Source organism: Streptomyces sp. NPDC057565, assembly GCF_042801455.1.
GTDB classification, from domain to species: Bacteria; Actinomycetota; Actinomycetes; order Streptomycetales; family Streptomycetaceae; genus Streptomyces; species Streptomyces yanii.
Genome location: NZ_JBHVFU010000052.1, coordinates 1 through 56081 on the forward strand (window position 1 = coordinate 1; position 56081 = coordinate 56081).

The 56081-nt window shown below is 69.0% G+C and carries 43 protein-coding genes and 8 pseudogenes; 33 read left to right on the plus strand and 18 right to left on the minus strand.

Going from position 1 to position 56081, the window contains the following annotated elements; all coding sequences use genetic code 11:
• Positions 1-94: 94 nt before the first annotated feature.
• Both ACFU8W_RS41485 and ACFU8W_RS41490 read right to left on the minus strand, forming a co-directional pair.
• Positions 95-184: pseudogene (locus ACFU8W_RS41485) on the minus strand (transposase); the annotation flags it as partial.
• A gap of 152 nt (positions 185-336) precedes the next feature.
• Entirely contained in the window at positions 337-993 is a 657-nt protein-coding gene (locus ACFU8W_RS41490) for a class I SAM-dependent methyltransferase (RefSeq protein ID WP_384049308.1), read from the minus strand.
• A gap of 303 nt (positions 994-1296) precedes the next feature.
• Here ACFU8W_RS41490 and ACFU8W_RS41495 point away from each other — a divergent pair, with 303 nt between their 5' ends.
• Entirely contained in the window at positions 1297-1530 is a 234-nt protein-coding gene (locus tag ACFU8W_RS41495; RefSeq protein WP_384049311.1) for a hypothetical protein, read from the plus strand.
• Between the two features lie 68 nt (positions 1531-1598).
• On the opposite strand, the gene ACFU8W_RS41500 is transcribed toward ACFU8W_RS41495, so the two are convergent.
• Positions 1599-2351: a hypothetical protein gene (locus ACFU8W_RS41500; protein WP_384049313.1), complete on the minus strand. Its 753-nt coding sequence runs from the start codon at positions 2349-2351 to the stop codon at positions 1599-1601.
• A gap of 875 nt (positions 2352-3226) precedes the next feature.
• Here ACFU8W_RS41500 and ACFU8W_RS41505 point away from each other — a divergent pair.
• The 4 genes and pseudogenes from ACFU8W_RS41505 to ACFU8W_RS41520 all read left to right on the plus strand — a co-directional run bounded on the left by ACFU8W_RS41505 (position 3227) and on the right by ACFU8W_RS41520 (position 8275).
• The gene (locus ACFU8W_RS41505) at positions 3227-4555 is read left to right on the plus strand and encodes a radical SAM protein (RefSeq protein WP_384049316.1); all 1329 of its coding nucleotides are present in this window, start codon (positions 3227-3229) and stop codon (positions 4553-4555) included.
• Between the two features lie 191 nt (positions 4556-4746).
• On the plus strand, positions 4747-5724 hold the full coding sequence (locus ACFU8W_RS41510) for an alpha/beta hydrolase (protein WP_384049319.1): 978 nt from the start codon (positions 4747-4749) through the stop codon (positions 5722-5724).
• Positions 5725-5753: 29 nt separating this feature from the next.
• Positions 5754-6067 (plus strand): annotated as a pseudogene (locus tag ACFU8W_RS41515) (aldehyde dehydrogenase family protein); the annotation flags it as partial.
• Positions 6068-7198: 1131 nt separating this feature from the next.
• Positions 7199-8275 carry a M4 family metallopeptidase gene (locus tag ACFU8W_RS41520; RefSeq protein ID WP_384049322.1) on the plus strand — a complete coding sequence of 359 codons (1077 nt, stop codon included), beginning with the start codon at positions 7199-7201 and terminating at the stop codon, positions 8273-8275.
• A 166-nt stretch (positions 8276-8441) separates the two neighbouring features.
• Here the strand turns inward: ACFU8W_RS41520 and ACFU8W_RS41525 are convergent, their stop codons facing one another.
• Both ACFU8W_RS41525 and ACFU8W_RS41530 read right to left on the minus strand, forming a co-directional pair.
• Positions 8442-9137: an aspartate/glutamate racemase family protein gene (locus ACFU8W_RS41525; RefSeq protein ID WP_384049325.1), complete on the minus strand. Its 696-nt coding sequence runs from the start codon at positions 9135-9137 to the stop codon at positions 8442-8444.
• 163 nt (positions 9138-9300) lie between these two features.
• Entirely contained in the window at positions 9301-9987 is a 687-nt protein-coding gene (locus ACFU8W_RS41530) for an SDR family oxidoreductase (RefSeq protein ID WP_384049328.1), read from the minus strand.
• Positions 9988-10101: 114 nt separating this feature from the next.
• Here ACFU8W_RS41530 and ACFU8W_RS41535 point away from each other — a divergent pair, with 114 nt between their 5' ends.
• From ACFU8W_RS41535 to ACFU8W_RS41550, 4 genes and pseudogenes are all read left to right on the plus strand, one after another.
• Positions 10102-10650 (plus strand): TetR family transcriptional regulator, encoded by a 549-nt coding sequence (locus ACFU8W_RS41535; protein ID WP_384049331.1) that lies wholly within the window; start codon positions 10102-10104, stop codon positions 10648-10650.
• A gap of 245 nt (positions 10651-10895) precedes the next feature.
• A pseudogene (locus tag ACFU8W_RS41540) lies at positions 10896-11267 on the plus strand (integrase); the annotation flags it as partial.
• A gap of 3 nt (positions 11268-11270) precedes the next feature.
• Positions 11271-11839, plus strand: a pseudogene (locus tag ACFU8W_RS41545) (DDE-type integrase/transposase/recombinase); the annotation flags it as partial.
• A 129-nt stretch (positions 11840-11968) separates the two neighbouring features.
• Positions 11969-12733, plus strand: a complete 765-nt coding sequence (locus ACFU8W_RS41550; RefSeq protein WP_384049423.1) for a GNAT family N-acetyltransferase — start codon at positions 11969-11971, stop codon at positions 12731-12733.
• Between the two features lie 48 nt (positions 12734-12781).
• Here the strand turns inward: ACFU8W_RS41550 and ACFU8W_RS41555 are convergent.
• Positions 12782-13147: pseudogene (locus ACFU8W_RS41555) on the minus strand (transposase); the annotation flags it as partial.
• A 29-nt stretch (positions 13148-13176) separates the two neighbouring features.
• Between ACFU8W_RS41555 and ACFU8W_RS41560 the strand changes: the two are divergent.
• The 6 genes and pseudogenes from ACFU8W_RS41560 to ACFU8W_RS41585 all read left to right on the plus strand — a co-directional run bounded on the left by ACFU8W_RS41560 (position 13177) and on the right by ACFU8W_RS41585 (position 17060).
• Positions 13177-13419 (plus strand): hypothetical protein, encoded by a 243-nt coding sequence (locus ACFU8W_RS41560; protein ID WP_384049334.1) that lies wholly within the window; start codon positions 13177-13179, stop codon positions 13417-13419.
• A gap of 347 nt (positions 13420-13766) precedes the next feature.
• Positions 13767-14006, plus strand: coding sequence for a hypothetical protein (locus ACFU8W_RS41565; RefSeq protein WP_384049337.1), 240 nt, complete (start codon positions 13767-13769; stop codon positions 14004-14006).
• 185 nt (positions 14007-14191) lie between these two features.
• Positions 14192-14914, plus strand: a complete 723-nt coding sequence (locus ACFU8W_RS41570; protein ID WP_384049340.1) for a hypothetical protein — start codon at positions 14192-14194, stop codon at positions 14912-14914.
• Between the two features lie 164 nt (positions 14915-15078).
• Positions 15079-15415, plus strand: a pseudogene (locus tag ACFU8W_RS41575) (transposase); the annotation flags it as partial.
• 314 nt (positions 15416-15729) lie between these two features.
• Complete coding sequence (locus ACFU8W_RS41580) at positions 15730-16143, plus strand: hypothetical protein (protein WP_384049343.1); 414 nt, start codon at positions 15730-15732, stop codon at positions 16141-16143.
• A 488-nt stretch (positions 16144-16631) separates the two neighbouring features.
• Entirely contained in the window at positions 16632-17060 is a 429-nt protein-coding gene (locus tag ACFU8W_RS41585) for a VOC family protein (RefSeq protein WP_383861929.1), read from the plus strand.
• Positions 17061-17886: 826 nt separating this feature from the next.
• On the opposite strand, the gene ACFU8W_RS41590 is transcribed toward ACFU8W_RS41585, so the two are convergent.
• Positions 17887-18591, minus strand: coding sequence for a Rid family hydrolase (locus ACFU8W_RS41590; protein ID WP_384049346.1), 705 nt, complete (start codon positions 18589-18591; stop codon positions 17887-17889).
• A 334-nt stretch (positions 18592-18925) separates the two neighbouring features.
• Here ACFU8W_RS41590 and ACFU8W_RS41595 point away from each other — a divergent pair.
• A pseudogene (locus ACFU8W_RS41595) lies at positions 18926-19828 on the plus strand (helix-turn-helix transcriptional regulator); the annotation flags it as partial.
• Positions 19829-19833: 5 nt separating this feature from the next.
• On the opposite strand, the gene ACFU8W_RS41600 reads toward ACFU8W_RS41595, so the two are convergent.
• Complete coding sequence (locus ACFU8W_RS41600; protein WP_384049426.1) at positions 19834-21468, minus strand: IS200/IS605 family accessory protein TnpB-related protein; 1635 nt, start codon at positions 21466-21468, stop codon at positions 19834-19836.
• Between the two features lie 452 nt (positions 21469-21920).
• On the opposite strand from ACFU8W_RS41600, the gene ACFU8W_RS41605 reads away from it, so the two are divergent.
• The 3 genes from ACFU8W_RS41605 to ACFU8W_RS41615 all read left to right on the plus strand — a co-directional run bounded on the left by ACFU8W_RS41605 (position 21921) and on the right by ACFU8W_RS41615 (position 25057).
• Positions 21921-22943, plus strand: a complete 1023-nt coding sequence (locus ACFU8W_RS41605) for a bifunctional DNA primase/polymerase (protein WP_384049429.1) — start codon at positions 21921-21923, stop codon at positions 22941-22943.
• Positions 22940-24484, plus strand: coding sequence for a phage/plasmid primase, P4 family (locus ACFU8W_RS41610; RefSeq protein WP_384049349.1), 1545 nt, complete (start codon positions 22940-22942; stop codon positions 24482-24484). The genes ACFU8W_RS41605 and ACFU8W_RS41610 overlap by 4 nt, the downstream gene beginning before the upstream one ends.
• A 195-nt stretch (positions 24485-24679) precedes the next feature.
• Entirely contained in the window at positions 24680-25057 is a 378-nt protein-coding gene (locus tag ACFU8W_RS41615; protein WP_384049352.1) for a DUF6009 family protein, read from the plus strand.
• Between the two features lie 613 nt (positions 25058-25670).
• On the opposite strand, the gene ACFU8W_RS41620 is transcribed toward ACFU8W_RS41615, so the two are convergent.
• Entirely contained in the window at positions 25671-27074 is a 1404-nt protein-coding gene (locus tag ACFU8W_RS41620) for a mannitol dehydrogenase family protein (protein ID WP_384049355.1), read from the minus strand.
• Between the two features lie 294 nt (positions 27075-27368).
• Here ACFU8W_RS41620 and ACFU8W_RS41625 point away from each other — a divergent pair, with 294 nt between their 5' ends.
• The 3 genes from ACFU8W_RS41625 to larB all read left to right on the plus strand — a co-directional run bounded on the left by ACFU8W_RS41625 (position 27369) and on the right by larB (position 30432).
• On the plus strand, positions 27369-28682 hold the full coding sequence (locus ACFU8W_RS41625; protein ID WP_384049358.1) for a lactate racemase domain-containing protein: 1314 nt from the start codon (positions 27369-27371) through the stop codon (positions 28680-28682).
• A gap of 153 nt (positions 28683-28835) precedes the next feature.
• Positions 28836-29708 (plus strand): asparagine synthase-related protein, encoded by an 873-nt coding sequence (locus ACFU8W_RS41630; RefSeq protein ID WP_384049361.1) that lies wholly within the window; start codon positions 28836-28838, stop codon positions 29706-29708.
• The gene (larB, locus tag ACFU8W_RS41635; protein WP_384049364.1) at positions 29701-30432 is read left to right on the plus strand and encodes a nickel pincer cofactor biosynthesis protein LarB; all 732 of its coding nucleotides are present in this window, start codon (positions 29701-29703) and stop codon (positions 30430-30432) included. The genes ACFU8W_RS41630 and larB overlap by 8 nt, the downstream gene beginning before the upstream one ends.
• Before the next feature lie 35 nt (positions 30433-30467).
• Here the strand turns inward: larB and larC are convergent, their stop codons facing one another.
• From larC to ACFU8W_RS41675, 8 genes are all read right to left on the minus strand, one after another.
• Positions 30468-31700, minus strand: a complete 1233-nt coding sequence (gene larC / locus ACFU8W_RS41640) for a nickel pincer cofactor biosynthesis protein LarC (RefSeq protein WP_384049367.1) — start codon at positions 31698-31700, stop codon at positions 30468-30470.
• Between the two features lie 496 nt (positions 31701-32196).
• Positions 32197-34161 carry a twin-arginine translocation signal domain-containing protein gene (locus ACFU8W_RS41645; protein ID WP_384049369.1) on the minus strand — a complete coding sequence of 655 codons (1965 nt, stop codon included), beginning with the start codon at positions 34159-34161 and terminating at the stop codon, positions 32197-32199.
• Positions 34162-34222: 61 nt separating this feature from the next.
• Complete coding sequence (locus tag ACFU8W_RS41650; RefSeq protein ID WP_384049373.1) at positions 34223-36286, minus strand: hypothetical protein; 2064 nt, start codon at positions 36284-36286, stop codon at positions 34223-34225.
• A gap of 97 nt (positions 36287-36383) precedes the next feature.
• Entirely contained in the window at positions 36384-37385 is a 1002-nt protein-coding gene (locus tag ACFU8W_RS41655) for a Gfo/Idh/MocA family protein (RefSeq protein WP_384049375.1), read from the minus strand.
• Between the two features lie 2 nt (positions 37386-37387).
• On the minus strand, positions 37388-38275 hold the full coding sequence (locus tag ACFU8W_RS41660; RefSeq protein WP_384049378.1) for a Gfo/Idh/MocA family protein: 888 nt from the start codon (positions 38273-38275) through the stop codon (positions 37388-37390).
• Positions 38276-38324: 49 nt separating this feature from the next.
• Positions 38325-39383, minus strand: coding sequence for a dihydrodipicolinate synthase family protein (locus ACFU8W_RS41665; protein ID WP_384049381.1), 1059 nt, complete (start codon positions 39381-39383; stop codon positions 38325-38327).
• Complete coding sequence (locus tag ACFU8W_RS41670; RefSeq protein ID WP_384049383.1) at positions 39383-40399, minus strand: NAD-dependent epimerase/dehydratase family protein; 1017 nt, start codon at positions 40397-40399, stop codon at positions 39383-39385. Before ACFU8W_RS41670 ends, ACFU8W_RS41665 begins: the two co-directional genes overlap by 1 nt.
• A gap of 32 nt (positions 40400-40431) precedes the next feature.
• Positions 40432-41088 (minus strand): SGNH/GDSL hydrolase family protein, encoded by a 657-nt coding sequence (locus ACFU8W_RS41675; protein ID WP_384049386.1) that lies wholly within the window; start codon positions 41086-41088, stop codon positions 40432-40434.
• A 156-nt stretch (positions 41089-41244) separates the two neighbouring features.
• On the opposite strand from ACFU8W_RS41675, the gene ACFU8W_RS41680 reads away from it, so the two are divergent.
• From ACFU8W_RS41680 to ACFU8W_RS41700, 5 genes are all read left to right on the plus strand, one after another.
• Positions 41245-42249 (plus strand): hydroxyacid dehydrogenase, encoded by a 1005-nt coding sequence (locus ACFU8W_RS41680; RefSeq protein WP_384049389.1) that lies wholly within the window; start codon positions 41245-41247, stop codon positions 42247-42249.
• A 108-nt stretch (positions 42250-42357) separates the two neighbouring features.
• Positions 42358-43620: an ABC transporter substrate-binding protein gene (locus tag ACFU8W_RS41685; protein ID WP_384049393.1), complete on the plus strand. Its 1263-nt coding sequence runs from the start codon at positions 42358-42360 to the stop codon at positions 43618-43620.
• 71 nt (positions 43621-43691) lie between these two features.
• Positions 43692-44615: a carbohydrate ABC transporter permease gene (locus tag ACFU8W_RS41690; RefSeq protein ID WP_384049396.1), complete on the plus strand. Its 924-nt coding sequence runs from the start codon at positions 43692-43694 to the stop codon at positions 44613-44615.
• Positions 44612-45490, plus strand: a complete 879-nt coding sequence (locus ACFU8W_RS41695) for a carbohydrate ABC transporter permease (RefSeq protein WP_384049400.1) — start codon at positions 44612-44614, stop codon at positions 45488-45490. The genes ACFU8W_RS41690 and ACFU8W_RS41695 overlap by 4 nt, the downstream gene beginning before the upstream one ends.
• A gap of 77 nt (positions 45491-45567) precedes the next feature.
• Positions 45568-48486, plus strand: coding sequence for a carbohydrate binding domain-containing protein (locus ACFU8W_RS41700; RefSeq protein WP_384049403.1), 2919 nt, complete (start codon positions 45568-45570; stop codon positions 48484-48486).
• A gap of 323 nt (positions 48487-48809) precedes the next feature.
• Here ACFU8W_RS41700 and ACFU8W_RS41705 read toward each other — a convergent pair whose 3' ends face one another.
• Positions 48810-50051 (minus strand): AGE family epimerase/isomerase, encoded by a 1242-nt coding sequence (locus ACFU8W_RS41705; RefSeq protein ID WP_384049406.1) that lies wholly within the window; start codon positions 50049-50051, stop codon positions 48810-48812.
• 115 nt (positions 50052-50166) lie between these two features.
• Here ACFU8W_RS41705 and ACFU8W_RS41710 point away from each other — a divergent pair, with 115 nt between their 5' ends.
• The 6 genes and pseudogenes from ACFU8W_RS41710 to ACFU8W_RS41735 form a co-directional block, all read left to right on the plus strand.
• Entirely contained in the window at positions 50167-51141 is a 975-nt protein-coding gene (locus tag ACFU8W_RS41710; RefSeq protein ID WP_384049408.1) for a LacI family DNA-binding transcriptional regulator, read from the plus strand.
• A gap of 181 nt (positions 51142-51322) precedes the next feature.
• On the plus strand, positions 51323-52132 hold the full coding sequence (locus ACFU8W_RS41715; RefSeq protein WP_384049411.1) for a 6-phosphogluconolactonase: 810 nt from the start codon (positions 51323-51325) through the stop codon (positions 52130-52132).
• Entirely contained in the window at positions 52129-53421 is a 1293-nt protein-coding gene (locus ACFU8W_RS41720; protein WP_384049414.1) for an N-acetylglucosamine-6-phosphate deacetylase, read from the plus strand. Before ACFU8W_RS41715 ends, ACFU8W_RS41720 begins: the two co-directional genes overlap by 4 nt.
• Before the next feature lie 48 nt (positions 53422-53469).
• On the plus strand, positions 53470-53901 hold the full coding sequence (locus ACFU8W_RS41725) for a Zn-ribbon domain-containing OB-fold protein (protein WP_384049417.1): 432 nt from the start codon (positions 53470-53472) through the stop codon (positions 53899-53901).
• Positions 53898-55127, plus strand: coding sequence for an MFS transporter (locus tag ACFU8W_RS41730; RefSeq protein WP_384049420.1), 1230 nt, complete (start codon positions 53898-53900; stop codon positions 55125-55127). The genes ACFU8W_RS41725 and ACFU8W_RS41730 overlap by 4 nt, the downstream gene beginning before the upstream one ends.
• 96 nt (positions 55128-55223) lie before the next feature.
• A pseudogene (locus tag ACFU8W_RS41735) lies at positions 55224-55613 on the plus strand (MaoC family dehydratase); the annotation flags it as partial.
• Positions 55614-56081: the final 468 nt, after the last annotated feature.

Sequence of the window (56081 nt, forward strand, 5' to 3'; positions counted from 1 at the left end):
ACAACCCCAGGCCCTTCGTCTGGACGAAGACCGCCGACGAGATCTTCGAACGCCTCACCGGATATCTAAACCGAATCAAAGACTCAGGACACTAGCGGATCCGGAGTCGTTTGAACTGGTGGAGCCAGGCGAAGGTCCGCTCGACGACCCAGCGGGTCTTGCCCAGGCCGGGACCGCGAGCTGTGCCTTCCGGGCGATCATGGACGAGCTGATGCGGCGCCGGGGACATGGCGCCGACCACGACGACCCTGCCCCGGACCGCGGCCCAGGCCACGAATACGCCGAGCTGGCCGGCGGCCACGGTTCTTCAGCTCATCCCCGCATAGTCCCGGCTGCTCAGGGCTGATTCCACACGAGCGTGTAGCGCCAGAACAGCCGTCGTCGCAGCCGCGCGCCGGGAAGGACGTTCCTGGTTTCACGGACGATGTCATCGAAGGTCATGTCTGCTGGGCGAGTGCGAGCCGTCATCGAGACAGGCCGGGGCGAGGGGCGGCCCCTGTTCTTCAGCCAGCCCATAGCAGCGTTGGCGGGCACGGCGACGGCACCGAGCAGATAGTCCACAGGGGACTTCGCGCGGGACAGGCCGACGATCACCAAGGTTCCTCCCGGCGTCAGTTGACGGCGGAAGCAGGTGAGTGCGTGGGCGAACGGCAGATGGTGGATCGTGGCGACGCAAGTGATGACGTCGTATGAGCCCTCAGGCAACTCGACTGCTGCATCCGCGACACCGAAGGTCACGGGAAGCGCGGCAGGAGTCAGCCTCTGGGCCTCGGCCGTGATCACGGGATCGGAATCCACTGCCTTCACGGCGGCGGCACGTCCGGCCAGGAGCCTTGCGAGGTCACCGCTGCCGGAGCCGACCTCCAGGGCGCAGTTGAAGCGTCTCGGCAGCTGCCGCAGGATCCAGCGGTGGTAATGGGCGTTGTGATCCCAGGGATAGGCGGCATTGAACCGTTCCAGAGCCCGCAGGACACGAGGTGAAAGGATCTTCATCCACCCAGTCCACCAAGTCCCGGCGGCATGCGCACCCCGTTCTGGAACAAAGATCAACCGCTCCCCGAACTGCCGGACGCAGTCCAGGCAAGCCAGTTGAAAGTCGTCTACCCAGCAGTCACTGACCCTCCCGGCGCCCAACACCGTTGCCAGTTCGCGCCGACATTCCTATGCGCAGTGATCGACAACTGCTTCTGAGACTCGTCGTCGCTGCTGGACTACCTGGGGCAGCGGCCGAACACCATGACCGCGACCAACCCCGACGCCCGATGGCTCTTCCCCTGCCGTCGGGCCGGACAGCCCATGACCCCGGAGACTCTGGAACTCCGGCTCCGCCACCTGGGCTTCCCGACCCAGCGAGGACGCACAGCGGCGATCCGCCACCTCGTCCTCCAGACTCCGGCCCCGGTGGTCGCCCGGATGCTCGGCTACCACGACGACACCACCGCCCAGCTCGCCGCCGAGGCCGGAGGAACTTGGCAGCACTACGCCCCAGGCGACCACTCACGGCGACCACGAGCCCACACCGACAGGTGAACACTCAACTCCCGACTACGCGAGGTCGCCAGTTCTGAACCCCCTACTCGGACGAGCGGAAGCCCCGGTCAGGGGAGAGCGGCGCGCATCCGGTCGACCAGCGCGATCCCGATCCGCCACGCCTCCAGGTGCAGGGTGCCGACCCTGCTGTCGACCAGTGCATGGAACCTGGCGGGGCTGATCGTCGCCTTACCGCCCAGGATGGTCTGCAGATGGTTGATCTCGTGCACCTCGTGTGCGAGTACGGCGACAATCGCCTCGTCGGATTCCAGGACGTCCGGACGCAGTCGTACCACCATTACGGCCGTCTCCTCCTCGATCGGCTCGGCTGTCCAGTACGTCGGCCGGAGGCCGGGTTTGGGCGGGCGGATCGTGTCCGTCAGGTCCTTCCAGCCGACCTGCTGCGTGGAGGGGGCCCTCTTGCCGTACCGGGCGAACGCGTCGGCACCGAGACTGGGATCGAGCCGGATGAGGACGTCGTCCCCGATGTGGACGCCCTGTGACCTGGCCAGGGCTACGGCTTCGGGCAGCGTCCTCGGGCCGCCCGGATTGAGCCGGAACACATGGTCGCCGTACCGCAGGGGCGGCTTCGTGGCCGCGCCGCCGATCTGCCGCTTCGCCGAACTCAGTACGGCGTCGACGAACTCCTGCTCGGTGCCTGCGAGTCGGCCCTCGGCGGCCAGCACCCTGGCTTGCGCGCGGGCAGCCTGTTCCAGGCCCGTGAACTCCTTGGCCGCGACCGCCAGCTTGGCGAGCCGGGCCATGTTTCGGACGGCGACGATCGCAGCGCCGACGTCGGCCACGGCTCCCAGGACGGACACCGCGAGCCAGACGATCGACGGGTCCTCGCAGGCCAGCGCGAAGTGGTGCGGACGCTGGCCACGGATCCCCGGATTCGGGAGGTCACACCAATGTCAACCTCGGGCAGAAGCCCTGCGTCAAGGATAGTGGCGAACTCCATGGTGTACGCCGTAGCCAGCAGGGTGCGCACACGGCCGTGTTGGGTGTCGCCGGGCGGATCGACCAGACTGGTGAGCTGCGCGGGATCACTGAGCCGTACCATCTGCTGGTCGACAAATTCGCTCATGGAATCGCCCTTCGGGGATCGTCGGGCCGACGGCTGTCGCATATGTGCCGTGCATGTGCCAGTGTGCGACCGGTGACACCTCTTCCCGGGGACCACGGGCGGCACCGGCGTGGCGCCACTGTTCTTCGTCGCCGCCTTCCCCTGCCGGTCGATGGCGGCATCGAGGCAGGCGTCGTCGCGGGTCCGCAGTGTCTCGACGCTGACCGGACCAAGATTTCTTTCGTGGTAAAGTACCGGCATGCTTATCGAGGTTGACAGACCGTAGCCGCCGGGCGTCGACGACGCTATCGGCCTGTGCCACTGACTCCGGTCCGCAATGGCCAGGATGTGGATGACGCGCACGGTTAAACACTTCCGCGCTTTGAAGTGCATACCCTGGCACACCTTTGGCCAGTGCGCCTCACATTCCTTTTTGCTCCCTGCCGGAGTACCCCGAATCAGCCTCCCCTCGTGGCGCGTTCACAGCATGCACTGACTCCTTCGGCGACGTCGAAATTTTGTTCAAGCCGTGATTCTTCCGGTCCGGAATCGGACCGGCACGGCTGACGTCGTCCGAGGAATGAAATGTGCATTCCGTCCTGTGCGGTTCCGTCCTGTGTTCCCGTCGTCGTGCGTCGGACGGCGCCCATTCTCTTTGAGGACCATCTCTCGTCAGCACCATGCCTGGTCCGCCGGGAGAGAGATCACGTGGAAGATTGTGAGCATCACCTCATGACGAACCAGCACCATGCGAACAAATCGAGTGACCGGGCTCGACGGTCTCGCGTTGCACTCGCCAACCCTCCCCCCGGTACCCGACTCGCGCGTATCCGGGAGCATCTCGAATCGGTGGGCGCGCCCGATTTCCGCTACCGGCAGTTCGTGAGCGCCCTTCGCCGCGCGGAAGCCGAGACCTTCGACACCGTTCGCGAGTTGCCCGCCGAACTCAGGGCGGGACTCACCGAGAAGTTCGGGCCGCGCATGCTTCCCATCGTCCCGGTCGCCCGCCAAGCAGAGGACCAGGTCGAAAAGGTCGTCTTCGAGTCGGATCCGGGAACCCGTTTCGAGACCGTTCTCTCCCGCTACAGGGCCGGATGGACTTCTCTCTGTGTCTCGTCACAGGCCGGATGCGGACTGGGCTGCACTTTCTGCGCCACGGCCGCCGTCGGCCTCGCCAGGAACCTGACGGCCGACGAGATCTACGCGCAGGTCATGCATCCGCATTGGCGGCTTCCGGACAGATCCCTGCCGGAGAGCGTGGCGTTCATGGGCATGGGCGAGGCACTGGCCAACCCGCATGTGTTCGATGCACTGTGCCTGCTTTCGGGAACTGGCTACGGGGAACTGTCACAACGCCGTATCACAGTTTCCACTGTGGGCTTCGCGCCCAATCTGTCGAGGCTCACCAAGGAATACCCACAGGTCACGATCACACTGTCCGTGCATTCACCGTTCACGGACGAACGTGCGCAACTGATTCCGCTGGAGAAGAGATTCCCCCTCACCGAGAACCTGGCGATTCTGGATGAGCACGCGGGCACGGCACGCCGCAAGATCTACCTCGCGTATCTGCTGATCTCCGGCGTCAACGACACCGAAGACCACTTGCATCAGCTCGCCCGACTCGTGGCGTCGCGATCCCGGCCGGAACTTTTCCACGTGAGCGTGATCCGGTACAACCAGGCCCTGGGAGCACATCCCGCCTACCGGGCGCCCTCGAAGACACATGTCAGTCAGTTCGTCACAGGCTTGCGCGAACGTGGCATCCACGCCACCAGACGACGCCAGCTCGGCTCGTCCATCGATGCCGCCTGCGGCCAACTGCACGCCCGCTACGCCGCCTCCGCCCCTTCCGGCGGCCCCCTCACCGGTCTTCCGCCGATGAGTCCCGCCGTGGACCGACTGCTGCAGATCGGACGGCCGGGCCCGCCGGAGTCTCGTCGGACGGCAACCGGCTGAAGCACGGAACAGGGCATCGGTACGACGACCGGAGGCGCGCGCCTGCGTCCCGGCGTCGGCCGTCCACATCATGCACAGCACCACGGCCGTCGGTGGTCCATGCCCCGCCCCGGCACCCGTGATACCCGCCCCATAGTCCTGGAGGACATATGAACAACCATCGTGACCGAGGCCAGCACACGGTCCCGCCCGTGCCCTTCGACCCGGAACTGAACCCCATTCTGGAGAAAATGGGGCCCCCGCACGAGAATGCGCCGCTGTCGGCTGACGACATCCCCCGGTGGCGTGCGCAACTCGCAACGGCAGACCCCTCACTCGATCAGCTGCGCGACCATGGCAGGTTCGAGATCCAACAGTTCCTCGCGCCCGGCCCGGACGGAGCACCAGACGTCTCGCTCCTCGTCGCACGCCCCACCGGCCTGCGCCAACAGGCGCCGGTTGTCTACCACATGCATGGCGGAGGCATGATCGGCGGATTCAACCGCACCGGCATGCAGACGATCCTCCAGGAGTGGGCTGAGCCCCTCGAACTGGCCGTCGTATCCGTCGGCTATCGGCTGGCACCCGAACACCCGTACCCAGCGGCGATCGAGGACTGCTATGCCGGGTTGGTGTGGCTCGCCCGACACGCCGGGACACTCGGTATGGACCCCCAACGCATTATCACCGCCGGCGGCAGCGCCGGCGGGGGCCTCACTGCTGCCTTGGCCCTTATGACCCGCGACCGGAAAGGGCCCGGCATCCTTGGCCAGTTGCTGATGTGTCCCATGCTCGATGACCACAACGACAGCTCCTCGGCACACCAGATGACCGGCCTGGGCGTGTGGGACCGCCGCGCCAACGACCTGGGCTGGACCGCTCTTCTCGGCAAGGACAGGGGCAGCTCGCAGGTCTCGTGCTACGCCGCGGCCGCCCGCGCAGCGGACCTGTCCCAGTTGCCGCCCGCCTATATCGACGTCGGTGCTGCAGAAACCTTTCGCGACGAATGCATCCAGTACGCGATGCGCATCTGGCAGGCCGGCGGGGACGCTGAACTGCACATATGGTCAGGTGGGTTCCACGGCTTCGATCAACTGGCGCCACACACCGAAGTCTCCCGAGACGCCCGCCGGACCCGCTTCCGTTGGCTCTGCCGTCTGCTGAGCCGCGAGGTCCGCCAGGCGTCTTGACCGGCCCCCTCCGCAGCCGCTGCGGGAAGGTCGTGGCCGCACTGAAGGAGCTGGTGGAGTCGCTGAAGGGGGCGACCCCAACGACTCCGACACCTTCATCGGCCCGACGATCCGCCCCGACCAGCGCGAGCGGGTGCGCAACTGTATCCAGCTCGGCATCGAGGAGGGCGCCCGCCTGGTCACCGGCGGCCCGAAGATCTCCGAGGGACTGGAGAAGGGCATCTACGTCACGCCGACCGTGTTCGCCGACGTCGACAACCCGATGCGGATCGCCCAGGAGGAGATCTTCGGCCCGGTCCTGGTCGTCGTCGCCCACGACGACCAGGACGACGCCGTCCGCATCGTCCAGCTGCGCCGGAGGATACGCGCGTCAATCCGTCCCGCAAACGGAGCAACGCAGAAACGGTTCGAACTCCGGACGATCAGCGGGCTCCCCGCCCGGCTCGCTCGGCTGCTCCTGCACGAACGCGGGTCAGGACCTGGGATCGATGTGGCTGTTCTCCGGGACATGGGTGTGCAGGTAACAGCCGCCCCGGGCCCCCAGACGCCCGGTGAGCGGGCCGAGACGAAATCGGTCGGAGGATCCATGAGCCAGGTGTCCGGCGCACCCAGGAGCGTACCCATGTGTTGAGTTTGCTCCAGCCCTTGCAGGGGTGTCGGCCGACCTGGCGCATACTCGGCCGCTGACACGACAGTGCAGGAGGAACAGAGCTTCGGTCTGGGGAACGACTGCGCCGGCGCGGCTGGTGCGGGTACCACCGGGCGGATCTTCGAGCGCGCGACATCCATATCTCGGGCATGTCGGCCGAATGCCCAATCCGGCCTGATCGCGCGACCGGAAACCGTCTCACGCCGTGGACCTTCGTCCGGAAACGCACGCCGAGTTGCGCCAACGCGCCCTGGCTTTCGGGCATTGGCCTCGGTGCTGGCGCCGAGGTCAATGCCGCCCCGTCGGTAGGACCTGGCTGTAGTGACGGGCCACGGCCGGAGCTGCTGGACGCTGAGTTGCAGGCCTCTGGTGACGGGCGGAAACTGATGCTGTAGCACGCGCGCGCATGGATCGCCCGTTGAAACCGGAAGCGTATTCTCCTCCAGGGAGAGAACTCCGTGCCCGGCACAGCAATTGGCCAACTTCGATTTGAAGACGTCCTCGCGCCGCGGCATCTCAAGGCGGGACGTGCGTGCTCTTCAGGTAGTTGATCCCGTCGACCTCCTTGAATGTGTCCATACCCAGTATCGCGGGGCAGCGCCTTTCGTTCGTCGCAGGCGTCGACGGCTCGAGGCAGCATCTGACGGACCGACAGCACTGTTCTCATGGGACTGCCTCGAGGTGGACATACGGGTCTCGGATCAGACGACGGTGAGGCTGCTCGTCAACCACTTCAGCCCAATGTCGGCACGCGTACCACCACCCGCGAAAAGCGCGAGCGTCAGGTGGATGAGGTGCGCTACCGCACCGATCGGAGCACATCCCATGACCGACGACATCCGAGGCTCCTCGCTCAGGTCCGTGGCCACGACGCCGTGTGCGATCGTGCCACCGCATCTGCTCAACCGGCTGGCCCGAGCTGAGGACCCGGCCGTGCACGAGCCCGCCCGCCGCACCCTTGCGCTCGACGCGGCAGAACGCGCCCAACGCAGGCTGACGGCCGAGATCGGCCCGACCGCCGCCCCGCCGACGCGCGGCCCCGACCACTCCGACCGCACCATCTGCGACGTCGAGCACCGGCAGGAGTTGCCCGGCAGACGCGTACGCGGAGAGGGCGAGGCCGACGTACCGGACACCTCGGTCAATCAGGCCTACGACGGCCTCGGAGCCACCTTCGACTTCTATCTGCAGACCCTGTCCCGCTCGTCCATCGACGGGGCCGGCCTCCCGCTGGACGCCAGCGTTCACTACCGCCGGGACTACGACAATGCCTTCTGGGACGGCGAGCAGATGGTCTTCGGCGACGGGGACGGACACATCTTCGGCGACTTCACTCAGTCCCCCGACGTCATCGGCCACGAGCTCACCCACGGCGTCACCCAATACACCGCCAACCTGGCATACGTGGGCCAGTCCGGAGCTCTGAACGAGCACCTGTCCGACGTATTCGGGTCCCTGGTCGAGCAGTACGCCAAGGGCGAGACAACCGAGGAAGCAAACTGGCTGATCGGAGAGGAACTGCTGCGCCCCGGAGTACAGGGCGTCGCGCTGCGCTCGATGAAGGCGCCAGGCACCGCGTACGACGACGATGAGCTCGGCAAGGATCCGCAGCCTGCCCACATGAACGACTTTGTGCAGACCTTCGCCGACAATGGCGGCGTGCACATCAACTCGGGCATCCCCAACCACGCTTTCTACCTCGCCGCCACCCGGCTTGGCGGCCACGCCTGGGATGGCGCCGGCCGTATCTGGTACGACGTGCTCACCGGCGGCACGCTTGCCAGCGACGCCGACTTCACGTCCTTCGCACGGCTGACCGCGGACGCCGCCGACGCCTACGGGCCACAGGAGCGCGATGCGGTACTCCAGGCGTGGGATGCGGTCGGCGTACCCACGGCCTGAGTCGGCCAGTGTCCCGGTAGAACTGAGTTGCAGCTCGCCGACCAGGGCATCCGGGTGTTCGGACTGCACGTCGGCTTCATGGACACCGACATGAGCCGTCGGGTCGCCGGGCCGAGTCCGTGCGTGATTGTCTCCGGCTCGGGTCGGTCAGCGGCGACGGCTCAGTTCATGCGGCGAGTGCTTCCTTGACGATGGCCTCGATGTACAGGCCCGTGGTGTCGAGCAACGGTGTTTCGGGAACATCCGACTGCTTGACGAGCAGGCCGAACTCCGTGCACCCGAGGACAACGGCCTCGGCACCCGCCGCGTCGAGCTTCCCGATGATGTCCGTGAACGCCGCACGGGACTCCTGCGTGAACTGCCCTCGGGTCAGTTCCTCAAAGATCAGCCGGTGGACAAACTCCCGGTCCGCCACCCCGGGGGCGATGACTTCGAACCCGTGGCTGCCGAGCCGGTCGTGGTAGTAGCGGCCCTCCATCACCGGACGGGTACCCAGCAGCCCGAGCCGTTGCGCACCGAGACGGCCTGCGGCGTCGGCGACCGCATCCGCGATGTGCAGCAGCGGCAGCCTGGTGCTCGCCTCGATGGCCGAGGCCACCACGTGCCCTGTGTTGCTGCCAATGGCGAGGAAGTCGGCGCCGCTCGTCTCCAGCGCGCGTGCCTTTGCGGCCAGGTAGCCGCCCAGGTCGTCCCAAGCCTCGGCCTGGACGCAGCGGTCGACCACGGCGAAGTTCACGCTCGACAGCAGGAGTTCCGCGCTCTCGTGCCCGCCCAGCAGTTCATTGACGCGGTCGTTGATGCGCCGGTAGAAGTCCACGGTGGCGACACTGCTCATGCCATGGAGGAGTCCGATGGTCTTCACTGAGAGCCTTTCCATAGTGGCGGGGGCACGTCGCGGATGCCTCGCAAGCGTTGACGACATGTTCATTCCAACATGCCCCCGCCGCCCGGACAGGGCCAGTCGCGGAGAATCGGACTGCCTGGTGTAGGTGTGGGCGGCGGGGGGCTCTGTCGGCAGACCTGGGTCAACCGACCGCCGGGGCCTTGGCCAGGCCGCGCTTGACCTGCCGAGTGGTGTCGTCGGCGAGGATCTCGGGCACACCGGCCTCGATGCCGTCCAGCGCCTGGGCCGCGACCTCGGCGGGGTCGGCCTTGTCCTCGGTGGGCATGTTCGCCGTCATGTCGGTGTCCATGAGGGCGACGTGCAGCGCGGACACGGTGATGCCGCGCGGCGCGAGCTCTTCGCGGGCGGCGCCGCTCATCGCCCAAGCAGCCGCTTTGGACGCCGCGTAGGAGCCGGCCTGGGCCGGGTGCCACCAGGAGATCACGGAGAGGATGTTCAGGACGGCGCCGCCGCCGTTCTTCTCGATGACCGGGGCGAAGGCGCGCGTCACGGCGAGCGGTCCGAAGAAGTTGGTGTTCATCTCGGCGTGCACCGCGTCCATGTCACCGCCGATCAGGGGGTTGTACCGGGCGATCCCCGCGTTGTTGATCAGCACCGTTGCGTCCGAGGCAATGCGGGCAGCCTCCCGGACCGATGCCTCGTCCGTCACGTCGAGACGGAGCGGCGTGACACCCTCCAGGTCCACAGTCTCCGGCCGGCGTGCCGCCGCGTAGACCTTCGCGCCGCGCCGGAGCAGCTGCTCGGCGAGGTGGCGCCCCAGTCCGCGGTTGGCGCCCGTCACCACGGCGGTCGCACCCTTGAGTTCCATGATCGGTTCCCTTTCGCCGCGGGGCCGGAAGATCGGCCCCGCAATTAGATTATGAATCCAATCTATGTGGGCGCGTACGATAGATGTCAAGTCGCATCTAAGTGGGAGGTGGGCATGGGCCGCGTGTCACAGGCGCAGGCGCGGGAGAACCGGCAGCGTGTGGTGGAAACCGCAGCGCGGCTCTTCCGGGAGCAGGGCGCCCAGGTCAGCGTCGCCGACCTGATGAAGGCCTCCGGACTTACGCACGGCGCGTTCTACAAGCAGTTCGCATCCAAGGAGGCGCTCTTTGACGAGGCCACCGCCCAGGCATTCGACGCGGTCGTTCACGGCACGGACCGCCACCACGTTCCATTGGATGCGTCACCCCACGAGCTGATCGACGCCTATCTGTCCGCCGAGCACCGCGACGACACCGCAGAGGGCTGCCCGGTGGCCGCGCTCGCCGTCGACATCGCGAGGGGGCAAGGCGGTCCCGCTGCCAGGGACAGGTTCAGCAAGGGGGCGGCCGAGTTCGCGCAGCACCTCGCCACCGGCGAGAACGACGGCCTGAGCAGGCTGAGCCTGATGGTCGGGGCGCTGATCCTGTCGAGGGCCACCCAGGGCACGCCCATCTCGGAGGAGATCCTCGCCGCAGCCCGCGCAGCGCTGACCGCTGCTGACTGATCCGTCGGACTGCCGGGCGATGATCGAGGTCGGCCCCCTTGCGACAAGGAGTCATGACCATGATGCAGCGGCCGTTGAGCGTCGGTGTACTGCCCCGTTCGACAACCGTTGCTCCAGCAGGCAGTGGGCCGGGGCAGCCGGGCATTCCTACAGCCGCGTGGCCGGAGCAGCAGGCATGATCACGTCGACTCCGTAGCGTCGGTGAGCACGATCCTGAACGTGACCGATTCTGGCTCGCCGTCCTCATCTCGCTGATACCGCGTGGCCGGTGGGCCGCAAGTCTTCTTCGCCGCTCCCGGTACTTTGCCGGCCTGGTACCGCAAACTGATCGCCAGTGCGTGGGACTACTGCGCCCGCAGTTCCCGTATCGGACGGCCGTCGACGGCGCGGCCGCGCTCAAGAGTCTCGTGCTGTGCCCGGCTGATGAAAATCCCCGCTGGGGCAACCGCCGCATCCAGGGCGAACCGGTCCGGCTCGGGCACCCCATCGCGGCCTTCACGGTCTGGGAGATCCTGCACGCAGCAGGCATCGACCCGGCCCCGCGCCGCTTTGGCCCCACCTGGCGCGGCTTCCTCACGGCGCAGGCTCAGGGGATCCTTGCCGCGGACTTCTTCCATTGCTGGGCCCTCCTCTCCGACAACTGCTCCGACTTCGGCGTCCAGCGGCTGTGCCGGGTCCTTGGTGTGTCCCGCTCCGGCTTCTACCGGGACCGGGCGACTGCCACGGCCCGCGCCGAGCGCCAGGCGGCCGAAGAACGGGCGGTCGTAGAGATCCGCGCCATCCACGTTGAACACCACGGCGCCTACGATGCCCCCGCGTGCGTGCCGAACTCCGGTCGCGCGGGCGGAAGATCGACCGCCAGCGTGTGGTCCGGCTGACTCGCGCAAACCACATCGTCCACCGGCACCTGCGGCGCAAGAAGCGCACCACGATCGCGGACAAGACCGCGCCTTGCGTCCCGGACCTGTTGATGCGCGACTTCAGCGCGGACGCGCTCAGCACCAAGTGGTGCGGCGACATCATCTACATAGCCGTCGGCTCCACCTGGCTGTATCTCGCCACGGTCATCGACAACTGCCCGCGCCGCGTGATCGGCTGGTCGATCGCCGACCACATGCGCACGTACCTGATCACCGATGCGATCGAGATGACGGTCGCCGCCCGCGGCAGCCACGTTAGGGCGTGCATCGAATGTGCTGGTCGCCGACGTGACACCGTCGGCGAGCGATCCAAAACCACGTGCAACCTGCGCCCAGTCATGCTGGGATCATTCGTTATGAATGTCCATTTTCTCGATGACGCCGACTTGACGGACAAGATGGAGCAGAATCTGGCGGAACATGCCTGTCACCTGCATCGGAGCATGAGAGGTGCGACTGTTGCAGAGACTGATGACCTCCTAGTCGCCGACAGCGGCTTGGACGACGACACTTTCAACATCGTTGCCGCGGCCCGTTTCACCGTCACCACCGCTACGGCACGTATCACCGAGACCGCCCAGACACTGGCTCGCACCGGCCGCCGCTTCTCCTGGTGGGTGGGGCCCGCCTCGAGGCCACCGGACCTCACCGCCCGCCTGACGGCGGCTGGTCTGCCAGCATCCGAACGCGAGACGGCGATGTGGGCCGAACTGGACGACACCCTGCCGCTGCCCGCCGCCCCAGGACTGGACATCCGGACGGTGGCCACGCCCGAACAGCTCGCCGACTACGCCGCGGTTCTCGCCGCGAACTGGACCCCGCCCGCTGATACCGTCCGCCGCTTCTTCACCCAGGCCGCCCCGCAGGCCCTGGCCGCGCACTGTCCGGCCCGTTACCTGGTCGGTTACGTGGACGGCCGTCCGGTCTGCTCGGCCGAGGTGTTTCATCACGCGGGGGTTGCCGGGATCTACAACATCTGCACCCTGGCCGCCCACCGCCGACGTGGCTACGGCGGTGCCATCACACTTGCCGCACTCCACACGGCCCGCGACCGAAGCCACCGCATCGCGGTCCTGCAGGCGTCCACCGACGGCGAGCCCGTCTACCGCCGCCTGGGATTCCGCTCCTGCGGCCAGTTCACCGAACACACCATCAACCCCTGAACACCCCGAACTCCACAAGCCACCTGCCCACTTTCACAACAATCCTGGTCACAGCCACTCGTTGATGGCCGCGACGAGAACGGTCGCTTCGTAGCGGACCGCGAGCTTGTCGTACCTCGTGGCAACCGCCCGGTTCCTCTTGAGGCGAGTGATGCCGCACTCGACCGCATGGCGCTCGCGGTAGTCGGCCTTGTCGAATTTCGGCGGCCGGCCGCCGCGGGAGCCGAGTTTCTGGCGGTTGCGGACGTGGTCGGCCTTGTCCGGGACGGTGCAGCGGATCCCGCGTTCACGCAGGTAAGCGCGGTTCTTTCGAGAGGCATACGCCTTATCCGCGCGCACGCGATCGGGCCGGGTGCGGGGCCGGCCCGGCCCGATGCGGGGCACACAGATCGCCTTCAGGACGGGCTCGAACTGCGGGGAGTCCCCGCGCTGCCAACGAGGGGTTGCACATCAGTTCCATCCTGAAACACATCGCGTCGCTGCCGCTCACCACGGGGCAGCGGGCGCTGCTGGCCGGCGTGGGGCCGGAGTCGAGGCTGGGCCATTCTCCGGCGGCCATCGGGGCCACCGGTGCCGCCGCCGGGCCGGTCCCCGCCGTCACTGGTGCCGCTGCCGGACCGGCCGCCGCTTCCGCCACCACCCGCGCGGTGCACGAGGAGATCATCGGCGAAGTGGCCGCCAAGTGATACTTGCCGTCCAAGACGCAGCAGACCGCCGAGCCCCGGGAGACCGCCGAGGGACTGAGCCTGGACCCCGCCATGTGGCGGTGGTGCCCGGGCTGGCTGGCCGCCAGGAGCGATCTCGACGCGTGGACCATCACCCTCGTCTTCCGCGACGTGGCGGCGTACCGCGACGACCAACGGATCCGTGAGGCGGTCCTGGGCTGCGTGCTCGAGACCGTGCCGGACGCGGGCCAGATGGTCCTCGTCAGCCACAGCCTGGGCACGCTCGTCGGCATGGACCGCCTCACGCGGCTGCCTCCCGGTGTGGAGGTCGTCCACCTGATCACAGCGGGCAGTCCGCTCGGCTCGGCATGGACAGCCTGCGCCGACTGCTGTCCGGCGGGCCCACAAGCCCGGAGAAGGTGGCGGACTGGCTCAACGCATGGTGCCCGACCGACGCGGTGGCCGTCGGATGTCCGCCGGCCGACGACTGGGCGGACAGCCCGACCGACCTCGCCGTCGTCAACGCCCGGGACCGGGCCCACGGCATCGGGGAGTACCTCTCCCACGCCGCCGTCGCCCGGTCGATCGGCGGTCGCCTCGCCGTCTGAGCGCCGGCAGGGCGATCGGACTGCTGCGGGAGGCCTCGATGCCCCGGTTCCTTCGCGCCCGCCGTGTCCCACCCTCCGCACGCGACGATGCGGGCTGGGCCGGCGACGCCTAAGAGCTGTCCCGCAAAGATCCGGCGGTGGTCCCAACTTCGATGGTCGCAGAGCCACGCGGCATGATGACCTCCGTGACGAACAGCGCGGAGATGCACCCTGACCGGATCCCCGGCTACGACGGCGGCCCCTTCACTCACCGCCCCGAGCTCTTGGACGAGAGCCTGTTCTGGCTCGGCCACCTGCACAACTGCGCCCAGAGCGAGGACGCCGAGGAACTGCTGCTCAGCGCTGACGGCGAGCAGGCAGCGGACCTCCAGCGCCAGCTGCTGGAAGGGGACGACTGGCCCGTGTTCACTGTGCCGCTTGTCGGCGGCCACCGCCTGTACGTGGTGTACCGCGCCTTCGAGGAGGACGAAGGCATCGACTACCTCCTGCACCACCCCGACTGGGACCACGCCGAACACCTCGCACAGGACGAAGGGCACTTCATGGGCCCAGCCCTCTCCTGGGCCGAGCTGACCGCCGCAGCGGACAACGGCCTGCCCGGCGGCAGCACCACTGATCCGCATGCCCGGCTGCTGCTCCTGCTGCCCGCATTCGGCGATGACGCTGTACCCGATGGCGCCGTCGACCGCCTGGCGGCAGCGCTTCGCGCCCGCAGTCAGATCGAGGCCCCCGATCGGCTCGCTGCCGCCCTGCTTGAGGACCAGGGACTGTGCGGTCCCGTGCACTGGACCACAGCCGAGCGTGGCTACTGGATCAACAACGGCGGCCTGTCCTTCCGCAACCCCGCCAACCGCTTCGCCTGGCCTGCCGCACGCCTGGCTCGTGTGAGTGCCGCGCTGGCCCCCTGATCCGCACAGCCGAGTGATAGGTGATGTCGCGGGCGTATTTCCTGTTCGGTTCACTCGCGGTGAAGTCGCGGCCAATCAGGTCGGGAGCCTTTGCCGCGGCCAGGTCAGGGATCGTGGTGCGGTGCCTGCGACGCAGTCGCACGCCCGCCAGGCCGATGCTCCGCATCACGCGCGATTCGCTTGTACTCGGCGGGCCCATCGTCCTTATCTGGGACAACTTGAACGTCCACAAGGACGCCCGGATGCGCGCCTTCATCGACACGCATGACTGGATCACCGCCTGCCACTTGCCGCCCTGCGCGCCCGACCTCAACCCCGTCGAAGGCATGGTCCGTGCTCCGCCGCACGACCCAGGCCAACACCGCCTTCACCGACCCCGACCACCTCCTCCGAGCCCTACGACACGGCCTCCGCCAACTCCAATACCGCAGCGACATCATCGACGGATGCCTCACCGAGACCGGACTCAAACTGACGACACCATGCCTCAAAGCTCAGTAACCCCGGTCGGCGCCGGGGGAGGACTGGCACGGGTCCTCGCGCAGCGGCGAACGCGGACTCGGGGCCCTTCGTGAACCGGCTGACGTCCCACCTGGATCGGCTCGGGAACCGTTCCCCCGGACCCTGCGTGACCTTTTGACGTGTTGTCGGCTGGTGGAGGGGACCGAATGAGAGCGCGGACGATGATGAGCGTGGCGATATCGGCCTGTGTGGCGCTGGTGGCGTGCGCGTGCGGTCCGGAGAAAGCGAAGGAGGACACGGAAGCGAAGCCTTCGCAGCCGTCCGTGTCCACGCGGACCAAAGAGCCATCGGCCATGCCGTCCGTGTCCGCCCGGACCGAGAAGCCGTCGGCCGATCCAGTCGGCGACGGGCCCGCGCCCAGGACGAAGGAGGGCGCGATCCATCGGTATGAGCAGTACCTCCACGCCCTGGGCCGTGAGGACATCGACACGGTCTGCGAAGTGGCCGGGCCCGCCGCGAAGAAGGCACAGGACCAGGGGCTCGGCCCGTGCACGTCGACGTACACCGCCGTGTTCCAGATGATCTCGCCTACGCAGAAGAAGGCCCTGCAAACCGCGACGGGCGATCCGCAGCGCATCGCCGTGCGCACGCCCGACAAGATCGAGATGCCGGTCGAAGCGGTCAGGGCTTCCGCCACCTTCTCCGAGAGCGACCTCGGCAGCTACACCCTGGAGTACCTGAAGAACGACTGGTACATCACCGACTGAATCGTGCTGCCGAAACCGAGCACATCGCGCAGCGCCGGGCGGCCCGCCGATGGCCGGCGAGCACGGTGTGCGGTTTCAGAGACGGAGGCCGGAGAGCCGGGACAGCCTCTCCAGTTCCGGGTTGGCGCGGCGGTGCAGGGACACCAGGCCGCGCAGCACTTCACGGCCCATGGGATGGATGCGGGCCATCTGGGGGTGCAGCGCGCCGTCACGGTCGCCGAGGTCGAGGCGCTACGCGGCCATCGCCCAGAGCCTGCTCGACAACCAGGTCGAGCAGGCCGCTGAGGGTGAATGAGTATCCTGCCGATTCAGTGGCGACTGTCTCGTCTCATGCTAATTGGCCCCTGTCGCAGGTGATCTGGTCCTATTCGCTCGTCGGCTCCGGTGACCTGGTCCGTTGGCGCTACTCATGTCACGCGAGACCTCGACCCGCACGGCGATGAAACCCCGGGATTTCGGTGAGCAGCACGCGCCACTACGGTGGACCGATGTCATCGATCAAGAAGTTCCAAGTCACCTTCGACTGCGCAGAACCTGAGCGCCTTGCTCGTTTCTGGTGCGAGGTGTTGGGGTACGTCGTTCCGCCGCCACCGGAAGGGTTTGCCACCTGGGACGATTTCAAGCGTTCGCAGCCACCTGAGCAGCGGGATTCATGGTTTGCCTGCATAGATCCCTCAGGTGTGGGCCCGCGTCTGTACTTCCAGCGCGTCCCCGAAGGCAAGGCCGCCAAGAACCGGCTGCATCTTGACGTGCGGGTCGGCACCGGACTCGTGGGTGAAGAGCGCCTTGCCGTACTTGAGGCCGAATGCGCTCGACTGGTCCCGCTCGGCGCGGTACACGTGCGAACGCTGTATGACGGCAATGATTCGTGCATCCCGATGCAGGACATCGAGGGCAACGAGTTCTGTATCGACTGAGGGGCCACGAACGTGTCCTCGTTCTGCGCCCATGGGCCAAGACGAAGAACCGCCCCCGACCTTGTCAGGTCGCTGGTCTTCAACTGCTTCGGCTCGCAGGCACGGAAGCTCCGGCGTGGTACGCAGAGGCGACCGCGCCGGAGCGCGAGCGGCACCGGGAGCCCGGCTGTGCATCGCACTTCGGGCAGGGGCGGCGTTCGACGTCGGCCGCGTCCGACTGGTCCGACACGGAAGGGACGTGAGGGTCCGTCATGACCCCGGATCTTCGCACCATGCAAGTCGCAGAAGGGGAGCATGCCCACTTTTGAGTGAGAACGGGTTCCGAGAGCCGATCCAAGGCCATCAAGGGTTCGGCGCCCAGTCCTCGATCTTGCTCCGGCAAAGGGTCGTTCATGAGAAGGGGGTGGCGCTCCGAGCGCGTGCGTGACCGGCCTCCCGCCGGGTTCGTGTGCTGTCATCACTACTGGTTGAGGGCGGCGACCCGGTCCAGGTTGCGCCTCCAGTGCGCCCGCTGCCGTTCGCGCTTTTTGGCGCTCGCCAAGTTTTCCTGGTGGAAGCGGAGCATTGCCCGGGCCCCGTCCTCGGCGGGGCGAGAGCAACGGGCAATGCCGGCCATGGGTTGATCTTGAAGCCATTGACCTGGGAGGACGGCGGCTCGCCTGTACAGCTCAGCAATGCCGACCAGTACAGGCCGCTGCTCGACTGCGCAGGAGCTGTTCTGGCCGCACGTCAGGGCCGGACACGTCCCGTCAGCCCATCGTGCTACGGCGCTGTCATCGGCCACGCGGCGAGTTACGCCTTTGCAGTCCCGATCCGTCGGTTCGTCCTATTCAGGAATGATCGCTACTGCGTCGATCTCCACGAGCGCGCCTGGGCGAGCGTGTCCTGCGGTGGAAACAACCGTGATGGCTGTGCGGTGATCGCCCCACACCGATCGCGACGCCGCGTATCCCACCTGTGCATCGACCCCATTGACAAGATAGATGTTCAGTTTGGCGACATGCTCGGGACCGGTGCCCGCGGCAGCAAGCACAGTCAGCACGTTGCGCATTGCCTGAGCGGTCTGCGCCTCAATACCGTCGAGCAGGTTTCCGGCGCTGTCGGTGCCGAGCTGGCCACCGACATGGAGCATCCGGGCAGCGGGTGTGATCACGCCCTGGGTGAAGGCAGGGTTGTGGTGGAGTTCTTCAGGGTCGAGGTGTGTTGTCTTCGCGGTCATGAGTCTCTCCCGAGAGGTGCCAGGTTGTGTGTGCAGGTAGAGGTCATGCAGCAGGCAGACCTCGGACAGGTGGTGGATCAGCTCGCGGTGGATGTGCAGCACCAGATCGGCCATGGGCATCTCGGGAAAGGCGTCCTTCGCGCCGACCGGGACCCGGAGCCCGGCATCGCCAAGGCCGCGCACCCCGGCAAGCCAGACATCGAACTGGGCCTCGAGCTGGTCCAGCGCGGTGGCCGCGCTGTCGGCGTACTCCCAGGTCTCGTACGACGCCGCCGGCGCGCCGAAGTGAGCCGCGTTGCGCGCGGCGAGCACGCCGGTGATGACATGGCCGAGTCGCCAGGCGATCGTGGCGAAGGTCGCGGGGATCGGCTGGGGGAGGCGTAGTCCATCGTGAAGTTCCCGGCACCGAGTTGCACGGGCGCTGTTGAACTGCCGTGCGGCCGCATGCTCCAGGCGTCCAGCACCGGCGACCAGAAGTACTCGTTGTCGGTGAGGCCCTCTAGCCGGGCCCGGAGCTGATGCTTCCAGTGGAACTCAAGCTGCTCGCGCAGCGTTCGGTTCCAATCGAGTTCGTCTGCGTCCATGGACCCACCCTGACACCCATGGCGGACAGGATCGGTCCGCTATCTCTGGCAGCGTGGGAGGCATGGACGTGGCAAGCGGTGACGAGCGCGATACGACGGAGCGGGTGCTCACCCTGCTCGGGTTGCTGCAGCAGCGCCAGGTCTGGACCGGCCCCGAGCTCGCCGACCGGCTCGGGGTCACAACGCGCACGGTACGGCGTGATGTCGAGCGGCTGCGCACGCTCGGCTATCCGGTGCACGCCAGCCAGGGTGTCGGAGGCGGATACCAGCTCGGCCCGGGGCAGGACCTGCCGCCGCTGCTCCTCGACGACCAGGAGGCGATCGCCACCGCGGTCTCGCTGCTCGCCGGCGCGGGTGGCGCGGTCGCCGGCGCCGGCGACGCCGCACTCAGGGCGCTGACCAAGCTCGACCAGGTGCTGCCCACCCGGCTGCGGCACGAGGTGCGCGCGCTCTCGGGCTCGGTGGAGTCCTTTGACGGAGGCCGCACGCCGGTCGACCCCGAGGTGCTCATGACGCTGGCCAGAGCCTGCCGCGACGAGGTCGAGGCAGGCTTCGACTACCCGTCTGGGGGCGAGGTGCGACGTCGGCGGGTCGAGCCCTACCGCTTGGTCGCCTCCGACCGGCGCTGGTACCTCTTCGTCTACGACCTCGATCGCGAGGACTGGCGCAGCTTCCGCGTCGACCGGATGACCGCGGTGGTGGCCCGGACCTGGCGCTTTTGCCCGCGCGCGGCGCCCGACGCGGCGACGTACGTGCAGGAGGGTGTGGCAAGTCGGGTCTACCCTCACCAGGCGCGCTTCCTCGTGCACGCGTCGGCCGACACGGCGCGCGCGCAGCTTCCGGCGTCGGCGGCCGTCGTACGACACCGAGGGAGCGAACTCTGCGAGGTGCTCAGTGGCGCCGCCAGCCTCGACGCCGTACTCATGCACGTACTCCTGCTGGGGCACGACTTCGAGATACTCGACCGTTCCTAGCCAGTGTGCGTGAGTGAGTCCTGGACCCACTGCTGCGTACTGGGCGCATCCCGAACGGTGTTGGATGCGCTGGGTTCCCGCGTTCGCGTCCCGTTCGGTGACGGCCCTCCGGGGGGCCGGTCCGTTGCGGGTGGGCGGGTTCCCTCACGCCCCCGGTCACCTGGTCCGGCCTGGGCGGTCCGATGCCCCGCACGATCACTCCGGTCGTGCGGGGGCGGTGCCGTCCGACGCCGGACCGGGTGCCCGAGGGCGCGTCGCCCGATCGCGATACCGGCGGCATCGTGACGGGACATCTTTCGGCGGGGGGTGGTCAGCGGTTTCTGCCAGTGCTGGGCACCCCACCGGGAGGTGTAGGCGGGGTCGACCGCGACGATCGCAAGGCCGTGTTCGGCTGCCATGGAGACGAGCCGGGCCTTGAGCCTGCCGGTCGGGATGCCGGAGATGAGCTGCCGGAACCGTTTGCGGCGGCCGTGCTTCTCGCGGGTCTTCTCGGTGCTGAAGTTGAGGTCTTCGATGCCGATCGCGGCGACACCGACTCGCTCGGCCCAGTGGATCAGGCGGGTCAGGGCGTGGCGGAGCTGCGCGTCGCGGTGACCGGCGGTCCCGGACAGGTCGAAGCCGAAGCGGCGCGGGTCGCCGACGGGGTTGCCGTGCCGGTCGAGGTGGTAGGCGGAGAGGTGGTCGGCGTTGGTGTCGACACCGATCATGCCCCGGGCGCGGGCGCGGGCGGTGGCCAGCGGGATGGTCTTCACGACGGGGCGTTGCCAGGACGCGGTGAGGTACCAGCGGCCGCGCTGGGTGTCGAGGTGGATGCGGTAGGCGACGGCCCGGTTCGCGGTGATGCGGTCGGCCCACTCCGCACCCCGGTGCGCGAACGCCACAGTGGAGGCGAGGACGTAGCGGCCGTGCTGGGCGTTGGCCAGGTGCGCGAGCGGAGCAGGCAGTCTGATGGACACTTCGCCGTCCGGGGTGACGCGGATCGTCTCGTTCCCGAACCGCTTCCCCGACTCACCATCCGCCCCGATGAACCAGCGCCCCGCCTCCCACCGTTGCCGCCACTGGCCTTCGGTGAGCCCGGCCTCGGCGAGGTGGTGGCGGGTGTTGAGCAGACGTTTACCGCCCCGCACCACCCGCACCCGTCCGGCCTGCCGGTCGGCGACAGCAGCCGCATGCCGCGCCTCCAGTGCAGCCAGGCGGCGGGACTTGCGGAACCACTCACCCCGGGAGCGGTAGCCGCCCGCGGCCCGCTTCGTTCCGGGTTCACCGATCGGGAGGGACAGGCGGTGCCGCAGCGTCCTGATCCCGGCCTCCACTGTCTGGATGTGTGCTGCCTGGCAACGCCGGGCCAGCGCCCACTGATCGTGCGTGGCCTTGGTGATCGCACCCGCGATCCGCGACGACGACAGCGGCGTCAGGTCCCGCTTACGCGTGGCCCAGGTGTCCGCGTCGTGCTCCACCCCATCCGCACAGCGAGCCTTGAGATCACGCGAAGCCAGCGCACCCTGATGCTCACCGACCGCACGCAGCACCTCCTCGTCCCGGGCCGTGAGGTGCTTGAGCCGGTCCCGGATCGCCACCCCGCAAGGCCCAGGCACCACGAAGGGCGCGGCCAGCTCCCGCACACCACCCACCACATCACCCCCTCCCACCAGGCCGGGCACCTGCCATCCAGCCCAACGAGCAGCAGCCGCCAAAGGTCACCCATTCGACCCCAGAACCCCCGTTCCCACCCCACAAACCCGCCGACAGAACTCACTCCCGCATACCACCACTCACTTCAACTCGGCAAACCGACAGCAGCTCACAACCCCTTGCGCCGGTTCCTCGGCGAAGGGACTCACGGGACTATGGAAGCTGATAGAACGGCACATGGGGATATGTATCGGATTTCTGGAGCCATTGCCTCTACACCTTTTCCGGACTACAGTCCCTTCAGTCCCTGAGGTGCTCCCACCAACCATGTATGGCCTGTTGTTTTCTCCTTCGGGGACCGAACCACGAGATCACAAGGACAATCAGCGTGCCGAGCCCCGGTGAGACCCGCTGGCCTGTCGCCTCCGCCAAGGCTGCGCCGCCGCACGCTGTGGCCCGTTGGTGCGCTGCCCAGGGCTGGCCCGTCCATCCGCTCGCCCCTGGACGCAAGACCCCAGCAGCCAACTGCCGTGAATGCAGGGAGGACCGTCACAACGTGAAGTCCTGTCCCTGCCTGTCCGCGGGCCGTCCCTGCCACGGCTTCCACGCGGCGACAACCAATCCGGAGTACAGCGACGCCTGGTGGAGCACGACCCCGTCAGCAGGTGTGGGAGTCGCCTGCGGCCCGGCCGACTTGGTCGTCATCGACGTCGACGCTCACCCGGCTCCAGTCCCTGACCGCAGTCGACTGCTTCCCGGCATTCCTATCCCCGACACCGTGAACCTCACCGGACTCGCCTCCGGCTTCGACACTTTGGCCCTTCTGGCGGCCTACCGCCGCCGGCCCGACCCCGCCCACGACGAGACCACCCTGCGCGTGCGTACCCCGTCCGGCGGCCTGCACATCTGGTATCGCAACCCCCACCCCGAGATGCGCCTGCGCTGTTCGACCGGCTCCAGCCCCAAGGTGGCCTTGGCCTGGCAGGTCGACGTACGGGCCGACGGCGGATACATCATCGCGCCCACCACCCGCACCAGCCAGGGCCGATACGAAGCCCACGGGCCCGCCCGGACGCCGGCCCCCCTGCCCAACTGGCTGCACGCCGAACTCGTACGGACCGGGCACGTGATCGCACCCCCGCCCTCACCCCGCCTGACGGCCGTGGCCTCCCGCGCCCGGCGCTCCCGCAGATCTGCCACCGCGCACAAGATCTTGGACCCGCTCTTGCGCGAAATCGAACAGTGCGCGGCCGCCCCGGAAGGCACCGGATTCACAGAAAAACTCGACCGCGCCGCCTACACGGCCGGCGGCCTGATCGCGGCCGGGCACCTGGAGCAGGCAAGCGTCTGCGAACGTCTGCTCCAGGCTGCCCATGAGGCAAGACCGTGGCACACAGCCCGAAATGAGCAGATCATCGATGCCGGCCTGGCCGCAGGGGCTGCCCGACCGCTCCACCTCGAAGGACTTCCATGAGCAGCGCCGAGAGCGTGCCCCGGTTCGATCCTCAGGCAGCCGCTCAGCAGATGCTCGACCTCCAGGGGGCCGAGCCCACTTCCACCCTGCTGCCCCTCCAGACCACCACAGTGCCCAGCGCACCTGGGCACTCCCCGGCCCGGACTACGCGGCCTGCCCTGCTGCCTCCTTCACTCAGCGACCGCGGAAACGCCCGCCTGTTCGTCCAGCTCTACCGCGACCAGTTCCGGCACGTCGAGGGCCTGGGCTGGTTCGCATGGGACGGCTACCGCTGGAAGCGCACCGGCGGTGAGAAAGCCGCGCTGTGGGCAGCCGGTGAGATGGCCGAAGACATGCCCGAGACCGACCCTCGCGGCATCTTCAGCGAACGTGAACTCGCCCACCACAAGAAGAAGACTCTCTCCACCACCGGGATGAAAGCCCTCCTCACCCAGGCCAAGGCATCTCCGGACCTAGCAATCGACCCCGACACCCTCGACGGCGACCCATACGCCCTGTGCACCCCGGACGGCGTCGTCGACCTCCACACCGGACAGCTGCGCAAACCCGACCCCTCACGCGACTTCCACTCCCGCGCCACCAGCGTCGCGCCCCAGCCCATGGACACCCCCCGCTGGTACACGTTCCTGGCCGACACCTTCGGTGACGACGCCGAAGGCCAGGAGACGATCGACTTCCTGCACCTCCTGCTCGGCTACTCCATCACCGGCGACGTCGGCGCCCAGGTCCTGCCGTTCCTCCACGGCGAGGGCAAGAACGGAAAGTCCGTCCTGCTCGACACCATGATCCAGATCCTGGGCGACTACGCGGACGCCGCCCCGCCCGGCTTCCTCATGGACCGCGGCGCCTACTCCGAGCACTCCACCGAACTCACCGAACTCCACGGCCGCCGCCTGATCGTGTGCAGCGAGCTGAAGCCGAACGACAAGTTCGACGAGGCCCGCGTCCGCCTGCTCACCGGCGGCGACAAGATCAAAGCCCGCCGGATGAGGCAGGACTACTTCTCCTTCACCCCCACCCACCACCTGTGGCTGCTCGGCAACCACCGCCCCGAAGTCTCCACCGGCGGCTTCGCGTTCTGGCGCCGCATCCGCCTGATCCCCTTCACCCAGGTCGTGCCCGCCAAGCACCGCATCGACAACCTCGCCTTCGAACTCGTCCGCGACGAGGGCCCCGGCATCCTGCAGTGGCTCATCGAAGGCGCCCGCCGCTACCTCGCCACACGCGACCCCCTCGAAGGCCCCGACCGCGTCCGCATCGCCACCAGCGCCTATGCCACCACCGAAGACCACATCGGCCGCTTCCTGACCGAATGCTGCACCCGCGACACCGACACCGGCACCGACCTGCGCGTCGAACAAGGCCTGCTCTACGCCGAATACACCTCCTGGTGCAACGCCGGCGAGGGAGTGCGCGCCGCCACCGCCCGCGTCTTCGCCACACGCGTCCGCCAGGAACTCAACCTCGGCTCACCCGCCGACATGATCAAATCCAACGGCCGCAAGTACTACCCCGGCATCGCCCTCCTGGAAGACGAATGACCAAACCCACCCTCACACACACCGCACGCCCTACGCCCGGCCCCGCGGCCGCTCTACGATGAACGCCAGGTCCCGCTCGCGGCGGCCCCCGCACACTGCCCCGCCGCCACCCCGATGCGCGCGAGGCAGCACGACACACACACGCCAGGCCACACCTCCCACAAGGAGACGGCCGACGAAGGAGGGGCTGGAGCCATGAGCTCGCTGTTGACCGCAAGCGACCTCACCCACGAGCAAGGGGTGGTGTGGCTGGAGGACTCCGAGAACCTCGACTACGTCCGCCAGGCGTTGGACAAGACCAAGCGCCGCAACACCAAGCCCCCCTACGCCCGCGACGGACGCATGGTCGGCTACGCCGTTCTCGACGACACCGCCGAGCCCGACCCCGACAGCGGCCTGTACAAGCGCCGCGTCCTTTTCGTCCTCCCGCATGACCGCGACAGCCACCCAGACGGCGTCTACCGCGAAGGCGCCCCCGGCGAAGCCGTTGACCCCCGCACGATCGAACCCAAAAAACCCGGCGCGAAAACCCCCCGCTCCCAACACGGCCCCGCTGCCGTAACCACAGCCTGACAACCCCACCAGACGCCGACGGCGACCGAGATCCGCCGACGTTCTCAGTGCGGTCCTCCGGCCGATCGTTCAGGAGCGAGTGCAAGTCGGCGTCGAGGTGCGGCTGGTGACTCGACGCACGGGATTGAGCAGCCCGCTCAAGCCCGTGCAGTGATCGGACGCCTCCGAGGACGAGAGACCATGCCGGAGCGGAACAAGCAGTTCGGCCTGTACGCCGCCTGGCGTCCGCGGCCTGCCGGTCGGTCAGGTTCGCCGCCTTCTGCAGCACCGTGACCAGCGCAACGCGGCGCGGGGACCAGCCCGGCTTACCCGCCCGGCCGAACGCCTCGGCGAACGCCGCGTCCGGGGAACAGTTCGCCCAGCAGATCACGCACCTGCACCGGCAACGGAACCTCCCGTCGGCCCTGGTAGATCGCCCGGATCGCCGCAGCTACCTGCGGATCCGGCTCCGGCCAAGGCCGCGGCTGCGCCGACACCACACACTTCGATGCGCCGAGAAGCGAAGAGACCGTCATGATCCCATCCACCGGCAGTTGGCGTCAGTCAACTCGCAGGCAAGGAGACGTACTTCAGATTGGCCACCAAGATCGGGCAGGGCTGACTGCGACGGCGGTCAGAAGGCTGCCGGCGCCTCTCCGGCCAGCTCAGCGACCTGCGCCAGCACCGCCTGCACCACAACCGTGTCGGCCGTGAGGCCAGGGTCGAGAGAGGCGAGCACGGCGCGGGCGACGTCCGGGAGCATGCCGTCGGTCCGCGGCAGCCCGGCGGCGTCCTTCACCGGCGTACTCAGGCCCCGAAGGTGGCACACCCAGGCGGCCAACACGCGTGTCGCGCCCAGTGGCAGCTCACCCCGTTTCCGTTCGTGGCGCAGCGCGGGCAGGATACGGACGGGCAGTTTCTGCGAGCCGTCGGCGGCGATCTGCGCCAGCGCGTGCCGGATCCGGGTGTTGCCGAAACGCTCCAGCAGTGCGGCCCGGTACGACATCAACTCCTCGTGCGGGAATGTGAGGTGTCGGCACGCCACGTCCCACCACTCCTCCAGCCAGGCGCGGCAGACAGGATCGGCGACCGCCCCGGCGACCGTTTCGTGGCCGCGTAGCGGTGCCGCGTACGCCAGTAGGGAGTGAGCGCCGTTGAGGAGCCACAGTTTGCGTTCCTCGTACGGCGTCACGTCGTCAGTGAACGTCGCTCCCGGGACCTCCCAGAGCGGCCGTCCGGCGGGGAAGTCACCGCTGATCACCCACTCGGTGAACGGCTCGGTGACCACGGGCGAGGCGTCCACCAGTCCGGTTCGGGCCAGTACGGCGGCGCGGTGCTCCCCGGTGGTGGCCGGAGTGATGCGGTCGACCATGGTGGTGACGAAGGAGGCGCCCGTCATGACGGCCTCGACCGCTCGGGGACGGCCGGTCCGCTCGGCCATCTCACGGACCACCCGCTCCAGTACCCCGCCGTTGCCGGGCAGATTGTCACAGGGCACCAGTGCGACCGGGTCGAGGCCGGCGTCCAGGCGCGCCTCCAGGCCGGCCACCAGCTTGCCGACAGCGGTACGGACGGGCGCCGCGGGGTGCTTGCGCAGCGTGGCGAGGTCGGCGCGCACCTCGCCGCGATCGATGTCCAGCCCACCGTCCGTGCCGCGGAAGTAACCAGCTTCCGTGACCGTGAGGGTGACCACCGCGAGCTCTGGCTGCCGCCAGCGGTCGAGCCATGCCGCGTGGTCCGCGCCCGGATGTACGGCGGACAGCGTGGCGGGTACGTCGAACCGGTCGCCGTCCGGGCCACGAGTGATCAGGGTGTAAAGACCGTCCTGTGGGCCGAGAACCTCGGCGGCGTTGGGCCGACGGCCGGTGAACGCTGCGATGCCCCACTCTTCGGCGTCCGGGGCCCGATCGGTGTACCAGGCCTGGTGGGCGCGGAAGAAGTTGCCCAGGCCCAGGTGCACGATCCGCACCGGTCCGGCGGGCCTGACGTCGTGCGTCGCGCGTGAGAGACGGCGGGCTGCGGGGGAGGGCGTGCTCACCGCTCGAACGCCTTTCGCGGCGTGCCGGCCACGCACGTGACGGCGGTCTCCACATCGTCGTCCTCGTCTGGGCGGTGCCCGGCGCCCCGTGCGGCCGGTTCACCGCCGGCCATGCCCGCTTCGGCGGGCCGAAGTCGGCCCCAATACAGTTGCAAGGCAAGTGAGTCACACGGCATACCGAGGAGTGTCGGCCTGCACTCGGACTTGGCGCAACCGGTTGCATCAACTTGGCCCGGTCTCTTGCCATGAGCGTCCCTTGGGCGGCATCGTGCCGCCATGGGTGACGGCGCGAGCATGACCTCACAGCAGGCTTCCGGTCCCACCGTGGCTGCCATGCGGGCCGCCCGGACAGGGGGAGCCGAGGCGGTACTCACCGACGCACAGGTGACGCGGTTCGTGACAGAGCAGCTGTCCGGTGCGGGACTGGACGGGCGGAGTGTCTGCGTCGTCGTCCCCGATGCCACGCGAAGCTGCCCGTTGCCGCTGTTGCTGACCGCCGTGCATGGCGCGCTCGCCGGGCGGGTGAGCCGGTTGACCGTACTGATCGCGTTGGGGACCCACGCCGCCATGGATGAGGCCCCACTGGCCAGGCACCTCGGTTACCCCGAAGGCGGCCTCGCGGCCCGTTACCCGGGCATGACCGTCCTGAACCACGAGTGGTGGGACCCGGAGACCTTCGTCTCGCTCGGAACGATCTCCGCCGACCGGGTCGGCAGCCTCTCCGGCGGACTGCTGCGCCACCCCGTCGACATCCGCATCAACCGCGCCGTCACCGACCATGATGTCGCCCTCGTCCTCGGCCCCGTCTTCCCGCACGAGGTTGTCGGTTTCTCCGGCGGAAACAAGTACTTCTTCCCCGGCGTCGCGGGCGCAGACATCATTGACCTCTCGCACTGGCTCGGCGCCCTCATCACCAGCGCCGACATCATCGGCACCCGCGGCGTCACCCCCGTTCGCGCCCTGATTGACGAGGCCGCGGCGCTGATCCCCAGCCGTCGCCTAGCCCTCTGTGTCGTCGCGCGATCCGGCAGCGCCGCACTGCACTCGGTCTCTTTCGGTACGCCCGAGGACGCCTGGGCCGCAGCCGCCGAAGTCTCGGCCGAGACCCATGTTCGCCATCTCGACGCCCCCGTCGGTCGCGTACTGTCGATCATGCCGGAGAAGTACGAGGACATCTGGACCGCGGCGAAGGGCTTCTACAAGCTGGAGCCGGTGGTCGCCGACGGCGGTGAGGTCATTCTCTACGCCCCGCACATCACCGCCATTTCCGAGATGCACCCCGAGATCGCCGAGATCGGCTACCACTGCAGGGACTACTTCACCAAGCAGTGGGACCGCTTCAAGGACCTGCACTGGGGCGTTCTGGCCCACTCCACCCATCTGCGCGGCGCGGGCACGTACGACGAGGAGCACGGCGAACGGTGCCGCGTCACCGTCACGCTCGCCACCGGTATACCCGAGGACGTCGTCCGCGGGGCGAACCTCAACCACCTCGACCCCACATCGGTGGACATCGCCGCGTACCTTGCAGACCCGGACACCCTCGTGGTCCCGCAGGCCGGAGAGGTCCTGTACCGGCTGCGGCCGGACCACGACGACGCGGCGTGAGGGCGGGACCGTGGAGGGATCGACCGGCGGGGGTGTCGCGGGTGTGGTCACCGGGACGCTTCCGTCCCTGCCGGGCCGTCGACTCCTTGATAGAGAGGTGGCCCCGCACATGCCGAAGGTCGGCCACTCACCTCGATTGCGATGGAGGGCACGATGACGACACAGAAGACACACCGACTCGAGGGTGCCGACGCCGAGGCGGCCGACGCGGTCGCGGCACTGCTGAGGGACGCCGCGCCGCTGGGTGTCGCCTTCTCCGGCGGTGTGGACTCCTCCCTTCTCCTCGCCCTGGCCATCCGTGCCCTCGGCGCCGACCGCGTCGTCGCGATCCTGGGCGTCTCGCCCAGCCTCGCCGCCGACGAGCGCGTGGCAGCCCATGACGTGGCCGCCTTCCTCGGTGCCCGCATTGTGGAGATCGCCACGTACGAAGGGGAGTCGGCGGCCTACCGCGTCAATGGCCCGGACCGCTGCTTCCACTGCAAGGCGGAGTTGTTCAGCCGAATCTCCGACGAGGTCGTCGCCGCCCATGACCTGGCCGCGGTCGCGTACGGCGAGAACGCCGACGACGCCCGCCGTCCCGACCGGCCCGGCAGCCGTGCTGCCCGCGACCATCGGGTGCTGCGGCCGCTCGCCGACGTCGGCTTGGACAAGGGCGCAGTCCGCCGTCTCGCCCGGGCTCTCGGGCTGCCCTGCGCCGACAAGCCGGCCGCGCCCTGCCTGGCCTCCCGCATCCCGCACTTCGAAGAGGTCACGCCCGCCAAGCTCGGTCAGATCGAACAGGCCGAGAAGGCCTTGCGCCGGCTCGGCTTCAGCGACTCCCGGGTCCGCCATCACGGCGACATCGCACGACTCGAACTTCCCGTCGACGAGATCGCCCGCGCCGTATCGCCCGACCTGCGCGACGCCGTCCTGGACGCGGTGCAGGCGGCGGGCTTCCGCATGGTCGCGGTCGACCTGGCAGGCATCCAGTCCGGCGCGTTCACCCTGCCGCTGGTGGGCGTGACAGGAGGCCCCGGCCGTGTCTGAGACCCCCACTGGCCCGCCCGTACCACAGGATCCGGCCGAGGACCGCGGCGTGCCGCTGGAACTGGCCGCCGTTGCCGAGCTGGACCACGACCGGACCCGCCGTCGCGGCTACCCGGAAGCGGTCTACTGCGAGGGCAAGACCGCCGCGCAGGTCGCCGCCATCGCTGCCGCCGTACGGGACAAGGGTTCCGGCCCGGCCACCCTCTTCACCCGGGCGGGCGGCGAGCACGTCAAGGCTGTCCTCGCCGAACTGCCCGACGCCCACTACGACACGGACGCCCGGCTGCTCGCCTGGCCGCCCACCGCGCCGCCACCCGACGGCGGCACGGTGGCCGTCGTGTGCGCCGGCACCTCCGACCTGCCCGTGGCGTGCGAGGCGTTGCTGACCGCGCGGTACCTCGGCCGCCCCGCCGAACTCATCGTGGATGTAGGGGTGGCGGGCCTCCATCGTGTCCTGGGAAAGCTCGACGTGCTGCGCGAGGCACGGGCGGTGGTGGTCGTGGCGGGCATGGACGGAGCCCTGCCGAGTGTGGTGGCCGGGCTGATCGCCGCACCCGTCGTCGCGGTACCGACGTCCGTGGGCTACGGCGCCGCGTTCGGTGGGCTGGCCCCGCTGCTGACCATGCTCAACGCCTGTTCACCAGGTGTCGCGGTGGTCAACATCGACAACGGCTACGGGGGAGGGCACCTGGCGGCTCAGATCGCCGCCCCGCCCAAGGACTGACCGGATCCCGACCGGGGCCGCCGGCCGACGTCGCGTCACCCGGGGTCCGGCGGCAGCTTCGCACCCGGTACCAGCCCCTTCGCCACCGCTGCCGCGCCGGCGGCCTCCAACACGGTGATGACAGGAAGCCCTTGAGCCGCGGCCAGCTCGGCAACGTCCTCGAACTCCGGTGTTGCCCGGACGATGGTCCCCTTCCGGTGGGCGACCTTGACCGGCACGGTTTCGCGGCCCAGCACCGTGACCTTCACCCACGTGCGCTCCAGCACGGTCCTGAGTACGGCCGACTCGCGCACCCCGATCGTGCTGGTCTCCCGAAACACCCGCTCGCGCAGCGCCGCGATCCGCGCCCGCGGAGCCAGCACCCGCAACGTGTGTGCCGGGCGCCCCTTCTTCATCAGAATCGGCACCAGCCAGGCGTCCGATGCCCCGTCCGAAAGCAAAGAAGCGAGCACACCGGGCCACAGTCGCGGATCCAGGTCGTCGATATTGGCCTCCAGAACCACATCGGTCGCTTCCGGGACTTTTTCAGGGCCGCTCGGTACGGGCGTACCGAGTACGACCCGTACGACGTTGGGCCGGCCCGGCGTGTCCTTCGTGCCCGCGCCCATGCCGGTCCGCCGCACGCACAGCGCGGGCAGCCCGCCGCAGTGTTCGGCCAGTGCGGTCACGAGGGCCATGCCGGTCGGCGTGGCCAGTTCACCTTCGCCACCGCTCGTCACCTGCCATCCCATGGCCAGTTCAAGAACCGCGGGCACCGGCACCGGCAGGTCTCCGTGCGCCGCCCGCACCCGGCCGGACCCGAGGGCGACCGCGCTCGCGGTGAGCCGCGTGACACCGAGGTCGTGCAGCGCGGCACACACCCCCACGACGTCGGCGATCGAGTCCCAGGCACCGACCTCGTGGAAGTGCACCTCTTCGACCGCCACGCCATGCACCCGCGCCTCCGCCTCAGCCAGCCGGCCGAACACGGCCAGCGCCCGGTCCTGCACGCAACCGGGCAGTCCCGCACCACCGATCAGCTCCCTGACGGCTCGCCAGGTGCGATGGGGATGGTCTTCGATCAGCGGCTCGACCTCGACCTTCGTGGCGCGCAGCCCGGCGCGATGAACGTGCTTGTGCGACAGTCGTACGGTTCCGGGGATCACCGCGTCGACCGCCGCCCGCACGACCGCCGGCTCGGCACCGGCGTCGAGCAGGGCGCCCAGCAGCATGTCTCCAGCAACGCCGGCCGTGGCGTCCAGCCAGGCCTCCTGCTGGCGCGCGGTCACAGGACGGCCCCGCGACGGCAGGGGGAGGGCAGCACACGCATGCCGCACAGCCTACGGGCCGTTCCTCCGCTTCCGCGCCCCCTGCCCGGGGCAAGGGCTGGGACGCAGCGGCCGCGCTGATGGAGATTCAGGTCCATGACCACAGGACGGTGCTCCGATGCATCCGTCGCGACCTCCGGGGCACCGACCACCGATGATGTCGGGGAAACAAACCTCGGCGGAAGCCGCCTCGGCCTCCTCGCCTCAGCGCGTGACCTGCTGGTCGCCGTAGCCCCGATAGAAGTCGGAGTTGCCGTACCGGACCAGGTTGACCTGCTCCTGGAGCGTGGCCGTGAAGTCACGGCTCTGGAAAATCTTCGTGCACGAGCCTATGAGCTCGCCGTAGCTGCCGGATGCGTTCGGTGAGCCGTACGGCGAGCGCCGGCGCCCCTGGCCCGGTACGCCGAGGGGCGGCCACCGGTGAACCGGGACCGCCGCCTGACGGGATGTTCCCTGGCTAACCGGTCTTGGGCAGCGGGAACAGGGCCAGGTCGGTGCCGTGCATGCCCCAGGTGGCCTTGCCGTTGGGGGTGAAGTTGAACATCGGATTGTTGTACCACCCGCGCGCGACGTTGTCGTAGAGAGTGGTCGGCTCCCCGCCCGGGGAGGTGGGTAGCTCGCAGATGTCGTTGGTCCAGTGCACCCAGGAGAAGACCCGGCCGTCGAGGCCGTTGAACTGGCCGTAACCGCCGAGATCGCCCTCCATCACGATCGTGCGGGTCGTCAGATCGTAGGCAAACCAAGCCCCGCGCGGCCTGCGGGCCATCGCGTACAACAGGTTGCCGACGACGTGGATGCTCTCGTAGGACGCCCAGTCAGGCTTGATCTCCTCGCGCCACAGCAGTTCCCGGGTAACGATGTCAACAGCGGCCACCTGCGCCGTCGGACGCAGCGGACCGGGTGTGACCTCGCCGTAGGTGTCGCCGACGATGTACGCCGTCCTGCCCGACACCGCGACGTCCATGACGCTCTGCTCGGGCAGGTACTCCCGGTGCACGTCGAAGCGGTTCGTGGCCAGGTCCACGAAGGTCAGCGCCCCGGTGTGTTTGGTGGTCGCCGGACTCGACGCCACCAGCAGCTGATTGCGGCGCGAGTCGACGTGGATCCGCCGCGCCCGCAGCTGCTCGTGGCCCAGAGTCCCCACGACGGTGATGTCGTGCCGGTCGGGGCCGATCGCCACGATCTGCGTGCTCGGGTACAGGCCTGCGTACACGGTGCCCCGGGCGCCCTCGGCCAGCGACTTGGGCTCGCCGTTGATGTCGAAGCGGACACTGATGCCGCGCTCGGGCCGGTGGACGGTCATCGCGTAGTGACCCGCGACCCACACCGTGCCCCGACTGTGCAGCAGCATCGACTGCACGACCTCGGGATAGCCGAACCCGCGGGTCGCGCTGTGCCACACAGTGGGGGTGCCGCCCGGGGCCATGCGCCAGATGTGCCCGAGGCCGCTGACCCCGATGAGACTGCCGTCGGCTTGCGGCGCGAGCAGCGCGTTCTCGACGTCCTGGATCGGCTGGCCGACCTTCTCCAGGCCGGTCCCGGTCACCTCGTAGACGTTGCTGGTGAGCCGCGCAAGCGCGTAGACCTTGCCGTCGTGCCCCACCGCCACCTGGTCGATGTAGCGGTCCTCCGCGGGGATCTCCCGTGAGACCCGCTCCGATCCGTCGGCACGGAACGAGATGAGCTGGCGCCCGCTGGCGACGTGGATCACCTTGTCCCGGACCGCGAGATCGAGGATGCCGACGGGCGAGTCGCTCAGGTGCGCCGTGAGGTCGACCGGTGTGCCTCCGGCCTTCGGCCAGAGCAGCAGGGCTCCCGGAGCGGCGGAGCCGGCGTAGACGTACTCGTCGTCGACGTCGAGCGCGGTGGCGTACTGCGATGTCGAGACCCGGCCATACGTCTCGATCGTCGCGTCCGACAGCCGGATCCGCCGGACCGTGCAGTCCGGGTACGTGCCGGTGTAGAGGTAGCCGCCGTCGACCACCATCTCGTAGGACCACGTGGTGCTCGTGCCCGGCTTGGCCCACGCCAGCAGTTCCTTCGTCCGGGGGTCGAAGCGCCACACGTGGGCGCTGCCGGCGGGGCCGATGTACACATACCGGTCGTCGGCGGTCATCTTGTTCCCGCCCGAGCTGGGGATGTCGAGATCGTCGACGGCCCGTGTCGCGCCGGTGGTCGCGTCGAACTCGGCCAGCCGCAGCTTCTGTTCGGGGGTGTTGAAGCGCGACGCGATGAACACGCTGTCGCCGATCACAGCGGCACCGCGGACCGCGGACGTCAGTGACGCGGGGCCGAAACCGACCGGCGTGAGGCTCTTCTCGTCGGCGAGCGCCGGAGCGGGGCACCACAGGTCACCGCCGACCGTCAGCGCGGCTCCGGCCAGTGTGCTGCCCGCCAGAAGTGATCGGCGACTCAAGGCCATGGCGAACTCCATTCAGTTCAAAGGACATCGGGAGGTGCGCATCGGACATCGAGGTGTTCGGTCAGGGCTTGTACACGTAGAGGTTGGTGCTGTCTCCGAAGAAGATCTCGCCGGTGGGCGCGAGCGCCGACACCTTGGCGTTGGTGGCCAGGATCGTCACCGCGAGCGTCGCCGGGTCCACGCGGAACAGCTTGTTTCCGGCATTGCCGTAGATCCGGCCGTCGTCGTGCCGGTGCAGCTTGCCCAGCCGTCCCCAGGTGTTGGTGTCCGGCAGACCGACGTCGGCGGCACGGACCACGGTGCGGGTCCTGAGGTCGAACTCGAACAGCACACCCGTGCTGCTCATACCCCACAGCCGGTGCCGGTCGACGAGCAGCGAGTGGATGATCTCGTCCCCGGGCACCGGGACGGTTTCGAACACCTTCTTCCGGGTGCGGGCGTCCCAGATGAACAGCACCGCCTCCGTGGCCTTCGGTGTCGTGCTCAGCCCGCCGTGCACGGACGTGCCGCCGAACACGAGCGTGCCCCGCGTTGCCAGGGCCGTGACGCTCTGGTCCTGGACGACGTTGCGGTGCACCTCGACATTGCCGTCGAGGTCGGCAAGGACGAGGGCACCGCCGAGGGTGCCGTAGTTGGGCACACTGCCGAAGACGAGCTTGTTCCCCACGCTCACCACGTCGAACATCCGGTCCTGCTCGTACGCGCTGTAGCGTCCGATGCTGAACAGCTGCGCGGGCCTGGTGCCCCAGTCCCATGGATCGGTCGCTCCCGTGTAGGCCACGGCGTTGGGGTAGCTCGTGACCACAATCCTGTCTTGGTGCGTCACGATGTGGTCGGCCTGCTCGGGCCCGGAGAGTTCCTCGATCTCGTACGTGGACGTCGACACCCGCGCCATGACGCCCGAGCTGAGGTAGGCACCCGTGTACACCTTGCCGTCCGGGCCGACGCCGATGCTGTGGAGGGTGGCGGGGGACCCGAGCGGCAGGCCCCGCACGGTGATGCCCGCGCCGGTGTCCAAGTCGTAGCGCCAGATCACCCCCGTATTGGCCACCCCGACCGCCTCACGGCGCACGGCGCCGCCGGAACCCGTCTCGATCACGTCTACCGAGCGCGTGCCCGCCACGCGGTCCCCGATGGCGCTGCCGGCCATCCCGGTGGGGGAGGAACGGCGGGCGGCGGTGTCGTAGGCATACAGCTCGCCGTCACTGACGTAGTAGAAGCGCCCAGCGGAGTCCACGTCACTGACGACGCCGTTCGCCCCCAGCGTCTGGTGGATCGAGTCCGGCGGCAGCCACCGGCGTCCGGCGATGTCCCACACGAGCGTGTTGACGTCACCCAGGGGCGGGTTGACCGTCACGAGAGCGATGCCGCCCCGGGCGCGCACCCCGTAGACGTAGGTGGCGCCGGAGGCGAACTCGCCGGGCAGCGGGATCTCGCTCTTGGCGCCCGTGACGGGGTCCAGCTCGATCAGGTGGGCCGTCCCGATTCCGGTGCCCACCCAGAGCTTGCCGCCGACGAGGTCGAAGCCCCAGGCGTACGCGCCGTCGGTCACGACGGAGCCGTAGTCCCGCACCGCCTTTGTCGACGGGTCGTAGGAGAACACCTTCGCGTGAGGATAGGTGCAGCCGTACAGGACGCCGGACGCCGGGTCCACGATCAGCGTCCTGAGCATCGTCTCGCCGGCGACGCCCGTCGCGACCTTCTCCACCGTGCGGGACGCCGGCACGTACCGCAGCAGCCGTCCGCTGGACGGTGCTCTGACGCTGAAGTACACCGTTCCGTCGGGATGCTGGACCAGGGAGGACGCCACGGTGTCGGGACCGCACGGGAAACCGTCGATCCGCTCCCCCGTGTCCAGCCGCAGGACATTGAAACTGACCGGGTTGCCGTCGCTGAAGGCGAACAGCACAGGTGTCCCGTCCGGCATCCGGCCCGTTCTGGCGAGTCTCACGTTGACCGTCCGCATGGCCACGCCCAGGTCCACGATGTCTCCCACCGATTGGGCGGCGTCCGCGGGCCGTGCCCCGGGGCCCACGATCCCGAACGCGGCGGTCATGGAGCACGCGCCGATACCGCCGAGCAGGCCTCGCCGGGACATTGGGGCCCGACTGCTGTGTTCGTTCATTGCCGTCTCCTCCATCACACGTGGGTCGGCCGGTCACCTCTGCCGGACCGTGTCCGGACCGGGGCGCACGGCCCCGGTCCGCTGTGCGGTCGGCCGCTCACCGCGGCCGCACCGGCGTCCCGGTGCGCGCCGACCGGTAGACCGCTTCGATGAACGCGACTGCCGCGCGGGCCTGGGCCGAAGTGACCAGCGGCCGGCCACCGGTCTTCACCGCCGTGACGAAGTCGTCGAGCTGGGCCATCGGCTGGTCGACCGGCGCACCGTCGAAGGCCGGTGCGGGTCCGCTCGACGAGTCGAAACGGGTGAGCCTCTCGTCCTCGACCACCACGCAGCCGCCGTTCCCGAACACCGCGTACCGGATCGGGACGCCGTCGTAAGCGGCTGTCGTGGCCAGAAAGGTCAGCAGCACCCCGTCCCTCAGCCGGGCGGTGATCGTGACGGTGTCCTCCACCTCGATGCGCTCATGGGCGAGCAGTCCCGCGTGCGCGTACACCTCGTCCACCTCGCCGAGCAGCCACAGTGCCAGGTCCACCAGATGGACGCCCTGATTCATCAGGGCGCCGCCACCGTCCAGTGCCCAGGTGCCGCGCCAGGAACCGGAGTCGTAGTACTCCTGCGAGCGCCACAGGGGCACCTCGACGGTGGCGGAGGTGACCTTGCCGAGGTGTCCGTCGCGTATCGCGCGGAACACGAACTGGTTCTCCGCCGCGAACCGCCGCTGGCTCGCCACGCTGAGGACCTTCCCGGACCGCTTCTCCGCATCGAGGATCTTGTCCGCGGCCTCGACGGTGACCTCGATGGGCTTCTCGAGCAGCACGTGCTTGCCCGCATCCAGTGCGGCCACGGTCAGTTGGGCGTGCAGACCGCTGGGGACCGCGACGATCACTGCGTCGATGTCGTCCCGGGCGAGTAAGACGTCCAACGGGTCCGCGGTGACACCCCACCGGGCGGCCTCCGCACGGGCGGTCTCGGCGTGCGCGTCCGCCACGGCCACCAGGACCGCGTCGGACGTCCCGCTCGACAGCCGCTGTGCATGGGCCCTGCCGATGATGCCGGCACCGATCACGGCGACGCGCAGCGGGTTTCCGGACAGGGGCATGGTCAGTCCTTTTCGTAGAGGGTGTTGGCGGACAGCGCGTCGGTGACCGACTGCAAAAGCACGATCGGGGACAGCAGACCGGCGCGGTCCTTGAGCGGCTCGCCACGGTCGCAGGCGTCGATGAAGCGGGCGAGCGGCGGCGCGGTGTAGTCCGGGGGCAGCGTGAGGCCGGCGGAGCGGACCCCGCCGGTACCGGTCACGGTGGCATGGAAGGACGTCTGTTCCCCGCCGGCAGGTGTGACGAAGGCGAAGGTGAGGAAGACGTCCGCGGCGCGTGTCACGGCGACGACCGTGTCCCCGTGCCGGCTGACGGTCGTGGTCGCCGAGCCAGGTGCGACGATCGGGTCCCCGAGCAGTTGCAGCGCGGCCTCGACCAGGTGAATGCCGTAGAAGAACAGGCCCGCGTACTCGCTCTCGGGGTCCGCCGGGCCGGACAGGGCGACATGGCGGATCGCACCGCACTGCTCGGCCGCCTCGGTGAGGACCTGGATCCCGGGGACGAACCGCAGCGCCGAGCCGGACACGAGCGGCACGCCGGCCTGTTCCGCGGCGGCGACGAGCGCCTGCGCGTCCCCGACCGACGTCGCCATCGGCTTGTCCACGAACACCGGAAGCCCGGCCCGGAGCAGCGGCTCCGCCTGCTCCCGGTGGGCCCTGCCGTCGCGGCTGCACACGATCGCCGCGTCGACGTGCCCGATCAGATCGGACGGGTGCTCGACCACCAGATCGATGCCGCCCGCCCCGCACAGCGCCTCCTCGCGTCCCGTCCGCCCGCCGACGAGGGCGGCGACCCGGTTTCCCGGGTGCCGTTTCTCGACGTTGAGGAACCGGACGAAATGTTCGGCATGCGAGTTCTCCGTGCCGATGATACCGATGCGCCTGACGGACATGAGTTCTCCGGAAGTTGGGATACGGGGTGGTCGTCGAGCGGGCACCGGCTCATGACAACCAGCGGTCGATGTGCTCGTTCACGAACGTGTCGTCCCGCAGCTGCGGGTACGCCTGCCAGATGCGGTCGATCTCCTCCAGCTGGCCGGGGGAGAGGACCTCGTCCTCGTCGAGGCACCACAGCCCTGCGAGCAGCCCCTGACGCCGCAGTACCTCGTGGATGCCGGGCACGCACCCGCGAAAGCCGCCGGCCACGTCGAAGATCGCCCCATTGGCATCGGTGAGTGCGCAGTCGACGGCCATGACCTCACGCAGCGCCGCGGTGTCTCCCGCCCTGGCGCGGCACGCGTCCTGGAGCAGCCGGACCGCTGAACGCGTCCACACCGACCACTGGCCGAGCAGTCCGCCGACGAATTCCAGCGGTGCCGTGCCGCCGACCGGGTGCGTGGACGTCAGGTCACCGACGATGTGGTCGTCGTTGCCCGTGTACAGGGCGACGTCCGCCCGGCGGTCGGAGGCGGCGACGCCCAGCACGACGTCGAGCGTCGCATACCGATCGAACGGCGCCACCTTGATGCCGAGTACGGACGGCAGGCCGGCCAGGCGGGTCCAGAACCGACGGGACAGCGGGCGGCCGCCCACCGCCGGCTGCAGATAGAACCCGATCACCGGCAGGACTTCGCCCACGACCGCCGCGCGCTCGATGAGCTCGTCCTCGCTCAGCGCGCCCGCCCCGTAGGGGGCCAGCAGCACAGCGTGGTAGCCGAGTCCGGCGGCAAGTTCCGTCTCCTTCACCGCCTGCGCGATGCCGCCGCACGCCCCCGCCACGAGGACGGTTCCAGGGTCGCCGTATTCGGCGGCCGTCGTGGCGGCCAGTTCCAGGACCGGACGCAGCAGGCCCCGGTGGGGTTCGTGGATGGCGAACTGGGTGGTGTGGACGGCGACGGCGATCCCGCCCGCGCCCGCTTCGAGGTAGTAGCGGGTCAGCGCCCGCTGGCGGCGTTCGTCCAGCGTGAGGCGGGAGTTCAACGCCAAGGGATGGGCGGGGATCGCCGTGCCCTCGCGGAACCTCTTCAGGGGGTCCGGGCTCTGCCGGAGACCGGCCGCCATCAGAACTTCCCGTCCCTGCTCTGGAAGTGCGTCGGCTTGTCCAGGAGCGGCTGCCCGGTCCGGATCCACTCGGCGGTGGCAGTGAGCAGCTCGTCGACGCCGACCTGCGGGTAGCCGAACAGGCCGTGGCAATGGGACGCGTCCGAGAGCAGGGCCGTATCGGTCTCCGCCGAACTGAACGTCGCCTCGACACCCAACAGTGCGGCCAGGCGGGTCGCCGCCTTGCGGATGGAGAGGGTCTCCGGTCCGGTCAGGTTCAGGACGAACGGGGGCACGTCCGCGTGGAGCAGGGCGCGCAGCGTCACCTCGCTCGCGTAGCCCTGCCAAACGACGTTGGCGAATCCGGTGGTCAGGTCGACGCGTTCCTTCGCGGCGAGCTGTCTGGCCAGGTCGACCAGGACGCCGTAGCGCATCTCCACCGCGTAGTTGAGCCGGATCAGCGCCATCGGGGTACCGTTGCGCCGGGCGAAGTGCGTCAGGACGCGCTCACGGCCGAGGCAGGACATGGCGTACTCGCCGACGGGCCCCACCGGGTCCTGTTCGGTGCAGCCGCCGGAGCCGACCGGCACCAGCGGATAGACGTTCCCCGTGGAGAGCGCGGAGATCCGCGCGCCCGCGTAGCGCTCGGCGACACGGCCGGGCAGATAGGCGTTGGTGGCCCAGGTGGCGTGCTCGTTGCCGTCCGTGCCGAACTTGGCGCCAACCAGATACACCACGTTCGCCGCGTCCGGCAGGGCGGCCAGCGCGTCCTCGTCCGCGATGTCGGCGGGCACCACCTCGGCACCCGCCTCGCGCAGTTGATCGGCCGAGCCCGGACTGCTGAAGCGGGATACGGCGATGACCCGACCACCGGTGCCCGCCGCTGCCACGCCGTTCACTGCCAGGCGCACGAGGCTGGGGCCGAGCTTGCCCGCGGCGCCGAGGACGACGATGTCGCCCTCGAGGCGGCGCAGGTCGTCGACCAGTGCCTCGCGAGGGCGGGAGAGATGTTCTTCCAGGGCGGCTGGATCTCGCAAGGGAGCTCCTGTTCGTGGTGTTCGAGTCGGGTTCAGGGGATGGTGAGCCGGCCGGTGCGGCTCGCCGGATCCCAGGCGCCGAACGTGCCCAGCAGGGTGCGGGCCATGGCGCGGTGGCCGTGCGGGCCGGGGTGGCAGCCCATGGCGTACCAGTGCTCCGGGGCCGGGGAGGCCGGGTCGGTCCAGACGGCATGGTGGTCGACCAGCGGGGCGCCGGTGTCCGCGGCGACGGCGCGGATCTCCTCGACGTAGCGCGGCAGATGGTCCACCACGTGGCGCGGGGCGGTCGGGAGTGTGTCGTTGGGGGTCTGGACGACGACAGTGGCTCCCGTACCGTCGCCCACGGCGCGGACGACGTGCCGGTACGTGGCGGCGAACTCGGCCAGGCCGTCCGTGCCGTGCCGGGTGTCGTTGAGGCCGATCCCCACCACCACCAGGTCGGGGGAGAACCGCAGGGCGATCCGGTCCAGGTGTCGGTCCAGTTCCCGCACGGTCCAGCCGCTGACCGCGGTGTTGATGAAGACGTCGTCGGTACGGGTGAGTTCCCGCATCCGTTCGGCGAAGAGTTCCGGGTAGGAGCGTGCGCCGTAGGTGTGCCATGTTCCGGCGGTGACGCTGTCTCCGATGAAGGTCCATGTCAACGGCCGTTTGGAGGCAGTCACATGCGCGAGTTGGTCTTGTCGGTCCATCGTTCCTCCGAAGGGGGAGGGCACGACACCGAGTTTCGTGTGCAACCGATTGCAGGTCAATAGGCGGGATCGTACTGTGAAACGACAGAGGGCTCCGGCGACACCGACGGCCGTCGGAGCTCCTTGGGGTTCCCACGGCTGAGAGGACGCACCACGATGAACCGGCCGCACGTCTGTGTCGCAGTAGCCCGGGCGGAGTTCGACCTGCTCTTCTGCCCAGAAGCCCAACGGGACATGCATGATCTCGCTGTCGTTGGTTTCGGTACCGGCCCGCACGGCAGCACACTGCCCCATGGAGTGGCCGACTCCTGCGACGCCGTCGTGACCTCATGGAGCACGGTGCCGTTCCAGCCGCAGCAACTGCGCGGCGGCCGGCTCGCCCTGGCCGCGCACTCCGCGGGCTCGGTCCGCCGCCTATACCCCCGGGAACTCCTGGACCAGGGGCTGCGCCTGACGCAGGGTGGGGCCGCGGCCATGGCGCCCGCCGTGGCCGAGATGGCGCTCACGCTCACTCTCGCGCTACTGCGTAACCTGCACCATCACGACCGTGCGCTGTGGACTGGCAAAGACTGGGCGAACGCCCGACGGCCGGAACTGGGGCAGGCCCTGTCCGAGCGGCGTGTCGGACTGGTGGGGCTGAGCCGTACGGGCAGTTGGTACGCCCGGATGGTCAATGCACTGGGTACAACCGTGGTCCGCGCCTACGACCCCTACGCGGATCCGAAGGCCGCCGCGGCCCTGGGGGTGGAGATGACGGGGCTGGACGAACTCTTCGCCGGCTGCGACGTGATCGCGGTCCACGCCCCGGCGACGCCCGAGACGCACCACTTGGTGGGCGGCCAGCAGCTCGGGATGCTGCCGGACGGTGCCGTGCTGGTGAACACGGCCCGCTCGTGGGTGGTGGACCAGGAGGCCTTGCTGTCCGAGGTCGTCTCCGGGCGCCTTCGGGCCGGCCTCGACGTGTTCGACAGTGAACCCCTGCCGTCGTCCAGCCCCTTCTTCGGTCTGCCCAACGTCATCGTCACGCCGCATGTCGCCGGCGGGACGCTGGAGGCACGCAGGGCGCAGGGGCGGACGGTCGTCGAGGAGCTGCGGCGGTTCTTCGACGGCGAGCCTCTTGTGCACGAAGTGCTGCCGGCTTCCTACGACCTTCTCGCGTGACAACTATGCGGAAATGAATGCTAGTTGCACCCTTGACGCTCGAGAAAGCTGCAACTAATTTCCCTGCAACCGATTGCATGTGCCTACTCTCTGGAGAGGACCTACCTCATGAGCGGCAGATTGAAGCCACGCATCGCGGCGGTGGTCCTGGCCACCGCGATGCTGAGCGTCGCGTGCGGCAACACGGAAGACGCGGCGATACCGGACGACCCCAAAGCGGTGAAGGGGGCGGTCACCTTCTGGACGTACCCCATCGGTGTCAGCGGCGAGGACGGCTACTGGGCGCCGATCGTCAAGGAGTTCAAGAAGAAGTTCCCCAACGCCGACATCAAGGTGGTCGTCCAGCCCTGGGAGAAGCGCGAGGAGACCCTGGTGACCGCGATCGCGGGCAAGCAGGGCCCCGACGTCGTGTACTTCAACCCCGACTTCGTCCCGAAGTTCGCCGTTGAAGGTACGCTCGAGCCGGTCGGCGACGTGATCGAGGACGACCGCCACGACTTCAAGAAGTCCTCCCTGGAAGCCATGAGCTGGGACGGCGAGCTCTACGGCGTCCCCCTGCTGATGCAGACCCTGACCGGAGTGTGCAACACCGAGGTCCTGGACAAGGCCGGCGTCGACAAGTGCCCCACGACGTGGGACGAGGTCGAGGCCATGGCCCCGAAGGTCAAGAAGGCGGGGCTCGTTCCCACCGACTACACGGCCGACCTCACCACGACGCTGAACCACACGTACTACCCGTACTTGTGGCAGGCCGGCGGCGAGGTCCTCAACGAGGACGGCACCAAGGCCGCATTCAACAGCCCCGAGGGACTGAAGGCGCTGGACTTCGTCAAGAAGCTGGTGGATCAGGGCTGGACCTCGAAGCAGAGCCTGACCACGAACGAGCCCCCGGAGCAGACCGACTTCGGGAAGGAGAGGACGGCCTTCCTTCCGGCCTCGAGCATTCCCACCCAGCGCCTGATCGTGCCCGCCGAACACCTCAAAGCAGCACCGCCGCTGACCGGCGAAGCGCAGGTCGCCGCCGGCTCCGTGGGGGGCCTGTCCGTCCTCGCGGACAGCGACGTCAAGCCCGCCGCCAAGGCATGGATCGACTTCCTCACCAGCCCCGAGCAGATGAAGATGTTCGACAAGAAGAACGGCTACTACGCGCCGCGGGACTCGGGTGCAGGCCTCTTCGACGACGACCCCGAGGTCGCCGAGGGCGAAAAGTACCTGGACGTGGTCCGCACCGGTGTGATCCACCCCAAGGCCCGTGAACTGATGGACCTGATCAAGCCGCATATCCAGGCGGTGCTCCTCGGCAAGGCCGAGCCGAAGGCCGCACTCGCGGCGGCCGAGAAGGAAGTCAACGACCTGCTCGCCCGGGGCTGACCTGGTTCACCGAAGGGGGGTGCACGGCCACTACCGGCCCCGCACCCGCCCGGAGTTCGAAGGAGGCGCCCGTGAGCGCACAGACCGCCGAGGCCGGGACGGCCCCGGAGCCCGGAAGGACGGCCCGACCGCGATGGCGCTCCAACGCGGCACTCGTCGGCTACGTCTTCATCCTTCCGTACGTCCTGTTCTTTCTGGTCTTCCGGATCGCCCCGACGGTGATGGGTACCGGTCTGAGCCTGGCCAAGTACCGCATCACCGGCGACGTCGAGTTCGTCGGCCTGCACAACTTCGCCCGGCTGTTCCAGGACCCTCTGTTCTGGAACTCGCTGATGGTGACCGTCTATTACACGGTCATCGCCATCCCGCTCAGCCTCGTGGTGTCCCTGGCGATGGCGACCCTGTGCGACCGGACCCTGCGCGGCATGAGCGTCTACCGTGCGGTCTTCTTCCTCCCCGTGGTGACCAGCACGGTGATGTCCGGCATCATCTGGGTCTGGATCTTCAAGAACGACGGCCCGCTCAACTGGCTGTTCTCACAGGCCGGGCTTCCCACGGTGAACTGGCTCCAGAGCGAGACCATGGTCATCCCCGCACTCGCCGTGGTCAGCGCGTGGAAGGGCTTCGGCTACAACATGCTGATCCTGCTGGCGGGCATGCTGGCAATCCCCAAGGAGTACTACGAGGCGGCCCACTTGGACGGCGCCAAATGGCGCCACCGGTACCGCCACATCACACTGCCACTGCTCAAGCCCGCCCTGTTCTTCGTCCTGGTCCTGGAGATCATCGGCTCCTTCCAGGTATTCGACATCATCTATGTCATGACCGGCGGCGGACCGGTCCGGGCGAGCTACTCGCTGACCTACATGATCTACGACCAGGGCTTCGGGTACTTCGACTTCGGCTACGCCAGCGCGGCAGGCGTCGTACTGCTGGTGCTCACCCTCATTACGTCACTCGTTCAGCGCCGCCTCTTGAACAAGGGACAGTCATGACGTCACTCGTCCAGCGACCCACCGAGATCAAGACCCCGAGGACGAGAGACGTCCGGCCGCCCGCGCGGCGCAGGCGCCGACCCCAGTGGATGCACGTCCCGCTGCTCCTGTGCGCGGTGCTCACGTTCTTTCCGTTCTGGGCGATGGTCGCCCTCGCGCTGCAGCCGGGACAGAGCATCGAGATGCCGGGCTCGCTGCTCCCCCGGGACGTCTCCGTGACTGCGCTGTACGACGTGCTGAGCAGCGACCGGGTGCTCGGCTGGGCTTTCAACTCGGCCGTCTACTCACTGGTGTCGGTGGTCCTCGTGCTGCTGTTCGCCTCGATGGCCGGCTACGCCTTCGCCAAGAAGCGCTTCGTGGGGCGAGAGATGATCTTCTGGGTCTTCGTCGCCATGCTCATGGTTCCGGGGCACCTGACGCTGATCCCGCAGTTCATCCTGATCTCGGAGATGGGCGGACTGGACACGATGTGGGGACTGATCGTCCCCACCATCGCCAACGCACAGGCCATGTTCCTGATGCGCCAGTTCATCCAGGACGTCCCCGACGAACTGATCGAGGCCGCCCGCATCGACGGCGCCGGTGAGTTCAGGATCTACTGGTCGATCATCCTGCCGCAGACCAAACCGATCATGGCCACCCTCGGTACGTTCGTCTTCCTGTGGCACTGGAACGACTTCCTGTGGCCGCTCGTCTCGCAGCGCAGCCCCGGCAACTATGTGCTCACCGTAGGCCTGAACAGCCTCCAGACGCAGGACACCCCGCTCGCCACCACCATGGCCGCCGCGGTCGTCACCTTCATCCCGACAGTCCTCGTCTTCATCTTCCTGCAGCGGTTCTTCGTACGCGGCGTGATGATGACCGGGCTCAAATAGGGCGCCGGCGACGGCTCCTGGGCACCACGGGATTTCGGGGACAGCACGGGGCCGATCGAAGGAGAAGAGGAAGAGCCATGGTCAACCCCGCACCACGACTGCACCGCTTCGTCCGAGGGCCGGCGGTCACGGCCGTGCAGGTGTTACTGGCCGTACTGGCACTGCTGGTCGCGCCGACGGCGCCCTCGGCCGCCGCCTCGGCACCGCCCGAACCCTTTCAGGGGAACCTACTGGCCAACGCCGGCTTCGAGGATGTCGGCCAGGACGGGCTCCCCGTCGCCTGGTCTCCCGTGTGGGCGGGTTCCGAGCAGTACTTCGAGGTCGTCGACTCGGAGGCGAGCGAGGGTTCGCGCAGCCTGCGGATCGTCGACGAGAGCACGACCAAGGGGGCGGGCTTGCGCGCCGACGCGGTTGCGGTGGTATCGGGGCAGACGTACGAGTTCTCGATGGATGTGAAGCTCACTGACGGAGTGCTGCAGCCGACCGTCTACTTCCTCGACGCCTCGGGCGACAGGCTCTCCCAGCCGTGGCAGGTGGTGGAACCCTCCGCCGGTATCTGGCAGCGCGAGGCGGTGCGGTTCACCGCGCCCGCCGGTGCGGCCCGCGCCGAGCCGATCGTCTATTCCAGCTCCGTCGGCACGGTCAACGGCCTCGTCGACGACGTCGCTTTCACGGTGGCACAGCCGGACGAGGAGCCGCTGCCGCCGCAGGGGACTGAGGAGGAGCTCGGACACCCCGTCGCCGGGAGCACCAATGCGGGCGCCGGATACACCACCGACGCGAACGGGCGGAAGATCGGGCTCGTCGTCGCAGGGGGCAGCCCCTCGGAGTTCAGTGCCGTGGACATCCTCACCGGAGAGCGCCTGGCGAGCCGAACGCTGACGAATACGTTGATGGCGTGGTCGTTCGTGACCGCACCCGACCGCAGCGTCTACCTCGGCACCCAGACCGGCGGCGAGGTGTGGAGGTTCGACCCCGACAAGCTGTCCCTGGAACTGATCGCGAGCAAGCCGTTCGGCCAGACCCACCTGTGGGCGGCGACGCTCGACGACCGCGGCAGGCCCCTCTTCGGGACCTACCCGGGTGGCAAGGTCATCGCCTACGACCCCGGCACCGGCGACTGGCAGGACTATGGGCAGCAGGCCGAGGGCAACATCTACGTCCGCAGCCTGGCGGCCGACGGCCGCCACGTCTACGCAGGAGGCGGTTCGCTCAAGGCCACCTTGACCCGGCTCGACACCACGACCGGCGAGACCACGCAGATCCTGTTGCCGGCGGGCCACGAATCGGACACCTTCACCTATGACGTGAGCGTGGCCGGTGACCTGCTGTTCGTCCGGCCCACCCCCTCCAACGACCTGCTGGTCTACTCGCTTTCCGAGCAGCGGTGGGTCGACGCTGTGCCCGAGGTCGTCGGCCTTGCCGTCTCGCCCGAACTGAGCACCCGGGACAGCGGGACCACCCGGCGCGAGGCGCTGATCGCACCGATCCAGGGAGCGGTGATCGCTTACGACCTCGACACCCGTCAGCAGCGGCGGATCAGCATGGACCTGGGTGGGGCGGCCGCACGGGGCTGGTCCCTGATGGAGCTGGGGACGGACGGCTTTCCCGGCGTCTCCGCGGTGACCGCGACGAGCAAGGGCGTGTTCCACGCCTGGAACCCGGCCACTGGCAAGACCTCGGCGGTCAGGGGCAACGTCGTCCCCACGCCGTATCTGATCCGCTCGATGACGACGGGACCGGGCGGTGACATCTTCGTCGGAGGCTACGGCTCCCCGCCGGGCATCGCGAGGGTGGACGCCGACAGCGGGGCGGCCGAGCCGCTGAACGGGGTCGGGCAGACCGAGGGTCTGATCGCCCACGGTGACGACCTGATCTTCGGTACCTACCCGGGCGCGCGCATTTACACCTACGACACCACCAAGCCGTGGAACCCGCCGAGCAACCCGGTGACTGGTGCCGACGCCCTACAACTCGGGGAGCACCAGGACCGGCCGGTCGGCTGGGCGGACGCCGGAGACGTCGTCGCCATCGGGTCGATGCCCGACTACGGCCTCCTGGGCGGCGCGCTGTCCCTGTACAACCCGTTTACGGGTGACCTGAAGGTGCACCGCGACGTCGTCGCCGACCAGACTCCCCTGGCCCTGGCCTACCGGGACGGCCTGATCTACGGGGGCACGGGCATCTGGGGCGGCATAGGCGTCGAGCCGACCACGAGCGAGGGCAGGCTCTTCGTCTTTGACCCCGCCACCGAGAAGGTGGTGTACGAGACGGTGCCCGTCCCCGGTGCGCAGAACGTCTCGGCGCTGACCTTCGACGATGAGGGCAACCTGTGGGGCTTCACGGCGAACGAGCTCTTCAAGTTCGACCCCGGGCAGCGCAAGGTCGTTCTGACCAAGAAGTACTTCGGGGTCGACGACAGCAAGATCTACGCCACCGGGCGGGAACTGTTCTGGCACCAGGGCGAACTGGTCGGCACCTCGGCCGGCCGGCTGTTCCGGATCGACCCGGAGACCCTGGAGATGACGGTGCTTCAGTCCGGGGTGGCGAACCTGGCGATCGACCGCAACGGCTCGTACTACTACGGCCGCGGCAGCACGCTGTACCGCTGGATACCGCAGAGAGGGGTGGTCCGGCCGGCCTGCGACCGCACCCTCACCGGGCGGCACACGGACCTGGTGCTGGAACGCGGGACGACATGCCTGGTCGACAGCGAGGTCACCGGGCGCCTGCACGTGGGCACCGGGACGGGACTGGTCGTCGAGAGATCGGTGGTGAGCGGAAGTGTCACCGCCGACGGAGCAGACGCCGTCTGGCTCGACGACTCCTACCTCTTCGGCCGCGTGTCGATCACCGGGACCCGCGGGACGACGGTGGTGACCGCGACCACGATCCGTGGGGGACTGGAGTGCTCGGACAACAAGGAGCCGCCGACCGATCGCGACCGGCCGAACACCGTGCGCGGTGAGAGCTCGGGGCAGTGCGCCCGGCTGTGACCGGCACCGATCGCATCGGCCGGCTTCGGCCGGTACGCAAGGGAAGGGGGTGGGGTCCGACAGGCTCCGCCCCCTTCGTACTCTGCACGCACAGGCCCCACCGCACAATGCGGCCTGCCACGTCCGGTCGCCGTCCGATGGAGGCGTCTTCCTGACGGAGGGTGCCGCCTGATGAACAGTCAGTAATGGCCGGCGCCCGGCTCGGGCAGGCTGATCGCTCCGTCCCGGACGGTCGTCAGCTCCGGATGCCACACGCCAGGAATGGATGGCGCAGGTCGATCCGTCGGAAGGAGGAGATGGTCTCCGTGACCTCGATGTCGGAGTCAGGCATGCGTCATCTCCTCGGTGCTCTCGGACAGTTCCACCAGCTGCATGAGGTTGCGGGCAATGTGGAACGGGTCCTTGACCGGCAGCGCCACGATCCGGTCGAGGGGGCGCCCGGCGCGGTCCCGGATCTGGATCCACTCCTCACCTTCCTCCCGGGCCGGGAACGTCGCGATCGTGAAGTCCCAGATCCGCTCGGCCCATGCGGCACACGCCGCGTCGCCATAGCGGCGGGCCCCCAACGCGGTCGTGTAGGCGGCCTCCGTATGCACCCACCACAACTTGGTGTCCCAGGTCGCAATGACCAGGTCCTCGTACGCAGAGCCGTGGACGGCGCCACGGGGAGCCGTCGGCCCCTCCGCGTCGACGTACCGGAAGAGGCCGCCGTGGCGGGCGTCCCAGGCCGAGCGGCACAGCACGTCGACGCTGTCGAGCAGCCGTGGCGCATCCGCCTCGTCCCCGGTCAGCCGGGCTGCCTCCAGCGCCACCCAGATGCCCTCGATCGCATGGCCAGGCACCCGGTGCCTGGCCACCAGAGAGGTGTTACCGGGCGCTGGGGCAACGATCTCGGTGAACGTCCCGTCCGGGTTGCGGTGCGAGAGCATCGCCGCGCGGGCGGCGGACAGGCTGGCCACGTCCTCATCGGTCAGGAGTCCGAGCCGTTCGCGGGCGCGGGCGTGCTCCAGCAGGGTGTTCGTCAGGATCATCCTCGGGCCGAACGCGGTGTGGCCCGCCGGGACCCGGTACGGTGGCGTCGCGGCCCGGCCGGCCGTGATGTCGGCGGTGGCGCGGCGCAGCAGGGGCGCGGCTGCTTCAAGCCAGTGCGGAGACGCGGTCGTCCCGGCCAACTCCGCCAGCCCCATCACCACGAAGCAGTCGGCATAGACGCTCTGCGTCTCGCCGTCCGGCCCGGTCTTGGGTGCGCCGCTCGAGTCCACCACGAAGTGACACGTGCCGTCCGGGCGGATCACATGCTCTGTCAGGAACCGTGCACCGCGCACCGCCAGGTCTTCCAGCAGCCCGGCGTCCAGATTCAGGAGGCCGGCCCGGGCCAGGCGTGCCGCGCGGGCCAGCAGCCAGACCAGCCGCCCCTGTGACCAGGTGAACTTGTCGGTGGAGACGAGCCGGCGGCCGCGGTTGTCGTAGCAGGTGTGGAAGCCGCCCCGCTCGTGGTCCGGGGCGCGTTCCAGCCAGTAGGGCAGGACGACGCGCTCCAACTGCCTTCGCGCTGAAGATGTCACTAGGGGCCTCCAGCTGTGCAACCGATTGCATAGACTTGCGAGTATCATAATGCGGGACTGGGCGTACGGTGCCGTATCGCTGAAACGGCAGGAAAAAAGAAAGGGGGGAGGAGGTATGAAGCGGGCGACGATCTATTCCATCGCCAAGGAGTGCGGTGTCTCCGCGTCGACAGTCTCGCGTGCTTTCAGCCGACCCGAAGTCGTCAACCCTGACGTCCGGGAACTCATCCATGCCAAGGCGCAGGAACTGGGCTACCGGCCCAACAGGGCGGCGCGTGGGCTCGCATCCGGCCGGACGGGGACGATCGGACTGCTCGTCCACGACATCACCAACCCCTTCTGCCCGCCGCTGGTCAGGGCCGTCCAGCGGGCGGCGGACGAGGCGGAAGTCTCGGTTCTGCTCGTGGACGCGCACGAAAGCTCCGCGGCGGAGCTGAGGCTCATCAAGCAGCTCAAGGGGCAGGTGGACGGCCTGGTGATCGCCTCGCCCCGTTCCTCTTCCGCCTTGAGCGGCGCCGCCGAAGGGCTGCCGACGGTGGTCGTCAACCGCAGGATGCGCGGCTTCCCATCGGTCGTCTGCGACAACACCACGGCGCTCCTGGAGACGGGTCGTCACCTCGAGGAACTGGGACACCGCAAGGTCGCCCTGATGTGCGGCCCCTCGACCTCGTGGGCGGCCCGGCAGCGGGCGGCCACGGTACGGGCCTGGGCCCAGGGCACCCGGGTCACGCTGGTGGAACTGGGGTCCTTCACGGCGTCCTTCGAGGGCGGTCGGGAGGCGGCCCGTGCCCTGCTCGGGGCCGGGGCGACGGCCGCCTTCGCGTTCGACGACCTGATGGCCTGCGGGGTCATGGGCGGACTGGTCGAGGCCGGGGTCGAGGTGCCCGGCGGGTGCAGCGTCGTGGGCTGCGACGATGTCCTCCTCGCGCGTGCCGTGACACCCCAGTTGACGACGATCACCGCCCCGGTGGATCAGCTCGGGCGGGCGGCGGTGGACGCGCTGGGCAGGCGTATCGCAGGGGAACACGTCAGGGACGTGCGGCTGGAGGGCACGCTGACGCTGCGCGGTTCCACGGGACGCCCCGCCTGACGCTTCGACGGCACGCCCCGCCTCCCCGTTGCACGGGACGCTCTCCACGGCCACGTCACCCCGGACCCTCGGTCCGGCGTGCCGTTTCGGTCATCTCCGTGACCAGGTCCGGAGCATCTGTTGACCTCTCCGATCCACTGCGTCTAACGTCACTGCAACCGATTGCACGGAGGGTGGAGCGATGAGTCTGCCGGGAAGGTCGGAGAGGGTCCATGAGGGGATACGGCTGCATGTCGCTCGCGATCCCGTCGCGACGGGAGCCGGCGCCGGTCGTGAGGCCGCGGGGATCCTTCGTGCGACCATCGCCGCACGGGGCCGGGCCCGCGTTCTGTTCGCCTCGGCCCCGTCGCAGGAGGAGATGCTGGCGACGCTGGTGAGTGACCCCCTGGTCGACTGGGACCGGGTGGACGCCTTCCACATGGACGAGTACCTGGGCCTGCCGCAGGGAAGCCCGCACGCCTTCGGGGCATGGCTGGAGAAGCGTCTCGCCGCTGCCGGGCGGGCCCGGCTCGAGCGGATGAGGCCCAGCAGTGCCCCGGCGCGGGAGGCGGCCCGCTACACCGGGCTCGTCCGGGCGGCGAGGATGGACCTGGTCTGCATGGGCATCGGTGTCAACGGCCATATCGCGTTCAACGAGCCGGGGGCCGGATGGCTCGACGACCCCGAGACGGTCCGTCTGGTCGGGCTGGACGAGACATCCCGCCGCCAGCAGGTGCAGGAGGGCCTCTTCCCCTCGCTGGAGGACGTCCCGACGCGCGCCCTGACGCTGACCGTGCCCGCGCTTCTGGACACCGGGGCGGTGGTGGTGACGGTGCACGGTGCCCACAAGGCGGCGGCGGTCGCGGCATTCCTCGAAGGCCCGGTCGACGCACGCTGTCCGGCCAGCGCGATCAGGACACATCCGGCGGTCTCCGTATACATGGACGCCGCGGCGGCCGGCCGCCTGGCGCCCACCACCCTGGGGGCGGACCTCCTCGAAGGACAGCCGTGACACGAGGCGTCGCAGGAGCCGACCCAAACGGCGCCGCCAAGGGAGGAACCGACTCCGGAGTGCTCGGGCCCGGAGGACCTCCCGACGGCCGTCCCTCCGACGGCCACCTGCCCAACAGCCCGCAGCTGAGCTGTCGTTCCCCCCGCTTTCAACTCGACGGCCGTCTGCTCGACGGCCGCGCGGTTCGGCTGCGCATCGAGGGCGGCCGGATCACCGCAGTCGACCCGCTGGACGCCCGCCCCGCCCTGCCCCTGCTCCTGCCGGGACTGGTGGACCTCCAGGTGAACGGCTACGCCGGATACGACATCAACGCCGACGACGTCTCGGCCGACACCGTGATGGAGTTGACGCGTGCGCTGGTGACGCGTGGGGTCACCTCCTACTGCCCCACCGTGGTGACGGCGTCCCGCGAGCGCATCCTCGCCACGCTGCGGATCGTGGCCGAGGCGCGCGCACGCAGCCCACTCGTCGCCCAGACCGTCGTCGGCGTGCACGTCGAAGGGCCGTATCTCGCCCCCGCGGACGGCCCGCGCGGCGCGCACGACGCCCGACACCTGCGCGACCCCGACCCGGACGAACTGACCCAGTGGCTCGCCGCCGCACCGGGTCTGGTCCGCATCGTCACCCTCGCCCCGGAGCGGACAGGCGCCGTCGACTACATCCGTACTGCGACCCGGGCCGGTGTCGTCGTCGCGGTGGGACACACGGACGCCTCGCCGGAGCAGATACGCGCCGCCGTCCTCGCCGGAGCCCGGCTGTCGACACATCTGGGCAACGGCACGCACACCGTGCTGCCCCGCCATCCGAACCATGTCTGGGCGCAGCTCGCCGAGGACGCGCTCACCGCCACGTTCATCGCCGACGGCCATCACCTGCCAGCCGACGCCTTCGTCGCCATGGTCCGCGCCAAAGGGCCCGGACGAGCAGTGCTCGTCAGTGATTCGGTGGCGCTGGCGGGATGCCCGCCCGGCGAGTACCGCACCCCGGTGGGGGGAACGGTCACCGTGGACCCGTCCGGCAGACTGCGGTTGACCGGGACCCGGCTGCTCGCCGGATCGGGCCGCTCACTGCTCGACTGTGTGCACTGGGCCGCGAAGGAGACCTCCTTCACCCTGGCCGAGGTCTGGGCGATGGCATCGGCCGCTCCGGCACGGAGCCTCGGTCTCACCGGCCGCGGTTGCGTCGAGGTCGGCGCTCGCGCCGATCTGTGCGTCGCCGAACAGCAAGAGACTGCCGACGCACAGGTGCGACTGCTGTCCACCCTTGTCGGCGGCGAGGAGCTCGCATGACATGGTTCGCGGCTTCGTGACGGTATTGATGCCACTGGGAGGACCGCGATGACCACGACGCACCACCGCGAGGCCCCGCTTAGCGTGATCGCCACGCCCCCGACCCGACCCTTCTGGCAGGCATTGGACAAGGGACGGTTCGTCGTCCAGCGGTGCAGCGACTGCGGCGCTCACCAGTTCTACCCGGGCCCTCTGTGTCGCTCCTGCTGGTGCGACGACCTGGCCTGGGTGGAGCCCTCGGGGAAGGGCCCGGTGTGGACTTTCACCGTTGCCCGGCGGCCAGCCCACCCGCACTGGTCGGACCAAGTGCCCTATGTGATCGCGGACGTGGAGCTTGATGAGGGGCCGCGCCTGACCACGAACGTCGTCGGCTGCGACCCCTCCGAGGTCCATGTCGGCCGACGGGTCACCGCCGCCTTCGACACCGAAGTGCCTGGCCGCCCGCTGCTGCAATCCACCCTGCCTCAGGAGGAGGGATGACCTGCGCCGTGTCCGACCTGGAAACCTCGCCGCAGGCGCGGCGACAACGGCGGCTCGTCGCCATCGCCCAACTGACGTCACTATCCTGCTGGTTCTCGGCCACGGCGGTGGCACCGGCCCTCCGCGCCGACCTCGGCATCGGCGCGGCGGGAGCGGTGCTGCTCACGTCCTCGGTACAGATCGGGTTCGTCGTAGGGGCCGTCGCCTCGGCCGCGTCCAATCTCGCGGACCGGTTCGACCCGACGCGCGTGGCCGCGGCCGGCGCCGCGCTCGCCGCACTGTGCACGGTTGCGCTGACCGTACTCGCCGACGGGCTCGCCGTCGCCGTACTGCTGCGCCTGCTCACCGGAGCCGCGCTCGCCTGCGTCTACCCCGTCAACATGAAGATCATGGCGTCGTGGTCGCCGGCCCGGATCCGTGGCCGGGCGTTCGGAGTCCTCATCGGGGCGCTGACGCTCGGCTCGGCCGTACCGCAGCTCATCCGCGGCATCGAGGACCTGCCCTGGCAGGGAGTGATGCTCGGCGCCGCCATCCTGACCCTCGTCGGAGCCGGCATCGCCGCGACACTGGTGCACCCGGGCCCGGAGCGGCCGGGCGGGCCAGTGCACCTCAACCCCCGGTACGCCGTCGCCATGTTCGCCCAGCGCGGCCCGCGCCTGGCCAACCTCGGCTATTTCGGCCACATGTGGGAGCTCTACGCGCTGTGGACCTGGCTTCCCACCTTCCTGCTCGCCAGCCAGACCGCCGCCGACGGACCGACCGCCGGCGCCGTGAACCTCACGGCCTTCGCCGCGATCGGCGTCGCCGGCGCGGCCGGCTGCCTGCTCGGCGGGCTGGCAGCCGACCGGCTGGGACGCGCCCCCGCCGCGGTGTGGGCCCTCGCAGTGAGTGGCATCTGCTGCGTGGCCTCCCCGCTCTTCTATGGCCGGCCGCTCGCGCTCGTCCTGCCGTTCCTGCTGGTATGGGGGGCCGCAGTGATCGCCGACTCCGGAGTCTTCTCCACCGCGCTGAGCGAGACCGCTGACCCCCGCTTTGTAGGAACGGCCCTGACGGCCCAGACCGCGATCGGCTTCCTGCTCACCGTCGCCACCATCCACCTGGTGCCCCTGCTGGCGGACGCCGTCGGCTGGCAGTGGGCCTTCTGGCCCCTCGCCCTGGGCCCCCTGGCCGGAGCTACAGCGATGGCCCGCTTCGGCACCGCACCCCGACCACGCCCTGCGGCGTGAGCGCCGCCGCTCCCCAGACGCACGACACCGACGACACGGAGGAGTCACAGGAACTACAGCCCGCCCAGCCCAGGTGACGCCGCCGAGCTCACCCGCGTCGTGAGGTCCGAGGACATCGAGCTGTTCACACGCATCAGCGGCAACCGCAATCCGCTGCACTACGACCTCGAAGCCGCCAAGGCGTCCCGCTTCGGCGAGATCGTCGTCCAGGGCGGCATCACCAGCGCGATCCTCAACGCCATGGTCGCCGAGAAGCTGCCCGGTCCCGGCACCGTCTTCCTCACCGTGAACTGGGACTTCAAGGCGCCGGTGCGGCCCGGCGACACGATCACCGGCCGGGTCGAGGTGATCAAGGCGCGTACGGACAAGCCCATCACCACGCTGGCCACCACAGTCGCCCGCGGCGACGGCACGGTCGTACTCGTAGGCACGGCGGTCACCTACACGATGGACATCAACGCCGCGGACAGGGAGGGGAACGAGTGAACGCCCGCGACCGCGACCCACGGTGCTCGTCGCATCGGCGCGCACCCCCATCGGACGGTGCGGCGGCGCCCCGCGCGGCCTCGACGCCGCCGACCTCGGCGCCCATGCCGTACGAGCGGCGCTCGGACAACTGGGCGGAGCCGTGACACCCGACCACGCCTTCCCGGCAACGTCGTACAAGCCGGAGGCGGCCAGAACCCCGCCCGTGTGGCGACTACCCGCGGCGGCCTGCCCACCACAGTCCCCGGCACGCCCCTCAACGACATCTGCCTGACCAGCATGACTGGTGCCGGACTGGCGGCGACCCTGCCCGAAGCAGCGCCCGGCAACGGCGCGGCAGGCGGGAATCGCCCTCCTTCAGGTGGGCGAGGATGTCAGTACGCCCGACATGGGCAGCAGCTAAAGGGTGAAAGTCCCGACGAGGAGAGGTGAGACTAACTCGTTAGCCGAACGGCAAGGGCGTCATCG

Bases quoted from the DNA above. Each gene is read 5' to 3' on its own strand.
- ACFU8W_RS41680 (WP_384049389.1), top strand. From the start codon at position 41,245: ATGAACCGGCCGCACGTCTGTGTCGCAGTAGCCCGGGCGGAGTTCGAC.
- ACFU8W_RS41715 (WP_384049411.1), top strand. From the start codon at position 51,323: ATGAGTCTGCCGGGAAGGTCGGAGAGGGTCCATGAGGGGATACGGCTG.
- ACFU8W_RS41685 (WP_384049393.1), top strand. From the start codon at position 42,358: ATGAGCGGCAGATTGAAGCCACGCATCGCGGCGGTGGTCCTGGCCACC.
- ACFU8W_RS41495 (WP_384049311.1), top strand. From the start codon at position 1,297: ATGACCCCGGAGACTCTGGAACTCCGGCTCCGCCACCTGGGCTTCCCG.
- ACFU8W_RS41535 (WP_384049331.1), top strand. From the start codon at position 10,102: ATGGGCCGCGTGTCACAGGCGCAGGCGCGGGAGAACCGGCAGCGTGTG.
- ACFU8W_RS41710 (WP_384049408.1), top strand. From the start codon at position 50,167: ATGAAGCGGGCGACGATCTATTCCATCGCCAAGGAGTGCGGTGTCTCC.
- ACFU8W_RS41660 (WP_384049378.1), bottom strand. From the start codon at position 38,275: ATGTCCGTCAGGCGCATCGGTATCATCGGCACGGAGAACTCGCATGCC.
- ACFU8W_RS41655 (WP_384049375.1), bottom strand. From the start codon at position 37,385: ATGCCCCTGTCCGGAAACCCGCTGCGCGTCGCCGTGATCGGTGCCGGC.
- ACFU8W_RS41630 (WP_384049361.1), top strand. From the start codon at position 28,836: ATGACGACACAGAAGACACACCGACTCGAGGGTGCCGACGCCGAGGCG.
- ACFU8W_RS41650 (WP_384049373.1), bottom strand. From the start codon at position 36,286: ATGAACGAACACAGCAGTCGGGCCCCAATGTCCCGGCGAGGCCTGCTC.
- ACFU8W_RS41520 (WP_384049322.1), top strand. From the start codon at position 7,199: ATGACCGACGACATCCGAGGCTCCTCGCTCAGGTCCGTGGCCACGACG.
- ACFU8W_RS41725 (WP_384049417.1), top strand. From the start codon at position 53,470: ATGACCACGACGCACCACCGCGAGGCCCCGCTTAGCGTGATCGCCACG.
- ACFU8W_RS41645 (WP_384049369.1), bottom strand. From the start codon at position 34,161: ATGGCCTTGAGTCGCCGATCACTTCTGGCGGGCAGCACACTGGCCGGA.
- ACFU8W_RS41625 (WP_384049358.1), top strand. From the start codon at position 27,369: ATGACCTCACAGCAGGCTTCCGGTCCCACCGTGGCTGCCATGCGGGCC.
- ACFU8W_RS41585 (WP_383861929.1), top strand. From the start codon at position 16,632: ATGTCATCGATCAAGAAGTTCCAAGTCACCTTCGACTGCGCAGAACCT.
- ACFU8W_RS41615 (WP_384049352.1), top strand. From the start codon at position 24,680: ATGAGCTCGCTGTTGACCGCAAGCGACCTCACCCACGAGCAAGGGGTG.
- ACFU8W_RS41565 (WP_384049337.1), top strand. From the start codon at position 13,767: ATGGACAGCCTGCGCCGACTGCTGTCCGGCGGGCCCACAAGCCCGGAG.
- ACFU8W_RS41580 (WP_384049343.1), top strand. From the start codon at position 15,730: ATGCCGTCCGTGTCCGCCCGGACCGAGAAGCCGTCGGCCGATCCAGTC.
- ACFU8W_RS41700 (WP_384049403.1), top strand. From the start codon at position 45,568: ATGGTCAACCCCGCACCACGACTGCACCGCTTCGTCCGAGGGCCGGCG.
- ACFU8W_RS41675 (WP_384049386.1), bottom strand. From the start codon at position 41,088: ATGGACCGACAAGACCAACTCGCGCATGTGACTGCCTCCAAACGGCCG.
- ACFU8W_RS41490 (WP_384049308.1), bottom strand. From the start codon at position 993: ATGAAGATCCTTTCACCTCGTGTCCTGCGGGCTCTGGAACGGTTCAAT.
- ACFU8W_RS41695 (WP_384049400.1), top strand. From the start codon at position 44,612: ATGACGTCACTCGTCCAGCGACCCACCGAGATCAAGACCCCGAGGACG.
- ACFU8W_RS41530 (WP_384049328.1), bottom strand. From the start codon at position 9,987: ATGGAACTCAAGGGTGCGACCGCCGTGGTGACGGGCGCCAACCGCGGA.
- ACFU8W_RS41665 (WP_384049381.1), bottom strand. From the start codon at position 39,383: ATGGCGGCCGGTCTCCGGCAGAGCCCGGACCCCCTGAAGAGGTTCCGC.
- ACFU8W_RS41550 (WP_384049423.1), top strand. From the start codon at position 11,969: ATGGAGCAGAATCTGGCGGAACATGCCTGTCACCTGCATCGGAGCATG.
- ACFU8W_RS41730 (WP_384049420.1), top strand. From the start codon at position 53,898: ATGACCTGCGCCGTGTCCGACCTGGAAACCTCGCCGCAGGCGCGGCGA.
- ACFU8W_RS41610 (WP_384049349.1), top strand. From the start codon at position 22,940: ATGAGCAGCGCCGAGAGCGTGCCCCGGTTCGATCCTCAGGCAGCCGCT.